Consider the following 57,003-nt stretch of genomic DNA (forward strand, 5'->3'; position numbering starts at 1 on the left):
ACCGAACACGACCGTTAAGCCCTCCAGCGCCGATGGTACTTGGACCGCAGGGTCCTGGGAGAGTAGGACGTCGCCAAGCAATGAAGAACCTGCCGCATTTCGCGGCAGGTTTTTTTGTGTTTATTGCTTTCTAACATTGCCCTGTCTCCTCTCGCTATGCCATAATGTGAATGTTTACAGGCCAATTTGAGAGGAGTCTGGTTATGGTTATGACCAAGGAAACAAGATTGCTTACGATGGATCAATTCGACGATATGATTGAGTTAAGTCAGTTCGCATTTCAATATGAAATTCCAGCTGTTAAGCTGGCAGAATCACGGGAACGCTTTGAACGGGAGGAAACGGATCGCTGGGGAATCTACATAGATGGCAAGCTTGCAGCTCAACTGGCCATCCTTGACTTATATACCTATATTGGAGATAAGCGATTTGCCATGGGCGGCATTGCTGGGGTATCTACTTGGCCTGAGTTCAGACGCCAGGGGTTAGTTGCCGAGCTGCTGCATCACTCACTTGAGAAGATGAAAGAGAAGGGGCAAACTTTATCTTTTCTACATCCGTTCTCGATTGGCTTTTACCGCAAGTTTGGCTGGGAGGTATATACGGATCTTAAAACCTATCGGATCGATGTAAGCCAGCTGCCCGCTAGAGCGCCATACAACGGAACGATCAAACGAGTGGAGCAGAGCTATGAGCTGTTGAATCCGATCTATAACGCCTATGCCAAGCAAGTGAATGGAGCATTGGACCGATCGGTAGCATGGTGGAACTACAGAATTTCGTCGCGCAAGAAGGGACAGACCTGCGTCTTTTTTGACAGCGCCGGGGAAGCGCAAGGTTATGTCATCTACGAGGTGAAGAACAGAGAGCTTTTCGTTCATGAGTTGATTGACCTGACGGAAGAGGCCCGCCGTGCTCTATGGTCGTTCCTCGGCCAACATGACTCTATGATTGACCGGCTGGAAATAAAAGTAGCGACAGACGACGTTCTTGCTTATCTGCTTAATAATCCTCGGATCAAGCAGGAGATTGAGCCGTATTTTATGGCTAGGATTGTAGATGCGGAAGCATTCCTTAAAGAATATCCATTTGAGGCTGGCAATGAAGAAACCATTCTGCTCGATATTGAGGATGAGCATGCGGCTTGGAACAATGGGCGGTATGAGGTTCGTATTGTCGCCGATGGTACTGCGAATGTACAGCGTATATCGGGAGAAACTAACAAGGAGTCCATTCGGACAGGAATCGGATCGTTGGCAGCGGTACTGACCGGCTATAAACGTCCGACTGAGCTGCTTCGTTACGGTCTTATTCAAGGAGACAGCCGGCAGGTGGAGCAGCTGGAGAGAAGAATTCCGGTACGCACAACGTTCCTGCCCGACTTTTTCTAAAGCGCTAACAACGAGATTGCCTATAACTGGGTGTAAAAAGGCTTACTTTCCTGCATAAGGGAACCGTTCCACTCATAAACCTAACATCCTTGACAGCCCCTGACCCCTCTGATAATATTGCAATAATATGCGTGAGAGGTATCAAAATTAAGGGAGGAACTTACTCGTGTGGGAAACGAAATTCGCCAAAGAAGGCCTGACATTCGATGATGTACTGCTCGTACCGCGGAAATCTGTTGTGTTGCCTCGTGAATCGGACGTATCTACAAAACTTAGCGAAGGCATCAAGCTGAACATTCCGTTGATCAGCGCAGGGATGGACACTGTTACGGAGTCGGCTTTGGCGATTGCTATAGCTCGTGAGGGTGGAGTCGGCATCATTCATAAAAATATGTCGGTTGCTCAGCAGGCAGAAGAAGTTGATCGCGTTAAACGTTCGGAGAGCGGCGTTATTACAAATCCATTCTCGTTGACACCCGATCATCATGTTTACGACGCTGAAGAACTGATGGGCAAATACCGTATTTCCGGTGTGCCGATCGTAGACAACGAACAGAAGCTGGTTGGTATTTTGACAAACCGCGACTTGCGTTTCGTTCATGATTATTCGATTAAAATCAACGAAGTGATGACTCGTACGGATCTTGTAACGGCACCTGTCGGAACGACTTTGCAAGAGGCGGAAGGTCTTCTTCAAAAGCATAAGATCGAGAAGCTTCCTCTCGTGGATGAGAACAATATCCTTAAAGGGCTCATTACCATTAAAGATATTGAAAAAGCGATTCAATTCCCTAATGCGGCGAAAGACAAGCATGGTCGTCTGCTTTGCGGCGCTGCAGTTGGTATCGGTAAAGACACGGCGGACCGCGCGGATGCACTGGTACAAGCAGGTATCGACGTACTGGTCGTTGACTCGGCGCATGGTCATCATATTAATATTATTGAAGCGGTTCGCAAGCTGCGTGCTAAGTATCCGGATCTTACGATCATCGCGGGTAACGTAGCAACGGGTGATGCCACTCGTGATCTGATTGAAGCAGGCGCATCGGTCGTTAAGGTCGGTATCGGTCCTGGTTCGATCTGTACAACGCGCGTTATCGCGGGTATCGGCGTACCTCAAATTACCGCTATCTACGATTGCGCAACCGTAGCTCGCGAATACAATGTGCCAGTCATTGCAGACGGCGGCATCAAGTACTCCGGCGACATTACAAAAGCAATCGCTGCAGGCGCAAGCGCGATTATGATCGGCAGCTTGTTCGCAGGTACAGCCGAAAGCCCTGGCGAAACGGAAATTTTCCAAGGCCGCAGCTTTAAAGTATACCGCGGCATGGGCTCGCTTGGCGCTATGAAAGAAGGCAGTAAAGACCGTTACTTCCAAGAGAACGAGAGCAAACTTGTTCCGGAAGGTATTGAAGGACGCGTTCCATTCAAAGGTCCTCTTGCCGATACCGTTCATCAGCTGCTTGGCGGACTTCGTTCCGGTATGGGCTATTGCGGTACTAAAAACCTTGATGAACTGCGTAACGATACGCAATTCATCCGGATTACAGGCTCCGGTCTTCGCGAGAGCCATCCGCATGACGTTCAAATTACAAAAGAAGCTCCAAACTACTCGCTGTAATAACCCGACCACGGGAAAAAGCAGACAAGGACTTAGCGACTATACGTCTAGGTCTCTTGTCTGCTTTTTTGATATGGCGGCTTACGCTTAATAGATAAGATTTTTTTAATCTGCCTCCTGAAATATACATAACTGCCATCCGGAAATACGGTTCAACCGCTAGCAGACTGAGAAAACGACTCTATTAATGCCAGAAAGTAGAATCACCCCACATCGGTTTAACTCTACCTATCCCATGTGTTACAATGAAATTCAAACGACTTAGGGATGAAAAGGGGAGAAAACGTTGAAAGTATTGCCGGTAAGATTACGGTCACTAGTAGTAGCATTCGTTGCAGGTATAGTAGCATTATCATTAGGAACGTCCTCGGTGAGTGCAGCAGGTACGAAGGGCGGCGAATGGGTGGAAAACTCCCTTGGCCTTGAGTTAAGTTCAGCCATCTTGATCGACGCCGACACGGGCCAGGTTGTATATGAAGTAAATGCGGACGAGCCTCGTCCTCCTGCAAGTATGACTAAGATGATGACCGAATACATCGTTCTTGAGCAAATCAAGAGCAAAGCGCTTAATTGGGATGAAATGATTACGGTTAGCGAAGAAGCAGCAAATACGCCAAAAGACGGCTCACAGGTTTATTTGGCTCAAGGCGAGCAATATAAAGTGAAGGATCTTTATATGGCTATGGCCGTAGGCTCGGCGAATGATGCGACGATCGCTTTGGCTTCCGCTATCGGCGGCAGCGAGCAAGGTTTTGTGGAAAAAATGAATGAAACGGCTCAAAAACTCGGACTTACTTCCGCTCATTATACAAGCGCAACCGGTTTGGCTGATACAACAGTGATTTCGGCAAGAGACCAGGCAAAGCTGGCTCAAGTCATTATTAAGAATGATCCGGAGTTTCTGGAGTATGCTTCGACGACGGAATACAAGTTCCGGCCTCGCGATGACAAACCAATCGTAAATATTAACTGGATGCTTGCATCCAATAAGAGCAACACTTATCTGAAGGCTTTTGCTTATGACGGTGTTGACGGTATGAAAACAGGCTATATTTCCGCTGCAGGTTATACGTTTACGGGTACAGTAAAACGCGGCGACCAGCGTTATATCAGCGTTGTTATGAACACGAAGTCGAAGGAAGCTCGTTTTAACGAAACAGCGAAGCTGTACAACTACGCTTTTAACTCCCTCGAGAAGAAAACGGTTATTCCGGCAAAATCCGTGGTAGAAAAAGCAGAATCGGTTAAAATTAAAAAAGGTGTGAAAAAATCGGTTCCGATCATTACAGAATCCGATATTTCGCTTATTGTGAAAAAAGGTACGGAGCCGAAGGTCGAGCTTACCGGCTATGAGCTTAAGAAACCGGAGGAGCTTGTTGCTCCGATTAAAGCCGGTCAAGTCGTAGGTACGGCAACGTACAAATATACCGATGAGCAAGGCAAAGCACTTGAGAAAACGGTCAACTTAATTGCCAGCAAAGACGTGAAGAAGGCAAGCTGGTTCGCCTTGATGTTCCGCGGAATCGGAGGCTTCTTCTCCGGTCTGTTCAACGGTATCGTCGATTTGTTCTAAGCTAGCGCCGAATATGCTCTAAAGCGTGGCAGGTAAGGCAAATCAAGGGTTGTCGATTAATGGCCCTTCCTGTAAAATAAATGGTTAGAGTAAGCGGCGAGCTTCAACCTAAATAAGCGATTAAGCGCTTAGCCCCCTTAGCGGGGGCTGCGCTCCATTTTAAGGAGGATTTCTAAGCATGGAAACAGGTACTTCGCGCGTAAAACGCGGTATGGCAGAAATGCAAAAAGGCGGCGTCATCATGGACGTTATGAACGCCGAGCAAGCGAAAATTGCGGAAGCAGCAGGTGCAACTGCCGTTATGGCACTGGAACGCGTACCTTCTGATATTCGTGCAGCAGGCGGCGTAGCCCGTATGGCTGACCCAACAATCGTAGAAGAAGTTATGAAAGTGGTATCCATTCCGGTTATGGCGAAAGCCCGTATCGGTCATATCGTAGAAGCACGCGTTCTCGAATCGATGGGCGTTGACTACATCGACGAATCCGAAGTACTGACTCCTGCGGACGAAGTATTCCATATCAGCAAGAACGAATTCACTGTACCTTTCGTATGCGGCGCGAAAGATCTGGGTGAGGCTCTTCGCCGTATCCAAGAAGGCGCAGCTATGCTTCGTACAAAAGGCGAGCCGGGAACAGGCAACATCGTTGAGGCTGTTCGTCACCTTCGCTTGATCAACGGTCAGATCCGCAAAGTACAAAACCTGTCCAAGGACGAGCTGTACAACGAAGCAAAAGTTCTGGGCGTTCCTTACGATCTGCTTCTGCAAGTTCATGAGAGCGGCAAACTGCCGGTCGTTAACTTTGCGGCAGGCGGCGTTGCAACTCCATCCGACGCAGCACTCATGATGGAACTGGGCGCTGACGGCGTATTCGTAGGCTCCGGTATCTTCAAATCGGACAGCCCTGAGAAATTTGCGCGCGCAATCGTTGAGGCTACAACGCATTACAAAGACTACAAATTGATCGCGGAAGTATCCAAAAACTTGGGTACTCCAATGAAAGGCATTGAAATTTCGAAGCTGCAAGCAGCTGAGCGTATGCAAGACCGCGGTCTGTAAGAAGCGGTATCTATAGAAAGGCGTGTAGGCTTATGAAAATTGGTGTACTGGCGCTTCAAGGCGCAGTAGCAGAGCATATACGCAGTTTGGAGGCGGCGGGCGCGGAAGCGGTCGCCGTTAAACGAATTGAAGAGCTTGCTGAGCTCGACGGTATCGTCATTCCAGGCGGCGAAAGCACAACAATCGGCAAGCTGATCCGCAAGTACGACTTCCTCGAGGCTCTTAAGGAGTTCTCGAAGCAAGGCAAGCCGTTATTCGGAACCTGTGCCGGTCTTATTATTTTGGCAAGCGAAATCGAAGGTCAAGAGGATGCTCATCTGCAGCTGATGGATATGGTTGTAGCGCGTAACGCCTTTGGCCGCCAGCGTGAAAGCTTCGAGACGGATCTTCCGATCCAAGGAATCGATGAACCGATCCGTGCGGTGTTCATCCGTGCTCCTCTCATTAAAGAAGTTGGCAGCAACGTTGAAGTATTGTCCGTATACAACGATGAGATTGTAGCCGCAAGACAAGGGCATCTGCTCGCTTGCTCCTTCCATCCGGAGCTCACGGACGATTACCGTCTGCATGCTTATTTTGTCGACATGGTGAAAGAAGCGGCTAAAACAACGACGAAGTAAAATACTTCGTATAGCATTAGGGAGGGGTCAACTGTCGTGTTGGACGTGAAATGGCTACGTAACGAATATGAGCAGGTGGAGAAGGCGCTGAAAAATCGTAGTGCTTCGCTCGACCTTATTTCCGGTTTTCCGGAGCTGGACGTTAAGCGCCGCGCTCTGCTCGTTGAAACAGATAATTTGAAAACTCGCCGCAATACAGTATCGCAGGAAGTGGCGAAGCTGAAGAAATCCGGTGGCGACGCTGAAGCGCTGATTATCGAAATGCGCGAAGTGGGTGACCGGATTAAAGAACTGGACGAGGAGATTCGCACGGTTGAGGCCCAAGTGGAAGAGCTGATGCTGGCTATCCCGAACCTGCCTCATGAGAGCGTACCCGTTGGCTCTTCCGAAGAAGATAATGTCGAGATTCGTCGTATCGGCGAGCAAACGACGTTTGACTTCGAGCCGAAGGCTCACTGGGACCTTGCGCAGGATCTGGGTATCCTCGACTTCGAGCGCGCAGGCAAAGTAACAGGCTCGCGCTTTACCTTCTACCGCGGCCATGGTGCTCGTCTGGAGCGTGCACTGATCAGCTTCATGATGGACCTGCACAGCGATCAGCATGGCTACGAAGAAGTATTGCCACCTTACCTTGTTAATCGCGACAGCTTGATCGGTACAGGCCAGCTGCCGAAGTTCGAAGAAGATTTGTTCAAGATCAGCGATTCGGATTACTTCCTTATTCCAACGGCTGAAGTTCCTGTGACGAACCTTCACCGGGAAGAAATTCTGTCGATCGAAGAGCTGCCGAAGCATTTTGTTGCTTACAGCTCGTGTTTCCGTTCGGAGGCAGGTGCGGCTGGCCGCGATACGCGTGGTCTGATCCGCCAGCATCAGTTCAACAAAGTCGAGCTGATCAAGCTGGCGAAGCCGGAAGAATCTTATGATGAGCTAGAGAAAATGACGGCTGATGCAGAGAAAGTTCTGCAGCTGCTTGGTCTGCCATACCGTGTTCTGGCGCTCTGCACAGGCGATATGGGCTTTACGGCAGCGAAGACTTACGATCTTGAAGTATGGCTGCCTAGTGCAGGCACCTACCGTGAGATTTCGTCGTGCTCCAATGTAGAGGACTTCCAAGCACGCCGCGCAGGCATTCGCTTCCGCCGCGATGCGAAGAGCAAGCCGGAGTTCGTGCATACGCTGAACGGCTCGGGTCTGGCTGTAGGCCGTACGTTTGCCGCTATTCTGGAGAACTACCAGCAAGCAGACGGAACGATTGTAGTACCGGAAGTACTGCGCCCGTATATGGGTGGTCTGGAAAAAATCAGCCCGCGTGCTTAAATATTTTGCCATGGGCCAAAAATGCAGTTGATTCTGGTTTTTGGCCTGTGGTACAATAACTTTTGTCAGTTCTTTATATGGAGAGGTACCGAAGCGGTCATAACGGGGCGGTCTTGAAAACCGTTAGGGTGCAAGCCCACGTGGGTTCGAGTCCCACCCTCTCCGCCAGTTTTTATCAACCGTATACATAAAGCACGTCCGAGACGATTGTCTTGGGCGTTTTTTGTTTTTTTTGATTAAGCGAATTGGGGATAACATGTTGTGCTCCAATTGTATGCCTGTGAATAAACCCTTGCTGGACCTTATACACAGCGTTGTGAATATAGGGGAGAATATGTGGATAAGTCTGTGGATAAGGTGTATAGCCGCTGCCGAATAATTCGAATCGCATTGCCGCATCTTATAGGTTGTGGAGGTGCTTTTACAAATGGCTAATGATAAGCTTCAAATTGATCAGAATCAGCTTGTAGCCGCATGGCAGCGTACCTTGCCGGAATGGATCAAGGATGCGGACAATTGCGAGGTTTTCGCCGATGAGTCGGATCCTAACGCACTCCGTGTCACCATTAGCACGGCAGGACACCAAGCGTACTCCTTTGACTTCAAGGTATGTTATGTGGATAGCCGCGAAGTGAAGGTCGAAGTGATTGATGTGGATAAAAATAAAGTCTCCATTGATGAACGTACCGATCCGATGCAGCAATTAATTCAGGACTACACCCGTCACCTGCATGAATGCGCGCAAGCCCTTCATCAGCTGACACACGCGTAGGAGGGACCGTCCATGACAAAGGCAAAAGGCTCGCTCGACAAAAACCTGTCGAACGTAATTGACGATCTGGCTCAAACGCCGGTGAACAGCCATCAGGCTCAGCAGCTCAATCAGGATGTGAATGACCGGCGCCATCAAGACGCGCTTAATCATGATCAGCCGACAGATTTGCATCATCAGCGCAGTTAACCTTCTATAGGAGGCGTTAAACCATGAGCAAACCCGATTCTTATCCCGTCCCCGAAGCACAAGAAAACGGCGGCAGACAGCGTCAAAGCCAAAGCCGTCAGCAGGAGCCTCTGTCCGGCTCCAAAAAAGTAAAGCAAAAAAACCATGTTCGGCATAATAACCCCGAGGGTTCATGAACTTTATAAATCCGATTAGACAAAATCCCGTTCCAGTCAGCTGGAACGGGATTTTGCTGCATTTATCTTCTAAATGGCCCGGTGTTGTTATAGAATGAAGGTATTGTTTAAAAAGGGGGACGAACGGATTTGAAAACGGTACAGCGGTTGGCTTATGTTGCACTTATTGCTGTTCTATTCGTAATTGCAGGCTGCAGCTCCGGCGATGCACCGCCAAAGCAGGCTCTCCAGGATGCCATGAAAAATATGGAAAAACTCGACGGTTACTCCGCTAAAATGTCTCTTGGTATAGATAATATCGAATTACCCGCTAGCGAGGCACAAAACGGAATCGATATGACTACGGTTATTACCGGTATGATGAAGGGCGCTAAGCTGGATATTAAGATGGTCTATGCGAAGGAACCGAAGCGTACGGATATGGAGCTTAATCTTCTGTTATCGGGAACAACGATTACCATCCCGATGATTATGACGGATGACAAGCTGTATATGAAGCTGCCGGCTTTGCCGATGCTTCAGCTTCCGGAATCGGCAGCGGGTAAATTCGTTGAGCTGGATTTGAAGGCGCTGGCGGAGCAGCAAGGTGCAGCGGCAACAACGTTGGATGCCGCAGCCCAGCAGCAATTGGTGCAAGAGCTTGGCGCGGTTGTACTTAAGCATTTTGACGAGAAAACCTACTTCAAAAGCGTGAAGGCCAAGGATGCCGGCATACCGGACGAGGTAAAGGCCGATCAAGTGATCCAGTTCAAGATGGATGAGAGCAATTACAAGCAATCTGTTGAGGCCATTGTTAATGAGATGGTTCCGGAACTGCTGACGGTCATCGCTTCGAACGACTCTTATTTGCAGGCGATCCAGAAGTCCAAGGGCGATGTAGAGAAAATGAAAACGGACTGGGAGACAGACAAAGCGGCCAAGATCGATTATCTGAACCAGAATGTAAAGGTCAATGAGCTGTCTGTTACTGGAGCCATCAATAAGGATAAGATGCTGGCGTATCAGGCCGGGAAGGTTAACGTTGAACTGACGGATAAGGATACCGGCGGCACAACCAAAGTAAATGTTCATTATGACATGACATACGGCGACTTGAACGGCAATCCGAAGTTCCTTTACGAGGTGCCGACAGACGCCGTGAAATTCGAGGATTTGATGAAGCAAATGCAGCTCCCGCTGGGACTGTAATTAAACAAAGGAAGGTGTTCGTTATGAAAATAGAAGTATGGTCCGATTTTGCTTGCCCGTTTTGTTATATCGGCAAACGCCGCTTGGAGCAGGCTCTTGGCGAATTCGAGCATGGTGATCAAGTTGAGGTGGAGTTCAGAAGCTTTGAGCTTGATCCAAACGCACCTATCGAGATCGGTCATGATGTATACGATTATTTGTCGAACAAATACGGCATGTCCCGCCAGCAGGCGATTTCCAATAACGTTCAATTGACGCAGCAGGCAAAAGCGCTTGGCCTGGATTATCGTTTCGATACGATGATTCTGACCAATACGTTTGACGCGCATCAGCTGACTCATTTTGCAGCCAAATACGGCAAGCGTGAAGAGATGGCTGAGCGTCTGTTCAAAGCTTATTTCACCGATTCCAAGCATCTTGGACGCAAAGAAATATTGGCTGATCTAGCTGCGGAAATCGGGCTTGACCGTGAGGAAGCGCTAAAGGCTCTGGAGGAGGGAACTTACAAGCAGGAGGTTCGCGCGAACGAGCAGGAGGCGGGACAGCTTGGCGTACGCGGTGTACCGTTCTTCGTCATTGACCGCAAATACGCGGTTTCCGGCGCTCAGCCGAGCGAGGTATTCCTGCAGGCGGTATCGAAGGCCTGGGAGGAAAACAAGCCACTTACCGTTATTGGCGGAGACAGTGGAGCAAACGGAGCAGATGACGCCTGCGTTGACGGGGTTTGCGCACCTAAATCCGATAAGTAACGGAATCAGACTTGTCTAATTGCAGCAGGAGGTCACTTCGCTTTGAAGAAACTACTCGCCATTTTATTCGTGGCTATTATGATCTATATCGTACCTCATCTAGACGATTGGCAGGGGCAGCCAGGAGCGGAGCCTGCTTCATCAAGCAACTATACCTTGGAGTTCCCGGCCGACCGATATCCGGAGACGGCAAAGCATATCCGCGAAGCGATGGCTTCAGGAGAGTCCAAGATCTGTACGATTGACCGGGAGAATGCCGAGGAGAACCGCAAGGAATCGCTGAAGGATATCCCGACGAAAAAGGGCTATGACCGCGATGAATGGCCGATGGCCATGTGCAAGGAAGGCGGAGACGGAGCCGATATCGCGTATATCGCTCCATCCGACAATCGCGGAGCGGGTGCCTGGGTAAGCAACCAGCTCGATACGTTTCCGGACGGAACCCGGGTGGAATTTATAGTGAAGTAAAGAATAGGCCTTTGCAAGCGCGTCTGACCGCGTCTGCAAAGGCCTATTTTATCTGAATGATAATCAGGCTGTTGTCCGACGATAATGGGATGGGTACGCATATAATAACGGTATCGGCGCAATACCGCGATCCTATTTCACTTCATATTGAAAAGCTGTTAGAGATGGCGACGACATGAGTCCGAATGTCATGTCATGACCATTTTCACAACATTATATAGGAGGTTGCGAAAGCAATGAGCGCTGCAGACGCAAGAGGCGTCACGATCATTACATCTACCATGCGCCCCCAGCTTATCAATCAATTATTCCAGAACTATGCCCGGCAGGATTGGGCGAACAAAGAGCTTATCATTATTGTGAATAAAGATAGGGCTGGGCTTCAGCAATATCAGAATAAGGCTAAATCTTTCCCGAATGTGCGGGTCTACCGGATGCCGGAGAGTTCAAATCTTGGTGCGTGTCTCAATTACGCGGCTTCGCTGGCTAAGTACGACTATATCGCCAAATTCGACGACGATGATTATTATGGGACCAATTATATCTCTGAGGCCATGTCGATGTTCCAGACCAGTAAAGCGGATATTGTCGGGAAGCTGGAAATCTATTATTTTTTCCCGCATCGTTCAACCTTAATGCTGCGAAGAAGGAGGACATCCTGGTACTCACCGGTGAGCAAGGTTGCCGGGGCGACCATTATGTTCCATAAGCGGGTGCTTGAGAAGGTGTCCTTTAACACCAAGGTCCGCCAAGGCTCGGACGTGCGGTTTATTAAGGGAGCGTTGAACAATAAGTTCCGCGTTTACACGACATCGCCTTATAACTTTGCGGCCATGCGAAGAGCGGACCGCAGCTCTCATACGTGGAAAATTATGGATAAAAATCTGCTTGGCTCTAAGGGAGCGGTCATAATCAGAACCGATAGCTACCGAAAGCGCGTAAACCGCAGCCTGCAGCAGCTGCATGGAATGGGGCTCCGCCGGCCGAATTCCAACGCTTAATAAGGGCGATAGACAGCTAAGCTTCTCGGGTGAGAGGCTTAGCTTGCCCTTGTCTATGGATGTTTGCTACCATAAGGGCAAGTTCACGAGATAAGTAGGAGAAACGATGATCACGTTTAGAGAAGTCAGCAAACGATATAAAACCGGCAGGCAGTGGGTGGAAGCGGTCAAGCCTACCTCTCTGCATATAGAGAAAGGGCAGATTCAAGGGATAATCGGGTTCAGCGGAGCGGGCAAATCGACCTTGCTTCGTATGGCCAATCTGCTCGAGACGCCAACTACCGGAGAGGTTTATATAGATGGACAAGAGCTTACGGGGCTGAGCGCAGGAGAATTGCGGGAAGCGAGACGATCGATCGGAATGATTTTTCAGCATTATAACTTGCTGAGCAACGAGACATGCGCGGCCAATGTGGAATTTGTACTGAAAGCGGCAAAGCTGCCTTCCAGAGAGCGGAAGAGAAGAGTGGAAGAGTGCCTTGAAATCGTTGGGCTAGCGGATAAAGCGAAGCAGTATCCGGCTCAGCTGAGCGGCGGACAGAAGCAACGGGTGGCAATCGCCAGGGCTCTTGCGAACGATCCAAAGGTTCTGCTGTGCGATGAGCCGACTTCGGCGCTTGATCCGGTTACGACCTTGTCGATTCTGGAATTTCTGGAGAAGATCAACCGTGAATTCCAGGTAACGATCATGCTGGTGACTCATGAGATTCAGGTGGCTAAGCGGTTATGCAACAAGATCGCGGTCATGGAGAACGGGCAGATCACCGAGCAGCTGGATAGGAATCTTCCCGGTGTTAAGCCGGTAACGCCGCTAGGGCAGTTTTTGTTCGATACCACCGATGGTTCTTCCTCTTCTTCCGTGTGGCACAGAGGGGAGGGTTAACGTGGATAGCGTTCAGGCATTAAAATCAGAGATAATAAGAGCGATCGAGCAGACCCTTACGATGGTCTCCATCTCGGTCTCCGCAGCGGTCATTATCGGCTTGCCGATCGGCATACTTCTGTTCCTCACGGCACCTGGCCATCTACGGGCTAACCGCCCGTTATATGGCATCGTTAGTTACGCGGTGAATCTGGTCCGTTCTTTTCCGTTCCTTATTCTGCTCGTAGCCTTAATTCCATTCTCCCGGATGATTGTAGGAACCGCGATTGGCCCCCTTGCAGCTTCCGTATCGTTGTCAGTGGCGGCTATTCCGTTCTATGCGCGGCTGGTGGAGCAAAGCCTGCGGGAAGTGCCCAATGGGGTTATTGAGGCTGCTGTGGCCTCGGGAGCGCCGATGAAGCATATCATATGGGGGGTTCTGTTGTCCGAAGCCCGCCCGGGACTGGTATCCGGCCTTACGGTAACGATCATTAGCTTTATCTCGTATTCCGCAGCGGCAGGTACCGTCGGGGGCGGAGGTATCGGCGATTTAGCCATCCGTTACGGCTACCAGCGGTTTGATACCGAAGTGATGGCGGCGTGTATCGTTATTCTGGTTGTTCTCGTTCAGCTTGTCCAATGGACAGGCAGCTTCGCTGCCTCCCGGCTGGATAAACGCAAATAATTTAATTGTCCAAATAGCGCTCCTGAACGATCGACAGATGATTCCGTTCATGGCCATACAGAATATAAGCTATTGCGCGTGCGGTTAATGGCGATTGATTTGCGAAGCCGGAGCGGGTAAAGGCTTCCGCCGAAAGCTGTTTAAGCAGAACAATCGTCGCTTGGCGCACGGCATTATAATTCTCGAGAAGCTCTGCAACGGTGAGCCCGCTGAAGGGGTTGCCTTCCATGTAAGCGTCCTGGTCAAAGCCCGGAAGCGGGGTTTGATCGCCTCTTGCAATGCGAAGCAGACGATAGCTCATAATACGCTCCGTGTCCGTCACATGACCCAGTACTTCTTTTAGTGACCATTTGCCTTCGCCATAGCGGTAATCCGCTTGTTCTGCGGATAAGGCGGAGTAGATGCGGTTTGTTTCCGCTTGCTGTTCTTCTAATAAAGCAATTAGATTTCCTTCAGGTACAAGGCCGATGTAACGAGTAAAAAACTCGTTGTATTCACTTGCTTGCGGACGTTCGAGCATGAATGGCACCTCCTTAGAATTAATTGGAGTATACAGCCTGCGCTGGCTGTTTTCAATAGAAAAGAGGAGCCCTTTTACAGGCCCCTCTTCCGACGGTGTGTTGTTTGAATGAGACTTTACATATCACACTTCACGTATTGATCACTCGGGCACGGCTTACTCACGAACCGTTAGGGCGGAACGTGTTAAGCACGCGGTTGGATGTACTCTGCGGCACAACCCCTCGCTTCCATCGTTATAAGTGGCTAGTTAAGATCCCTCAGCAGTTCTTGCACTATAAAGTCCAATGGAACCACACCTCACTTACACCGTCACAAGTATTATGGACCGGCTTCGCCTTTGTTATGCACGCCTGGTAAAGAAATTGTAAATCCGCTAATCCGAATCCCTTAATGCCAATCCGCAAATGGCGCATACCGTATCTGATTTATGAACGAGGTGTCCGCAGCCCGGGCAGTTCTCATGGTCCTCATCGCCTGCCACCTGCGGCTGTTCGACAGTTTTACCGACTAGATGATCCCGGATTTCCTGAATATTCTTTGCCATTGCCGAATTGTCGATGGCGCTTTGGATAACTTCATGCAGAATCCAGTAGGCGATAAGTCCGGCTAGAAATATACCGAGAATGACGATTACAATCATGTTGAACCTCCATGACAGAATAAATTTGGATGAAATTTACAATGAGTATACCATGGAGAAGATGAAGAGGTTAATCCGGAACTTCGATATAATCCGATACCATGCTTTTCAGCAGCTCAATAAGCTCCTCGTCCATAAAGCCGTATTCATCGGGAATGCCAAGACAAATAACCTGCTTGCCAATTAATTCGGAGGAGAATCTGGCCTGCAGTCTTCTCAGATGCTTTTTCTCCATCACAAAAATAAGATCAGCCCAGCCGACATGCCCTGCGGTGACTTTAATCCGAGCGTTCTCTTCCGTGCCAGCGGATCTTACTTCGTACATGCTGTACGATTCAAATACTTTCTCGGCCGTAAGGCTTCGCCATTTATTCCTGCTGCAGACAAACAACAGCTTGATAAAATCACTTCCTTTTATACATATTTTACTGCGAAATCCAGCTTTGACAACGGAGAATACGGACGATTTGACGAGCGGCTATGGACAGATCTATACTCTACTCGTATGTTACAGGTTCATTTGAAACGGAGGCAGCGCTATGCGGATTGCAGATGGTATTGAGATGTTGGAGCTTGATTTGGGGCCGATGACAGTCTGTCCGACGATTTTGTTCGACAAGGATGAATGGGTGCTGGTCGACACGGGCATGCCGGGTTCGGCCCCAACAATTATAGAGCTTGCCAAGCAGGCTGGCATTGGAGAACAGAAATTAAACAACATCCTTCTGACTCATCAGGATATCGACCATATTGGAGGGCTTCCGGGCTTCAAAGCGGACAATCCTGAGCTTGTCGTCTACGCGCATGAGGACGACCGGGCGGTTATCGATGGCAAGAAGCCGATGCTCAAGGCATCGCCGGAAAGGCTGGCTGCTTTGCTTGGAGCGCTGCCTGTGGTTGCCCGCAGTCAGTTCGAAGCGACTTTCATTTATCCTACGGGCGCAAACGTAGATCGGACCATGGCAGATGGAGAGAACCTGCCGTTTGGCGGCGGAATTACGGTTATTCATACGCCAGGCCATACGCCGGGTCATGTGAGCCTCTATCATCAGCCAAGCAAGACACTGATTGCGGGCGACGCGATGGTTGTGGCGAACGGGGAATTGAATGGCCCAAGAGAAGCGGTAACGCCTGATATGGCATCAGCGCTGCAGTCGTTGAAGAAGCTTAAGGACTTCGATATTGAAACCGTAATCTGCTATCATGGCGGGGTGTTTAAAGGCGATGTACAGGGCCGTATTGCCGCGTTGACGGCAGGCATTTAACAAAGGTAGTTCTATATCAGCGCGCAAATGCCTCAGGGCAATTTGCGCGCTGTTTTATTGTGAGATTAATATAATGCAATAGCCCCTTGTACCCGCCCACTCCCGTACTTAGGCATTTGAATATGATGGGTTCGAACCTATAATTTAAGGAGTGAACAATTTGTACCAACCAAATTATATGCAACCAGGCAAGGTCAGCCCAGCGCAAATAAATCCTAGTCAAATACAAATGGTATCTTCCGTTGATCCTTACGTAGTGGAAGCGCTCAGCCGATTAATCGGCCGCTGCGTATTATTTGAGACAACGCGAGGCGCGCTTGAAGGAACCATCATTGACGTAAAACCTGATCATGTACTCTTGCAATTGCACACTCGGCAAGCATGTGTGCGAATCGCTGAGATTGTATGGACGATGCCGTTATAAATATTAGAGGGGACTGCTGCAAGCAGTCCCCTCTTTAACGCAATAACCTTATTCCTCATCAACAGGATTATGAACCCGGTCTTCATAGGAATCGAAGTATAAATGTCCGTTCGAGCTTTTTACGGCATAATTGACCGATTGAAGTGACAATCCTTTTGTTTTCGCCTGCGATACAAGCCATTCTTTTGTAATACCGTTCTGCCGCAAGTTGTTGTCGATAATCTTACCGTCCATGATAAGCTCGATCGGGAACGACGGTTTCGGGCCGGCCGGCACGTTCATGTCCTTGCGCGTCACAGGCAGATACTCGGGTTTTCGCAGCACAGAAACTTTCCCGTTCAGTTCGAGTACCGCATAGTGGACTTCTTCGATATTAAATATATTTTTTTCCCTTAGTTCCTGATTTAAAGTATCTAAAGTAATTTTCAATTTCCGCATATTGTTTTCCAATATTTTACCGTCTTGGATCAGAATCGTCGGCTGGCCGGAAATCCATTTGCGAAGCGGTCGGCTTCGCAGGGCAATAACCATAAGCAAATAAGCGATTCCGCCAAATGTAACAAGCGCAGTAAGCATTTCCCAAAAGTTTACTTTCATATTAAAAGCGAGATTTGCCGTAAAAGCACCCAGTGTAATCGCTGCTACAAAATCATGATAGGTCATTTGGGAGATTGTTGATTTTCCGAGTATGCGGGCAATAAGCATCATGATGAAAAAAGCCAAGACTGTTCTTAAAACGGCATAAAAAATATGATCCATATCATGGATTTCTCCTCTTCAATGCGGTCATTTGCTGCTTGTTATGCCAACTCTAATGAGTATTGACAAATTTTACCGCGTATAATCGGGAATGATACGGTTTTATATATTCCGCCCGGAATGAAAGGCTGCATCCTTTAAAAAAAAGAACCGCACAAAAGTACGGTTCTTCAATCTTTTAAATATGGCGCGCCACGGCGGGATTCGAACCCGCGACGCACAGTTTAGGAAACTGTCGCTCTATCCTGCTGAGCTACGGGCGCGCAGTATGGTTTATTTTAGCACGGGTGGCTTGGAACTTGCAACGCCCCTGTTTTATCTCTAATATGTAAGTTTTCTTATCAACAAATATATGAACGAGTATGAAACATCTAGACGACTCCCACAAAAGATGGTAATTTAGTACTGTTGGTTCAATTCGTGTCGAATCGTGCCTGAAAATTGTGTTTTCTTGTCGACAGGTTTTTACAAACAGTAAAAAGAAGAAAGCGTATAATAATTTTATACCTACATCAATGAATATAAGGAGCGTGCCCCAAAGCGATTATGGACAAAACAGATCTGCTTATACAATTGCAATCGCTGCGGCTGAAGCTTCATGAAGTAGCGGAGGCACGCGGTAGCCTTACCGACCCCGATGTCCTTGCGATCAGCGAAGAAGCTGATCAATTGATTGTTGCCCTGCAATATATCCAGCGTAACGAAGTTGCTTGTTCTTCCGCGCGCAGAAGCGAGTAGTTACTTCCGCTTGTTTCTCAGGTTTCTGAAGAAATTCGTCAACAGCTCGGCGCATTCCGGCTGAAGAATGCCGCTTGTTAATTCTGTTTCATGATTGAAACGGGGTTCCTGGAGCAAGTTCATTAACGTGCCCGCACAGCCTGCTTTAGGATCACCCGTTCCGTATACAACCCGTTTCACCCTGGACTGGACTATGGCGCCTGCGCACATCGGACAAGGCTCAAGTGTGACGTACAGCGTACAGTCCAAGAGCCGCCAAGCACCAAGCCGCTCACAAGCTTCTCGAATAGCGACCATTTCGGCATGCGCAGTCGGATCATGGTTAGTCTCCCGCAAGTTATAACCCCTTCCGACAACTTCCCCATTTTTCACAAGGATGGCACCGATCGGTACTTCGCCTATTTGTTCGGCTTTTTTGGCTTCCTCTATGGCGAGCTGCATCCAGGCCTGATCTTCTTGTTCTCGAATCATATTACCCTCCAACTTACGATAAAATCGAACAAATTCGCATTTATTCATCGAACAGATATTCTGTTGTTAACATGTAGTGGATAAAATTGTGGATAACTATCTTAATGTCCACAAAACTACACACAAACTATTCTATGGGCATGTGGATTAGTTGTTGATAATGTCAATAACTTGTGGATAACTAATGCCCAATTTAAAGGATGTGCATAGCCAGTGTCTTTTAAAGCCAAGTTCTCCATCTACATATTTATGATTGTTCTGGCGATGTTTATCCTTATCGTTATTTTGGACCAATATGCCGCGCTTCGCAATATGAATCAGGATATGGAGGAAGTGATGGAGCAGGCTTCGGCCAAGCTTTCGGAGTCATTCGACCAGCATCCGGGCTGGGCCTCTGACGTAGCCGCTTTAAGAGATGACCCGGAGTTTGAACCCAATGAAATGCAGGCCTTATTAAAAAAGCTTTACCCCGATCTGGAGGAAGTAACCGTGTTCCGTCCGGATTCTACCGGAATTATGTCTGAGGATAAGGTATTGTTAGGCACTTATACCTTCAGGGACGGGGCCAAAGATATGGTTTACGCCGCACAGGCTGCCGAGAAGGGCTTCCAGGTCCGCGAGGTGAATTGGAACGGCAAGGAGTATATCAAGAGTTATTACAGCGACGCCAGCCTTGCGCCTTACGTGATTGGCATGGTGTACGACTGCGAGGAATATAACCAGATTATGAGCATGAAGCGGATGGATGCGATTACCTATGCCGGCATTATCCTGCTGTTCGTGCTTATTAGCAGTTATTTGCTTGCCGGATTTATGCTGAGGCCGCTTAACGCGATTTTGTGGAAGGTAAACGAGGTATCGCTTGGGCGCTTCCAGACGGCTATTAAAGTCAGAGGCAAGGATGAGTTCGGCCTGCTTGCGCTGAAAATTAACGCGATGTCCCAGAACCTTAGCATTTATATGGAGAAGCTCCGCCAGGCGTTTGAGGATAACCGGCAGATGAAGGAATATTTGCAGTCCTTTATCGATCATACAAGCGATGCGATCCATGTCGTGGATTTACAGGGGAAATTCATTCAAGTGAACACAGCCTTCGAGCAGTTGTTTGGCTATACCTCGGAAGAAGTGTTTGGCGCGGAGATTGAGTTGGTACCGGACACGCATAGGGGAGAAATGCGCCTGATTATCAATTCTCTGCAAGAGGGCAAGGTGCTGCCCGCTCAAGAGACGATTCGGATGACCAAAAGCGGCGAGATCATTCCCGTCAGCGTCACTATATCGCCTATAAGGGACACGGAGGGCGTTATTCAGGCTTTCGCAAGCATTACCCGCGATATGAGAAGCCGTAACCGAATGGAAGAGCTGCTGCGCCGATCTGAGAAGCTTACGACGGTTGGACAGCTGGCAGCCGGAGTGGCGCATGAGATCCGCAATCCGTTAACTACCCTGCGCGGCTTCCTGCAGCTTCAGCAGCATACGGGCAAGATGAACCTGGAGCATACCGGACTAATGCTGTCGGAGCTTGACCGGATCAACTTAATTGTCGGAGAATTTCTGATTCTGGCCAAGCCGCAGGCAACCAGATTCGCGACAAGAGACGTCAGGGACGTCTTCCGCAGCGTTTTGTCGCTGATCGACAGCGAAGGGCATTTGCATAACGTGACCTTTACGACTTCTTTTACCGAAGCGCCATGCCTTGTATCCTGTGAAGAGAATCAGCTGAAGCAGGTTTTCATTAATCTGCTGAAGAACGGTATCGAGGCCATGCCGTCCGGAGGAAGAATACATACCCATATCGCTTCAAAAAACGACCAGATTACGATTTCCATTACGGATGAAGGAATCGGAATACCGGATGATATGATCCCGAAGATCGGCAACCCGTTCTTCACCGGCAAGGAAAGCGGCACGGGGCTTGGCATGATGATCAGCCAGCGGATTATCCACAGTCATCAGGGGCTGATGGAGATCAAGAGCCAGGTGAACGTCGGTACAACGATTATCATTACGCTCCCTGTTTTGAAAGAAGGGAACGCGAACGGTATACTAGGTGAAGGATTGGATAAACAAAGCGCAAATGTCGGCTGAGGAGGAGTAATCCGTCAATGGACAACATTGCAGGTATCAGTACTTACAGCTGCTTGATTGCGGGAGCTACGGGACTTGTCGGATCGGCGCTGCTGGAGCAGCTTCTGAACGATCCGGCCTGTCATTCCATTACGGTATTAGCCAGGCGGCCGATCGGCCGAATGGAGATGGAGCAGGAAGCGAGGTCCAAGCTGCACGTCATTATCGCGGATTTCGACCGGATGTGGGAAGCGCTGGATGATGTGGCGGTTGATCTCGTGTACTGTACGCTGGGGACTACGATAAAGACGGCGGGATCCCAGGAAGAGTTCCGCAAGGTGGATTATGACTATCCGCTTGCCTTGGCAGAGTGGGGACAGCATACGGGAGCGCGTCATTTTCTGGTCATAACGGCAATGGGAGCGTCGTCTTCCTCTGCTTTTTTCTATAATCGGGTAAAAGGCGAGCTTGAGGAGCAACTGGCCTTGATTCCGTTGGAATCGGTCCGGATCTTCAGGCCGTCACTGCTGCTTGGCTCGCGACAGTCGTTCCGTCTTGGAGAAACGATTGGCGCGGCCGTGTCGAAGGCAGTACAATGGGGTATGGTAGGCTCGCTTCGGCCATACCGTCCGATCGCGGGCGAAGCTGTCGCCAAAGCGATGAGGATAGCAGCGAAGCAAGCCATGACGGAGCAAGCATTGGATAAGCAGGCGGTAGGACAGCCATCTATTCATACGTATTCCTCCGATCGCATAGCGGAAATGGCAGCACAGACTACGGGGTGAACTTTTGTGCGGATTAATAAGTTTATAAGCGAGACAGGATATTGTTCGAGGCGTGAGGCGGATAAGCTGGTCGATAGCGGACGCGTCACGATTAACGGAGCGAAGGCTGAACTCGGCAGCCAAGCGGAGCTTGGCGATGATGTACGAATAGACGGAAAACGGATTGGCGAGCAGAAGCATCATGTGTATATTGCTTTGAACAAGCCTGTCGGCATTACGAGCACAACCGAGCTGCATATCCGCGGCAATATTGTCGATTTTGTCGGCCATAAAGAGCGGATTTTTCCAATCGGCCGGTTGGACAAGGATTCCGAAGGGCTGATTCTGCTCACAAATGACGGTGATGTGGTTAATCCGATCCTCCGCTCGGAAGGCAAGCACGAGAAGGAGTATATCGTGACGGTTGATCGTCCGGTTACGGCGGAGTTCGTCAAAGGAATGTCGAGCGGGGTTCGTATCCTGGGCAGCATGACGCTGCCATGCCAGGTGACCAGAGTAGGGGATCGTGTCTTCCGGATTGTTCTGACCGAAGGGAAGAACCGGCAGATTCGTCGGATGTGCGAGGCATTTGGTTATCATGTGCGGAAGCTGCAGCGCATCCGCATAATGAATATTCATCTCGGACAATTGCCAACGGGCAAATGGCGGGACTTGACGGAAGCGGAGAAAGCGGAGCTGTTTGATTCCTTGAATTACAGCCCGTCGTAAGGCAGGCCAAAACAGAAACTCCCCTGATTCTAGGAATCAGGGGAGTTTTCTATAAAGAAGTTGTTCACTGCTTAGGCGTTGCAGGAATTTGCTGCACCTTGCTCGAATCGACATATTTACGAATGATCGATACTTCAACCCGGCGGTTCTTCGCCCGACCGGCTGTTGTATCATTGGAAGCTACCGGACGGTACTCACCGTAACCGATGGCGCTGAACCGTTCCGGTTTGAGCTTGTTATTCTGCAAAAGCACGTCCATAAACCGGATCGCCCTTGAGGAGCTTAGATCCCAGTTGGATTTGAAGTTCTGCGTCCGGATCGGCTGATCGTCGGTATGGCCGGATACGACAATCTCATAGCCGGTATAAGGCTCCAGCATCTTGGAGATATTGGCTGCCAGCTCCTTCGATTCGGTCTTGAGAGCATCGCTGCCGGAAGCAAATAACGCATTGTCGCTGATCGTAATCATCAGCTGGGACTGATTAAGCTTCGTTTCCAGCTCGGAGGACAGACCGTTCTTCTTAATATATTGGTCAAGTTGCTTCTTCAGCTTCTCCAAGTCTTCCTGTTCTTTTTTGATCAGCTCTTGAAGATTGGACTCCGTATCCTCATGCTGGTCCTTGCTGGTCTTCTTCCCGTCATCGATTTGCTGCTGGGGCTGCTCGCCTGACTTGATAACCGACGGATTGTCCATGATACCGGCCCCGGAATTGAATGCGGCGCTGAACGCCTCGCTCATCCGTTCGAACTTTCTGGCATCCGTGGAGCTTGCCGCATACAATACGATAAAGAGCGCGAGAAGCAGCGTTAGCAGATCGGCATAAGGGATAAGCCATGATTCGTCGATATGTTCATCGTGATCGTCGTGCTTACGCTTTTTCACCGGCGCTAGCCTCCTTCTCCCTCATAGCCGCCCGTTCCGTTGGGGTGAGGAATACAGACAGCTTCTGGTTAATCGCGATCGTGGATACGCCGGATTGAATCGATAGCAGGCCTTCTACCATCATCAGGCGAAGCTGTACTTCTTTCTTGGACAAACGCTTCAATTTATTCGCGAGCGGATGCCACAGCACGTAACCGGTAAAGATACCGAGCAGCGTTGCGATAAAGGCGCCGGCAATGGAGTGGGCAAGGGTCTCCATATCGTCCATGTGGCCAAGCGCGCCGATCAGACCAACTACGGCACCAAGTACACCAAGCGTTGGAGCATAGGTACCGGCTTGCGTGAAGATCAAGGCGCCAGCTTTATGGCGGTCTTCCGTTGCGGAAATATCCTCGAGCAGGACGTCACGGACGAAATCCTGGTCATTCCCGTCAATAATCATGCGCATGCCGTTGCGGAGGAAAGTATCTTCAATATCCTCGACCTTGGCTTCCAGGGCAAGAAGACCTTCGCGGCGGGTAATCGAAGCCCATTCCATAAAGCTCTCGATCAGCTGCTCGCGGGGCATCAGAGGTTGTTCCTTGAAGGCGATCTTGAACAGCTTGCCGACCTTGGAAAGCTCCGACATCGGGAAGGCGATCATAACCGAAGCGATGGTCCCGAGGACGATAATCATATAAGCGGCGGGATTTAACAGATTGCTAAGAGCGGCACCCTTCAGCGTCATACCGACCAGTACCGCTACGAGTCCTAATATAATACCGATAATTGTAGAATTTTTCATCATGCACCCCGTCCAGTACGTTTTCGACAAATCTCTAGTACTTATATCGACAAGTTATCGTACGGAAATTAGACTTTCAGAAATGATTTAAGAGAGAGAGCGTTAATTTTCGTAAAAATGCGGTAAAATGAGTATAGAAGATAATTATGGTAAAGGTGGTTGACCTATAGTGGGAGTCAGACATGCAAGAGAGTATGCAGATATATTGAAAGAACTGACGGAAGCGGTAAGCGAGGTAGAAGGCAGCTACACGTTTTTCGAGATGGAAGAGGAAGAGTGGGCCGCGCTTGGGGCGGACGACCGGCATGAAGTCATGGAGGCGCTTGCCGACGATGTGTTCTTCGGACTTGGCGAGCAGCCGTTTATCGAGGTTGGCAAAGGTGCGATTACGTATCATCCGAAGCATCATGTCATTGAAGTGTCGCATGGAGATAACGTGACCCGTATGATTCGGTTGACATAAGGCAACAAAGGGAGAGCGTGAGCGTGACGAACGATTGCTTATCAAATACGACGTTACCGCAGACGCTGCAGCTGGATGGCGAGCAGCTGTCTGCTTTCTATCAGCCGATCATTGCGCTTGATACGAGAAAAGTGGTTGGCTATGAGGTGCTGGGGAGAGCCTGCAAGGACGATGCCGTCCGCAGTCTGGGGCCGTTTTTCTGCGACGCCGCCGTACCGGTCGAGGATCATATCGCGGTTGACCGGATTTTGCGTGAACAGGCTTTTCGGAAAATAAGCGAAACCCCGCAGCCTCCGATGCTGTTTATTAATTTGAAGCCGAACTGGATGCACCGGGGCGTGCAGTCTGGGGAGATGTATACCTTATCTCTGCTGGATAAATATCGGATTGATCCCCGCAGAGTCGTGATAGAGATTACGGAAGAAAGCTTTAACGGCGAGATTGAGGAGCTGCGCGAAATCATCGATTTGTACCGCTCCAAGGGCTGTCTGATTGCGATTGACGATGTTGGCAGCGGCTTTAGCGGCATGGACCGGATTGCTTTGATTCAGCCGAACATTCTGAAAATCGACATTCATTTGCTGAAACGGAGCGCGAGTCATGACGGCTATCTGGGTACGCTCCGTTCCCTCTCCGCGCTGGCTGACCAACTTGGGGCTTCGCTGCTTGCCGAAGGGGTGGAGACCAAGCAGGATTTGGCGAGAGCGATCCAGGCGGGAGTTCGGTACGTACAGGGCTTTCTGTTTGCGAAGGCCGAGCCGGAGTTCGACGAGCCGTCCCGTTTCTCTGTCCTATTGGAAGAGGAACTGGAAGCGCACCGGCAGCTGCAGCTCTATTCGGAAAACTACTGGAGCTATTTGTCGGACAGGCTGTCCGGCAAGATCGACCGGATTGGTCATCTGGAGGAGCTGGAGGACGAGGATAATGAATGGATCGTCCGGCTGCTGCAGGAATTGGAGAACAACAGCATTCGCGTCTACCTTTGCAGTGAAGACGGCATTCAGATCTCCTCCAATTATTCGAGAAGAGAAGACGGAAGCTGGCGGCGGGAGGATGAATACTGCGGGGCCAACTGGAGCTGGCGGCCGTATTTTGTTCCGAATGTCGTTCAATTAAATGAGAACCGCCGCTCCATGGTATCCCGCGCCTATACCGACCTGGATTCCAGGGCTTGGATCCGGACGGTATCGGTACTGGTGAAGCCCGGCATTATTTTGTTCGTTGATATGAAGGATCCCGAGCCTGATTATTACCGGTTATAGGGATATTAAAGAGTAGACTGGTACACCATACAATGGAACTCGGCGGGCCCTTGCGGCGTTGGCCTTACATACGTATCCTCAATGGCAAAGCCGGCCCGTTCGTAAGCGCGAATGGCCCGCGTGTTCCAGGTCAGCACCTCCAGATCGATGCTGTTCCGAGGGGCCCGGCGCAGAGCTTCATGGACCAGCAGCCGCAGAAAACCGGGGCCGATGCCTCTGCCGCATAATGCGGGATGAAGGCCGAGACCGAGGCGGGTAACGCCAACAATGGGGAAGAATTGGGCAAAACCGATCAGTTCCTTGTTGCGATTCACGACAGCCGCATATTGCATGCGTCGCAGGACGGGGTCGCCGAATTCGATCTCGTCCTTTTGCATCGTATCCCAAGCCGGCCAATGATAAAGATCGTAGGGCGGTTCGTATTGCCACCCGCAGATTTGCCGGGCATGATCGATTTCCAGCGGCTGGATAGTCATATCCTCCAGAGATGGTTTATAATGTACCTCATCAGTAAAATTAGTCATGGATCTTCCCTCATTAATAAGAATCTATATAAGTTTCTTTCCATTATAACATTTCGGTAATCGACTTCATGAGGATTTGGCGAAGGACAACGAAGGAGAACTTTTACGATGCGGAAATTAATAGCGCTTGGCTGTTTGTCTTATCTCGTAATTGGATTAGCTCATGTTGTGGGCGGGTCGGTAATGGAGCAGATGCTCGATAAATACGGTTTGTCTTATGACGACGGCGGGCAATGGATGATGAATCAGTTCTTTGGTTTTTTGGTGGGCGTATTGCTGTCCCCGTTTATTACGTCCAAGCTGGGCAAAAGAGGGGGAGTGCTTCTCTCGCTTGGTCTCCTGACGCTTGGCGAAGCGGCTTACAGCCTTACTCCCGACTCCTGGGGGCTGATGCTGTTTATCGCCTTGTTTGCCGGGTTTGGATTTGGTATGACGGAATCCGTCATTGGAGCCATGGTCATTGATCTGGCGGAAGAGAACGGCAAGGCTAATGCGATGACCAAGCTGGAGACGTTCTTTGGAATCGGGGCCTTCCTGATGCCAACGATGGCCAGCATATTGATCCGATACGATGTATGGCAATTATCATTCCCGATCCTATCGGCACTTGCTGGCATTACCTTTATCTTATGGATGACGATATCGTTTGGGCCAATCGATGACAAGATCGGTTTTCATGCCAGAGGGAAGAAGGCTGCGGCGGAGCGGGAAGCTGGCGAACCGCGTCCAAAAGGATGGTTCGGGTATAAGAGAGCCTCGATTCCGTTCCTGCTGCTGTCGGCGTTATTTTTCGTCATTTATGTTGGCGTGGAAATGAGCTTCTCCAATTATCTGCCTTCCATTATGATCGAACGCTCCGGCATGTCCGAAGCGAATGCCCCTTCCTCGCTTAGTCTGTTCTGGGGCACGATGATCCTTGGGCGTCTGTTCGCCGGACGGCTGGCGGATCGTGTCGGATACATCCGCTATCTGTTTGTTGCGATTGCCGGGGCCTGCGTCGTTATTCTTGCGATGGGAGCCGTTGGGCAGTTAAGCGGCATGATGGTTCTTGTCGGACTAAGCGGATTGTTCTTCTCCGGCGTGTTCGGGATTGCTCTCGTATTCGCGAACGGACTAATTCCGGGGATGACGGAGCGGACAACCAGTCTGCTTGTCGCTTGCGGAGGCGTAGGCGGGGCGATCTTCCCGAAATTAACGGGATGGATGATGGACAACTATGGTGCGGACCGTACAGTCTGGATTCTAGGAGCTTTTCTTATTGCGATGTTTGTCGTATTGCTTGCGATGCTGGCGCTCGGCCGGAAGCAGCAGACGGCAGTTGCCTAAACAGAATAGCGGGAAACAATAAAGCCGCATGCGGTTTGTCCGGTGGGACAAGCTGCATGCGGCTTTATTGCAGGAATCCTGCCAATCCGTCCCGATGGAAACGGCTGCTGGATTCTATTGTTCGTCGGCATATTTATCAAAAGTGCTAGGGTCCATGACACGTCGAGCAGTCACATACCGGTTGACATAATAAGAGTCACTAAGGCTGCTAATCGTAACGCCCTTGCTGGACGATGCATGAGCAAACTTGCCATCCCCTACATAAATGCCGACATGAGATACACCACGACCGTTCGTGTTGAAGAACACGAGATCTCCGGCCACTAGATCGCTTTTTGCGATCTTCTTACCTGTTTCAGATTGCGAAGTGGAAGTACGAGGAAGATCGATGCCCATTTTGTCGAAAACATAAGAAGTAAATCCGGAGCAGTCGAATCCTTTCGTGGATGTTCCACCTGCAACGTACGGCGTGCCAATCAAGTTGCTGACAATGCCGTCCATTTTGGAGTCTGCGAAAACGCTTCCAGCCTGAAAAGCTAGCATTAGCGCAAGTCCAAGGAGTAGTGCTGTAACCTTTTTCAAAGCGGTAAAGCTCCTTCCAATGCCGACGAGGTTAGCTGTGGGGTTCGGTTGAAGGATCCCTATGACTTCTCGGGCGCCGATAGAATCATTCGGACGTCGAAGTCAATTCACCCAGGGGTGGTTCCCCCGTTTCCAGTACAAGGAATTAGGCAGTTTGTTTTATGTACTTGGTAACTATTCGGTAATTTTCGTTTATCTCCTCCTCTATGCGGCAATTTCTAATAATTCTCATGCAACCTTTTGACTAATGAAAGCGGAAAAGCTTGTATCCTGCGGTTAGTAGTCTTCATGTAGGGCGCGCAGACTAGCAGAGAAGCACTATAAAGATTTACTAACTCTTTACTATGTGGTTTTGCTAGCCGATATGTTGGTTTATTTGGAGAATGGCGGACGAGCGATCCCGAAAAAACGCGAAAAACCCGCGCTGTGACTAGGTCGCAGGGCGGGCTGCTTCTATAATTATGAGAAAATTTTAAACTTCCTTTGATCTTAAAATGTCGTATTGGGAGGCTAGAGTCCATACTTTCATTAGGGTACGGACAAGATGATAGCCTTGGTGGACAAGAAGGGCGATAAAGCCGGCCCATACGAGGGAGAAGCCGCTGACAAACAATCCGATTCCCGAGCCGATCGCCCACATGAGAAGCGATAATCCGGCAAAAGGCAGAAGATGCTTAACGGCTGTGCCAAGGGATTGGAAAATACCGCCGGTTTTGCCGCTTGTCGCCCCAAGCTGCATGGCTAGGAACAGTAGATGGAGCAGGATGCCCCATAACAGCCAGCCTCCAGCAGCGGGAAGAGTCTGCTGCAGCAAGGCTCCAATCGAGCGGCTGTGAAGGAGGGCTTCAAGTCCCTTGGGCAGCAGCCACCATGCAGGAGCGAGAGCAAGAATCGTTTCGATCCAGTAGAGCAGGGTAACCGGCTTCCATGCCCGGCGGATACCTTGCAGGAACTGCGTTCCTCCTGCATCGGTCGCATGCTGCAGGGAGTAGAGCAGTCCCGCGTTAAATAACGGAGAGAGCAGCATTCTTGCGGCGAATAAGCCGCCAAGCAGCCACAGGTATGGAGTGAGCAAATCCGTCTTCATAATCTGGAACTGCGCTTCGCTCAAAAATAGCTGGACGGCTGCTTTGGACGGGGAATGATCCGGGAACCGGCGCAGCAGAGGAGCTACGACTGAATCGATAAACCGGTAAAGGAAGAACCCCCATAGCAGCTGGTACAGGAATAGCAGGATAACGATATAAAAGTGCTTGATCGTGAGCCCCCAGCCTTGCCTCATATGATTTTTCATGGCTTATCCTCCTAAAATTGCGAAGCAATTCTTAGCTACCACATAAGAATTTATAAGTTTCGAGCAAGCCGGAATAACAAATTCTTATTGGCGATAAAACCTACCTCTAGACGCGGACGCTCTTCTTCGAAATTCTTCGATAGAGGTTTTCTCACCAGCCCAATAATCCGAGCAGACCTTGAATGACGTTAGAAGTACCAAGACTCCAACGGGTACGTGTGACCTCAGATAAGTCGGCCTTCATATAGTCGTTGATATGCTTATTGTCGAGTACGTTTGTATGCTGCGGATCGACAGCAACCCATTCGAGCGGAGAGCTATGGACAACTTTGTACTGAACTTGAGCCTCTGTCGGATCCCAGGACTTCGGAACAATGGTGCCGTCCTTGAACTTCAGGACAACCGGAACCGGACCGTAATAACCGCCGTTGCGCTGAAGAGAGACAACCGATTCATACATCCGCGTTCCATCTTGCTCTACCGGATGGACATTAATGGACTCTACGGATACGTCCGCCATCTGATTGCCGTAGACATATTGGTCGAAGTAATTGTTCCACTTCTGCTTGGTCACCTGCTCTACAACGCGCTGGAAGTCGGTGGTGGTTGGATGCTTGAACTTATATTTCTGGAAGTAGGTTCGCATAATCTTCTGCATCATTTTCTCGCCGACTTGCTTCTCGATGCCAATCAGTACGAGCTTTGCCCGCATGTACACATTCTCGGCATAGACGTTATTGCTCGGATAAGCCCAGGATGGCTGCTTCAGCGGAGCGGGATCCGTCATATAGCTCGCTTCCAGCGGCAGGTTGGCTTCGATGCCGTATTCGCTGGCCATAACCTTGTCTTCCGCATAGGAGGTAAAACCTTCGTCGAGCCAGGCTTCTTCGAATTCATTCGAGGCTACCATGCCGTACCAGTATTGATGCCCGACCTCATGCACGACGGTCCTCTCTAGACTGTAGCCCGGATTGTCCGTCTCGGCGGCGAAAGCCGTGACGAGTGTCGGATATTCCATTCCTCCGGAGCCGTTAGCTCCCTTAGGAGGGACTACAACCGATAAGGTCGAGTACGGGTACTCGCCATACCATTGCCCGTATTTGGAGAGCGCAGATTTGGCGGCATGCATATACCTGTCCTTCAAATCCTTATGCGCAGGATCCAGATAAAGCTTGATACGTACACCCGGAATGCCCGGGCCGGATAAGGTGTCTTCATAATAGATAAAGTCCGGGGAGGCGGCCCAGGCGAAGTCATGCACGTCATCGGCGTAGAACTGATAGAACGCCCGGTTGTCCTTTTTCTCTACAGCCTTCGTCTGAAATCCCGTTGCTGCAACGGTATAGGATTCTGGCACCTGGATGCGGACGGAATATATGCCGAAGTCGCTGTAAAACTCGGAGTTGCCGTGGTACTGATGCGTGTTCCAGCCCTCTGTGGTGCGGCCTCTTGTCCCCGCTGTCTCGTACACGGCCAGCTTAGGGAACCATTGGCCCGCCATCACGTAATTGCCGGAGTAGCCCATGCGAGCGAATACTTCGGGCAGCTTCACCTCAAAGCCCATCTCTAGGGTAACCGACTTGCCGGGGGCAACCGGTTCGGGCAGCTTAAGCTTGGCCAGCGTAAAGTCATTCGGATTGTTGTCATCGGGCTGAACATAATGCAGCCGCGGAAGCAGGCTTTCCCCTTCCGTCGTCTCCAGCGTAAGCAGCTTCATGTAGCCCTGGCTTGCTTCGGTTGCTTTATCCGAGCGCAGCTTTCCGCCGGATTCCTTCATAAACGTAGTTTTGTCCGACATGAAGGCGTTCGGATAGAGGTGGAAATACAGCTCGGACACCGTCTTTTTGCCCGGGTTCGTCCAGGTGACGGTCTGCTGGCCGTCGAGATACCGGATATCGTCGCGAAGCGATACGTTGATATGGTACTCGGTGATCCGCTTGCTAAGCGCCTGCGGTTTCGGAGCCACGTTGTCGGGTTGGGACGAGGCTGGCGGCTTGGCCGATTTTGGCGCAGAATCGGTCGCTGCATTGGCGGCAGGGGCGAGTGCATAAGTATATTGGGATTGCCAAGCGCGGCCGAAGCCCTGCTGGATGGAGAGGCCGAGCAGGACGGCGGTAAGCGTAAACAGCAACAATCGTTTGACGTAGCGTGGAGACATGATACAATTCCCTCCCGTGACAAGCATCTATAGCATGTATATGTTTGCTTTTCGCGGATTATTAGCTAAAATGGAATTATTGTACGGGGAAGGTGGAAGAGCTATGACGGAACAGCAAGGACAGCCGGCAGAGCCGGAAAAAAAAGAGAAGAAGTCCCTCTCTCTTAACGTAGTGAGCAACAAACAACATAAAGGCTTTGGAGCCGGAACGATAGATTTAAGCGCAGTATCCTGCGTCATTATTGATAATGGCGTGGCCTATATCGATGACGGGGCGATGCATGCGAAGAGCAAGGTGGAGCGGGGCATCAAGTTCAGTCCGAATAAAGAAGACTGCCCGAACGGCCGCAAATGCTGGATCGTATGGACTGCCGTTGAACGAGGCGAGACAGGTTCGTATTATGCGGGGGCTACGGCCTGCGAGATGTGGATCGATACCGAAGCGCGCCGCGGCTGGAAAATTCTTGCTGATCACGTGAACAAGCTGGATGCCGCGATTAAACGCAAGTACAAGCTTGAAGAGCTGGATGCGGAAGAGAAGGCGGCTTACCGCAAGCTTCTGGCCGAACATAATGAAGAATGGTGGAATAATTCGCCTGAAGAGCTTAAGGAAGCTTTGGCGTAAGCAGTGAATTCAATAACCGGGGATCGTAAGGCGGATGGCCGCGCGATCCCCGGTTTTTTTCTTGAAAACTTTTTTTTGAAGATGCGCAGGGGTTGAGAGCGAAGCTGTCGTCTATTGTAGCGGGAAGGGAGGAGAGCGAGATACAAGACGAACAATGGATCACGGCCATCAAGAACGGCGGTCCTGCGGCGTTTCAGACTTTTGTAGACGAATATGGGCCCTATCTCTATCGAACCGTGTTTGCTGTCATCCGTTCGCCGCATGATGCGGAGGACGTGACGCAGGAAGCGCTGCTGCAAATCTATCGCTCCCTCCCGGAGTTCCGAATGGACGGCTTCAAGACGTGGATTACCCGCATAGCCGTCAATAAGGCGATTGATTGGAAGAGAAGCCGGATGCGCAAGCCCGAGGAGCTGGTGGACAGCTTGACGGGGCTTGAGGCGGAAGGGATGATGGCAGACCGCGGGCTGGCCGTGGAGACAGCGGTTATAGACCGCGAAGAGCAGCGGCAGGTGCGCGAGCAGGTGGAACAGCTGCCGGACAATTATCGGGAAGTCGTGACCGCTTATTATATGGAGAACAAATCGTACGAGGAGATCGCGGTTCAGACCGGACTTGAGAAAAAAAGCGTAGAGTCGAGGCTCTACCGGGCACGTAACTGGATCAAGCGGCATTGGCGGAAGGAGGACTTCGAATGAATGAGCAGGAGTGGAAGGAACATGTAACGGCAGCAGATCTGACCGCTTATATCCATGATGAACAGGCTGAACATAAACGGGTGAAGATCGAGCTGCATATCGCGGCATGCGAGCCGTGTATGGTGCTTTTTATGAATGCGATAGAGGCATCGGAGGCTGGGGAATCGAATCCGGCATCCGATGGACCGGCAGAGGCAAGGGCTGTCATTCCGGATATGAAAAAGCTGGGGAAGCGGGTTATCGATATTTTGCTCGCCGAGTCGGCAAGAAAGAACCCGATTATGCGGGCGGAGCCTGCCCGCCGCCAGTCTTTCCTGCAGCGTCCCATAGTTCACTTTACTGCCGCGGCGGCCATTACGCTGCTGCTGCTCGGCACGGGAACCTTTAGCGGACTGTCCGCCAAGCTGGGGGAGATGGATTCCCATTCCGCCACTACGGAGCAAACGATCGAGAAGGACGCGAAGCAGCCTCAAGGGCCAACATGGTCCGACCGGATGGTCACGCGTACTTCTTCCTGGTTCGATAAGCTGGAGAAAGACCGTTTCAAATAAGTAAGAATGATTGATGGAGGAGAGGAAAGACGAAATGTCAAAAAATCCGGTAGTCGCTTTATTGCTGTCCTTTATTCCGGGCGTCGGGCATGCCTACTTGGGGCGTCCGTTTCGCTGCCTGCTGTATGGAGGAGGGTTCTTTGGCTCCTTATTGCTTTTGTTTATCGCTATACAATCCGGGGACGGAGGGGATATCGGCCTCTTCTTCCTCTTCACGGCCGCTCTCAGCTGGCTAATTAATATGATCGATATGGTCGTGACGCTGCTGTCTCCAAAGCCGCCTGTGGCGCCTTACAGCGAGCGGGGAGATATCCCGTTTGATCCGGGCTACATGGCGTACGAGCAGCAAAGGGAGAAGACAAGCACCGTGATGCTGTCCCTTATTCCGGGTCTCGGTCATATGTCGCTTGGTCTTATGCAGCGCGGCATCACGTTCCTGGTTGCTTTCCTTGGACTGTTCGCGGTTGTGGTTTTTATCGGAGTCGTGACGAATACTGCCGCTTTTTTGGTATTTCTGCTAGGGCTTCCGGTGATCTGGATCTACAGCATTTTTGATGCGATTCAGCAGCTTCACAAGAAGCAGCGCGGAGAAGAGCTTAGCGACCGTCCGCTGTTCGAGGAGATTGAGAACCATATGGGAACCGGCCGAAAAAATAAAGTGCTGGCCGCGATCCTGTCGCTCTTCCCGGGAGCGGGACATCTGTATCTGGGCCTGCAGAAGCGGGGCCTCCAGCTGATGGGCGGGTTCCTTATCGCCATCTATTTGATGGATTCGCTGCGGCTGTCGATCTTCTTGTTCCTCATGCCGCTGCTCTGGTTCTATGCCTTCTTCGATTCCATGCAGCAGATGTCGCGTTATGAACGCGGCGAGCTCCACGACGAAGCGGTAGTCGCTCAGCTTGCCCCATATCAGAAGTGGATCGGAATTGGCCTTTTGCTGCTAGGCATTTATTATTTGGGTGACCGGGTAATGGGCGGTTATATCTCGCAGACATGGCCAGGAATCTATGCCGAGTATGTAAAACTGAAATATAATCTGCCAACAGCCATCGTCGCTTTCCTGATGATTGCACTCGGCTTCCGGCTAGTGTTTGGCAGCGGCAGCAGAAAATCTTATTCGGCGCCAGCTCCTCTTCCGCCTCATCCCGCGGAGATGATGAGAGAAGAGGAGGGAGACCGATGAGAGAATGGCGGGTAGGCTCGCTGTCTATGGGCATTACGCTGCTCCTGATCGGCGTTTCCATTGCCATATCGATTTGGAGCGGTACAGATGCGCTGAATACGCTGCTGTGGGTAGCGCCCGTCGTTTTTATCCTGCTTGGAGCGGAGCTTCTTATTCATCTCAAGCTGTCGGGGAAAGAACGGCCGGTTATGCGTTACGACTGGATGAGTATGTTCTATGTGGCGGTTATCGGGGCAGGCAGCCTGCTTATGGCCTCTTTTACTTCGACGGGACTGCTTGGGGAAGTGCGTGACCAGCTGCAAATGACGGAACGTACGGCTATCGTGCAATCGGATCCGGTAAAGGTACCGGACGGTATCAAGAAGATCGTCGTACAGTCGCTTCGTCCGATTCAGCTCGACCAAGGAGAGGTTCGCGCCGTACAGCTTCTCGGGCAAGTGCAGTACTGGGCGCCCAAGCCGCTTAAGCAGCCGGAAAAGATGGTAGCAACAAGCACGGTAGGCAGCACCATGTACGTTCTTATTAATAGCTTCGAGCATAAGGATGGCTCCATTGGTTCGGAGAACATCAATCAGGAGCTGACGCTTGTTCTGCCGCAAGAGATAGAGGTAGAAAAGCGAGGCTTTTAATCCCATTGAAAAAGGGAGTTCCTCACATGTTGCGAGGAATTCCCTTTTCTCATTTATTTACCTTTTCAGGCTCGGCAAAAGTCATGCCTTTTGTATCGACCGTCGCCTTTTTAATCGCCATCGGTTTAACCGGACGGGAGCCTTCACCCGTCTTCTCGGTTTCCTGATTGACAATCTCATCCACCGTGTCCATACCTTCGGTTACTTTGCCGAATGCCGCGTAATCGCCGTCGAGCGATGGGGCATCGGCAACCATGACGAAGAACTGGGAGCCTGCGGAATCGGGATCTCCGGAGCGTGCCATGGAGATTACGCCGCGCGTATGTAACAGATCGTTCTGGAAGCCGTTGCTCATGAACTCGCCCTTAATGCCGTAGCCAGGGCCTCCCATGCCCGTGCCTTCGGGATCGCCGCCCTGAATCATAAAGCCGGGGATCACGCGATGGAAGATCGTGCCGTCATAGAAGCCTTTTTTCACAAGCGAAACGAAGTTGTTGACGGTATTTGGAGCAATCTCCGGGTACAGCTCAACCTTGAAGGTCTTTCCGTTATCCATCTCGACCGTTACGACAGGATGCTTGTCGGAGCCAAGCAGCTTGTCCGGCTGAGGCGGCTCTGTTGCTTCCGGCGTTGCCGTTGCGTTAGCGGCCCCGGAGCCGCTTGTGCCGTTATTATTGGAGCTGGTCTTGCTGCCGCCGCCGCAGCCGGCAAGGACGAGCAGTAAAGCCGCCGTAAGCAATACAAGCAACGGCAACCTTTTATTGCGTTTAAACATCGTTAAAAAGCCTCCTCTGAGGATGTTTGTCCTATCGTTCTACACGTAATCATACCATAGCGTTCGGAACGAAAAAAAGCCCGGGTGCTTCTCTAGGAGAAGACCCGGGCTTCTTGCTTATTAACCTACGGTATTGTAAGCCATAATCCAGATCGATCCAGCGATGATCGTGACCAGGATGACAAGACCGAAGATAAGCGCCATAACGTTGTAGCGCGGCTTCTTCTCTTCGCGAAGATGCATGAAGAAGAAGAGCTGAACGACGAACTGCAGGACCGCCATGATCAGAATAAAGATCAATGTTGGCGTTTTGTCCATCATATCGTTCAATACAACAACTAGCGGCAGAATCGTAAGCACAATGGAGATAACAAAACCGATGACATAGGATTTCATCGAGCCATGGGATTCATGCTCGTCATGCCCGTGTCCATGCGTGTTAGGGTTGGCCATCCTACATCACCCCCATCAAGTAAACGACCGTGAGGACGAAGATCCACACAACGTCAAGAAAGTGCCAATACAAGCTGACAATGGTAACTTTGCGTTTGGTAACCGAATTGATACCGCGTTTGCCGATCTGAATCATCAGGCCAACCATCCAGCAAAGACCAACCGAAACGTGAAGTCCGTGAGTGCCTACCAGGGTGAAGAATGCGGACCAGTAACCGCTTGTACCGATCGTAACGCCTTCGTCGACCATTTTGAGAAACTCGGATACTTCAAGGAAAATAAACGATGCGCCAAGCAAAGCCGTAACGATCAGCCAGCCGATCAGGCCTTTTTTGTTGCCCTTGTGCATTTGAAGAACAGCGATACCGCTCGTGAAGCTTGATGTTAACAAGATAAACGTTTCGGCGATTACGCCAGGCATTTCGAACATCTCATGCGGCGTAGGACCGCCGTTTGTGCTGTTGTGCAGGACGGAGAACGTCGCGAACAGCGTACCGAACAAGATAACGTCGGTTATAAGAAACATCCAGAAGCCAAGAACCTTAATCGATTCATGATCGTGATGATCATCATGGTGGCCGTGATCGTTATGACCATGGCCGCCATGAGGCGTCACTGTGTGTGCCATTTACCGTACCCCCTTTAAAGCTGCTTCCGTACGTTCAATCTCGTCAACCGGAATGTAATAATCCGGGTCATAATCGAAGGAACGGGCGAACATGCAGCAAGCAACGCCGATCAGGCCAGGAACAATCATCCAAGTCCAGTGCCATACAAAGCCAAAGCCGGCGATGAAGAAGAACACAGACATAATGAACGGAATACCCGAGTTTTTCGGCATATGAATCGGTTCCAGCGGACCAGGCTGTTTAGGTTGAATACCTTTCGCACGGCGCTGTTTCTCTTCCCACCATTCATCCGAGCTTGTAACCTCAGGAAGATGCGCGAAGTTGTACATCGGAGCCGGCGATGGAATCGACCATTCGAGCGTACGGCCTTCGCCCCATGCGTCTCCGGATTTTTCTTTCTTCAGGAACTTGATGCTGTGCGCGATCTGCCACACTTGGAAAATAAAGCCCAGACCCATGATGAAGGCGCCCACCGTCGAAACGATGTTAAGCGGCTGCCAGCCAAGGTCGAAGTTGTATTCGTTGAAACGACGCGTCATACCCATCAGACCAAGCGCGTACTGCGGCATGAAGCAGACATAGAAGCCGATATTCCACAGCCAGAACGCCCATTTGCCAAGGCCGTCATGCAGCTTGAAGCCGAACATTTTTGGCCACCAGTAGTACAGGCCTGCGAAGTAACCAAATACAACGCCGCCGATGAGCACTTGGTGGAAGTGCGCAATCAGGAAGTAACTGTTATGGAACTGGAAGTCAGCAGGCGCAACCGAGAGCATAACCCCCGTCATACCGCCGACGACGAAACACGGTATAAAGGCAATGGTCCAGAGCATTGGCTGACTGAAGGTAATCCTTCCTCGGAACATCGTAAACAGCCAGTTGAACACTTTTACACCGGTCGGTATGGCAATCAGCATCGTCGTAACCGCGAAGAACGCGTTGACGTCGGCGCCGGAGCCCATGGTGAAGAAGTGGTGAAGCCAAGTAAAGAACGAGAAGAAGCTGATCGACATAAGAGCGAATACCATGGACTTGTAGCCGAACAGTTTTTTCTTCGAGAAGGTGGATACGACATCCGAGAATACCCCGAAGGCCGGCAAAATAACGATATATACTTCCGGGTGACCCCACATCCATATCAAGTTGACGTACATCATCGGGTTGCCCCCGCCGTCAAGCGTGAAGAAGTGAGCGCCCAAGTAACGGTCGATGAACAGAAGGAACAGCGTAACCGTCAGAATCGGGAATGCGAACATGATCGTAATGGAAGACGACAATACGGACCAGGTGAACATCGGCATTTGCATCAGCTTCATACCCGGCGCACGCATCTTCAGGATTGTGACAACGAAGTTGATACCGGACGCGAGGGAACCGATACCGGAAATCTGAATACCCCAAATATAGAAGTCTTGGCCGAGACCAGGACTGCCGGAAAGCTCGGACAGCGGCGGATAAGCCAGCCAGCCCGCATCAGGCGAACCCCCGATAACGAACGATACGTTAAACAGCATGGCGCCGAAGAAGAAGAGCCAGAAGCTGAGGGAGTTCAGGTAAGGGAACGCTACGTCGCGCGCGCCTATCTGGAGCGGCACAACGATATTGAACAAACCGAACATGAGAGGCATCGCCATGAACAAGATCATGATAACGCCGTGGGTTGTAAAGATCGCATTATAGTGACCTGCATGCAGGAACTCTAATTGCGGTACGGCAAGCTGAGTACGGATCAGAAGGGCGTCGACGCCCCCGCGGAATAGCATGAGAAGCGCTGCGATAACGTACATAATACCGATTTTTTTATGATCGACGGTTGTCAGCCATTCGGTCCACAACCAGCGCCATTTTTTAAAGTAAGTCAGAGCAATGACGATCGCTACCATGGAAAGACCAATGGAAACCTGGGCACCCAGGATGAGCGGATCGCCCGTGATGAAAAAGTCATTCATCAGGAAATCCCAAAATTCTTTAAACATAGTGCATCTCCTTTCCTTACATTATGATTTAGCTTCATCAGTAGTGGTAGGCGACTGCGTGTCATGCCCGCCCTCTGCATCATGAACAGGTCCCGATTTCTTGCCGGAATTAGGAGCGGGAACTCCGTTTGGTCCAACGTATTGCATAACGACTTGATCGAACAAGCCTTTCGGGAATGCCGAGAAGGATTGCTGTTCGGACGAACCTGGCAGTTTCAATTCTTTAAAGCCTTCCTCCGTAAGAGCAGGCGCCGTTTGCTTCACGCTGTCTACCCAAGCGCGGTAATCCGCATCGGAAGTCGATTTAACGTTAAACGTCATTTTCGCGAATTGCTCGCCCGTGAAGTTTGCGCCCATGCCAAGGAAGTCGCCAACCTCGTCAGCCTGCAGGTACAAGGTCATAGCCATGCCGCTCATCGCGTAGATTTGACCGCCAAGCTGCGGAATCCAGAAGGAGTTCATCGCTTGGTCCGCCGTTACGCGGAAGCGAATTGGCGTATCCTCCGGAATTTGAAGATAGTTAACAGTGGAAATGCCTTCATCCGGATAAGTGAAAAGCCATTTCCAGTCGAGAGATGTTGCTTCGATTGTAACCGGCTGTTTAGCCGACTCAAGCGGTTTGCTTGGTTCGAGATCATACGTGTATTTGATCGTCACCGTCGCTAGAATAGCGATAATGATGATTGGGATCGCCCACCAAATCGTCTCCAGCTTTGTGCTGTGCTCCCAGTTAGGCTGGTAGCCGGCTTTGTTGTCTTTCTTATCGCGATAACGCCACACGATAATCGCAGTCAGGATCAGGACCGGAACGAGAATGATCGCACACAGCCAGATAGTGATCCAGATGAGATCTTTTTGCGATTCGCCGATTGGCCCCTTAGGATCGAGGACAACGTATTGGTCGCTGCAGCCGGACAGCATAACGGCTATCATCATAATCATCAACGGAACCAGAAAGCGAATGTACTTTCTCATGATTTGTTTCAACTCCTCAATATTGCTTCATTGCTTCTTGTCATTAAGATTAGCAGAAGTCGCTCAAAATAACTGCCGGCTTAACAATTACGACAACAATTCGTCTTTTTTCTGTAAAAGAAAGTTCACTATATTGACAACTGTACCTTTTTTCCTTGGAAATAAAACACAAAAAAGCCGCCTCCCGTCAATATTGACGAAAAGGCGGCTCTTTAAAAGCGGATTTGACTTCACAAAATAGGATTGGATGGGTCGTCGTTTTGCTCGTCTTCTTTTGCTTGTTGGATTCTAGCATGGACCAAACCGATAGCTGTGCCGATCGTATAAATAAATACGCTGCCGACAAGGCACCCGACACCAACCATCAGAGTTGTATTCTTATCACTAAAGTGGCTGATTTTGATTAGGCATAACAACACACCTACTGTCAAACATGTCCATGCAAATATAGTCATTAGAGTAACGAGACGTTTCACGCTTGCAGCTGTTACTTCCGAATCCGACTTTACATTGCTTACCGTTGCAGTTTTCGTAGCCATCTGAAACACTCCCATAAAGTTTGTAAGTGCTTACTTCTTGGTTCTACTATACCACAGTATATGACGTTTGTTCAAAGAAATTTCACTTTTTGATCATATTTCGGACAAATTTTGATTCCAGGACATGCTAATTCTTCCACCAGCGCTTCAGATCATTCCACCAGGTTCGGCTGTTATCCTTGGTCGCCTTGTCCGCAGGGGCATCTTTCGCCGCAGGTCCGCCGCAAACCTCGGTAGGTTCCGTGCCCGCCACAAAGGATTCAAGCCGTTTGTTCGCGCAGGTGGCTGCTGCTAGCTTGCCGCTCGTCGGATCGACATATACGTTAACGACGCCGTCCGGAATCGGAAAGATCTTAGGCGGAATGGCAGATAGCGCCTGCTCGGTGAACTGGGCAAAGATTGGAGCCGCGCGGTGCGCTTCGGTTACGGTAAGCTTGCGGTTCTTGTCATACCCTACCCAGACGGCGGTCGCCAGCTCCGGCGTATAGCCGACCAGCCAGGCATCCGTTGAGGTGGTCCCCGTCTTGCCGGCTACCGGTCTCTTAATAATGGAAGAAACCCGGTTAGCCGTACCGCCTCCCTCGAACACGCTCTCCATTAGACTGGTCATCACGTAAGCTTCCGCCGGATTAATTACCTGCTCTTCGTGATGCTCCGCTTCATATATAATATGTCCGCTCTTATCGGTGATGCGCAAGATCGCAACAGGCTCTACCTTTACGCCGCCGTTTGCAATAACGGAAAATGCGGAAGCCATCTCAAGCGGACTAACCGGGAAGGTGCCAAGCGCCAGGGAAGGAACCGGATTCATCGGGCTTGTAATGCCCAGCTTGCGGGCCGTCTCGATAACGCGGTCGGCGCCCACCGTCATAATGGTGTTCACGGCGTATATGTTATCCGAGCTCGCAACCGCTGTGCGCATATCAATGAAGTCGTTAAAGTATTTGTCGTTATAGTTATGCGGCTCATACTTTTTTCGTCCTTCATCGTAGGTAAAAGCCGTTGGCTCGCTCTTGAACCGGGTGACCGGCGTCATAAAGCCGCTGTGCAGCGCCGTCAGATACAGCACCGGCTTGAACGAGGATCCGGGCTGGCGGGTTTCGGCAAGCGCCCGGTTGAACTGATTCGCCCTGTAGTCGCGTCCGCCGACCATTGCTTTTATATACCCGTTGCGCGGGTCAATAGAAACAAGCGCCGCTTGCTGCTCTTCGCTGCCGGCAAGGCCATTCTTGACGGCATCCTCCGCGGCACGTTGCGCGGAAGAGTCCAGCGTTGTATAAATCGTAACGCCGCCTTCATTAAATAGCTGTTCATTGATGCCCAGCTTATCGACGGCTATGTAACGGATATAGTCGCGGAAATAGGGAGCAAAACCTGCCTGCTCGCCGGAACCTAGCGGCTGGAAGCTTAAGACTTCCTTATAAGCCGCATCCGCTTGCTCCTGCGTAATGTCGCCGGATTCGGTCATGGCATGCAGAATGGTCAGCTGGCGGTCTTTCGCGTTTTTCATATCCATAAACGGCGAATAGTATTTGGGCCCTTTCGGAATGCCGGCCAGCATCGCGCTTTCCGCAAGCGTTAACTGCGAGGCATGCTTTTTGAAATACAGCTGGGAAGCCGCTTCAATTCCGTAGGCGCCATGACCGTAATAGATCTGATTCAGGTAAAGGCTCAGAATCTCATCTTTGGAGTAATTCATCTCCAGCTGGACCGTATACATGGCTTCCTTCAGCTTGCGCTGCCATGTCTTCTCATGAGTGAGATACAGGTTGCGGGCGAGCTGCTGCGTCAGCGTGCTGGCTCCTTGCTTGGCCGACATCGTCTCCACGTTGACCAGAACGGCACGGGCCATTCCTTTCATATCAAACCCTTTGTGCTCGTAGAAGCGGTGGTCTTCGATCGCCAGCGTCGCCTCCACCAGGTAAGGGGAAATTTCTTTGAGCGGTACGGAGCTGCGATTCTCTCCGGTATGGAACGTATCAATCACCTGCCCCTGCAGATCAAGCATGCGGGAGGATTGGCTAATCGAAGTAACCGGAAGAGATTGAAACTTTAAATAGAGGAGCATGGACACGATGCCTAGCACGACGACAGCGGAAATGGCTGCGGTTAGGCGCAGGCTTTTTTTGAACCTCATAACATGAGGAAGAAAACGTTCGGTTATAATAGGAAAAGCATATTTGCGGCGCGGCTTGCCCGGCCTGATCTGCTGCTTCTTCATGATGGTGCTCCCTTCGCAAGAACGACCTTTTCCTTAGTATGGAAAAACGTGGGTGGCGATATTCATGGAAGCGAGCAGAAAAGGTTGATTTTTCGCCCCGAACTACTATAATACATGGTGAACCATTGACGGAAAGAAGGGATTTATCGAAATGGAATTGTGGTATACAGAAAAACAAACCGAGAACTTCGGCATTACGGCGAAGATTACAAAGACGTATGTAAATGAACAAACTGAGTTTCAACAGCTCGATATGATCGAAACGGAAGAATTCGGCACCATGCTGGTTCTTGACGGTATGGTCATGACTACGGTTAAAGATGAGTTCGTGTATCACGAAATGGTTGCCCATCCGGTACTCTTCACGCATCCGAATCCGGAGCATGTGCTTGTAGTAGGCGGCGGCGACGGCGGCGTTATCCGTGAAATTATGAAGCATCCTAAAGTGAAGAAAGCCGTTCTCGTTGATATCGACGGCAAGGTTATCGAGTATTCGAAGAAATACCTGCCGACCATCGCAGGCGAGCTGGACAACCCTCGCGTTGAAGTGCTCGTAAACGACGGCTTCATGCATATTCATGATCATAAAAATACTTACGATGTCATCATGGTTGACTCCACGGAGCCGGTTGGCCCAGCGGCTAACCTGTTCACGCGCGGCTTCTACCAAGGCATCTACGAAGCGTTGAAGGAAGACGGCATCTTCGTGGCTCAAACTGACAACCCTTGGTTCAAGGCCGACCTGATTCAAAGCGTAAACAAAGACGTGAAGGAAGTATTCCCGATCGTTCGCGTATACGGCGCTAACATCCCGACTTACCCAAGCGGTCTGTGGACCTTTACAATGGGCAGCAAGAAGTATGATCCGCTTGAAGTGGACGAGGCTTCCATCGCTGATATCCCAACGAAGTACTATACTCCGCGCCTTCACAAAGCGGCATTCGTTCTGCCTAAATTTGTTGAAGACCTTGTGAAGTAATATTAATAGTAACGTTTCGTGCAAAGAGACGACCTTCTCCCGCGGCTTTCAATAAGCTGCTCGAATTAGGCGTCTCTTTTTTATTATTAAGGGGCTGCTGGTGTAGAATACATAATGAAGATTTTTGATGCAGGAGTTAAGAAGGAGTGGACGGTATATGGAGCAAGAGCAAACGGAGCGCATCTATTCTTTCCCGCCGGTCATTGACGAGCGGGCCCGAGTATTGGTGCTGGGTACGGCGCCAAGCGTAAAGTCGCTGGAGCACCGGCAGTTCTACGGTCATCCCCGCAATTATTTTTGGGGAATGGTATATGGCTTGTTTGGCGCTGGAGCACCGGATGAGGATTACGGGAAGCGTCTTGCTTTTTTGCAGGATCATCATATGGCCGTGTTTGACGTGATTAAGTCCTGCGAACGGCCCGGCAGTCTCGACGTAAACATCAAAAACGAGGAGCCCAATGATCTGCCTGCTTTGGTGGGCAAGTATCCCGGGCTGAAATGCTTTGCTTTTAATGGAGGCAAGGCTTACGATACGTTCCGCAAATATTACCGCGATCATCCGGCGCTGCAGCATCTTACCCTTTTGAAATTGCCTTCGACAAGTCCCATTCCCACGCAGAAGATGCGCAATTTGGAGGACCGGATCGGGGCTTGGAAAGCAATTGTTCCGTACCTGGAGTTACCGGAATAGCGTCAATCGTTGAAATTACGGGGCTTCCTGTATATAGTAGTAACATACGAGAAGACTGGAGATATAGGAGCTTTTGCGATGCAAGACAGAATGGCGGTTAAAATTACGCTGACAAGCACCCAGGATGGGGAGTCCGTCGTACATACGTATACAGGGGAATGGTTCCGGAAGGAACGGACGGTTTATATCCGGTACGAAGAGCCGGTGGAGGGAAGTGCTTCTCCCATCCGGACCCTTGTGCGTTACCGGGAGGACGAGCTGTCGATCACGCGCCGGGGCGTCGTTGAATCGGAGCAGCTTTTTGTGCCCGGAGAAATGCGAAGAAACGGCTACTACCGCTCTCCCTATACATCGTTTCAGATGGAGACAGCAACAGCATTTATTGAACTCAAGGGAGAGGGCGGCGGGAAGCAGTCTTCCGCAGTACCTCCATTCGTGATTGAGTGGCAGTATGAACTATGGATGAATGAACATTTGTCGGGCCGGTTCCTTAACCGGCTCCATATTCAGGAGGAGAAACAATGAGTACGAACGTGTTGGAGCAAATGTACGAGAAGGTGAAGGAGGCGATTGCGGACGCGGCGGTAGCTGGCGGTCTTGCGGCTCGCGAGGAGCTTCCTGCCTTTGTGCTGGAGGTGCCGAAGGATAAGGCGCACGGCGACCTGGCGACAAACGCGGCTATGCAGCTTACCAAGCTGGCGAAGAAAAACCCGCGTCAAATCGCCGAGACGATTATCGCCAACCTGAACGGCGAGAAGTTCGGCATTCAATCGGCCGAGATTGCCGGCCCGGGCTTTATTAACTTCCGCATGGACAAAAGCTACTTATATTCCGTTATTGGCGAGATTACAGCTTCTGGAGACAACTACGGACGTACAAAAGAAGGATCCGGCCAACGCGTGGAAGTCGAATTCGTCAGCGCGAATCCGACAGGCAACCTTCACCTTGGCCATGCGCGCGGCGCGGCCGTGGGCGATGCGCTTTGCAACGTGCTGGACTTCGCAGGTTATGAAGTAACCCGCGAGTACTATATTAATGACGCGGGCAACCAGGTCAACAACCTGGCGCGTTCGATTGAAGCGCGCTATCGCCAAGCGCTTGGACAAGACGCCGATATGCCGGAAGACGGCTACCATGGCGAAGACATCGTTGGTTTTGGCAAGCTGCTTGCAGAAGAGAAAGGCGACAACCTTCTATCGTTGTCCAATGAAGAGCGCTTCGCATTCTTCCGTCAATATGGACTGGAAAAAGAACTGGACAAAATCAAACGCGACCTTGGACGCTTCCGCGTCAACTTCGATATCTGGTACAGCGAAACTTCGCTGTATGAGAGCGGTCGAGTGGAAAAGGCGCTCGAGGCACTCAAGGCCAAAGGCCAAGTGTACGAGGAAGAAGGCGCTACGTGGCTGTCGACGATGCCTTACGGCGACGACAAGAACCGCGTTCTTGTGAAAAATGACGGCTCCTACACGTATTTGACGCCGGACATCGCTTACCATCAAGACAAATTCAGCCGCGGCTACGACAAAATGATCAACATCTGGGGGGCCGACCACCATGGGTATATTCCTCGCGTGAAGGCTGCGATGGCTGCGCTTGGCAATGATCCTGACAAGCTGGTCGTATTGATCGCTCAGATGGTAAGCCTGTTCCAGGACGGCGAAAAAGTGAAAATGTCCAAGCGTACCGGCAAAGCCGTTACGATGCAGGATCTAATGGACGAGGTTGGCGTAGACGCCATTCGTTATTTCTTCACGATGCGCAGCATGGATTCGCATCTGGATTTCGATATGGACCTGGCAATCTCGACTTCGAACGAGAACCCGGTCTTCTATGTGCAATATGCGCATGCCCGCATTTGCAGCATCTTCCGCCAGGCGGAGGAGCAAAGCGTTGCTCTCCTGCCGATCAGCGACATCGACTTCGGCAAGCTTTCGTCCGAAGCCGAATTCGACCTGCTTCGCAAGCTCGGCGAGCTGCCGCAGGAAGTGTCGGAAGCTGCGGCTCAATACGCGCCGCATCGCCTGATCCGCTATGTGTATGAACTAGCTTCGCAGTTCCACAGCTATTACAAAGCCGAGCGCGTCATTACCGAAGACGTGGCTCAGACCCAGGCGCGCATCGCGTTGCTTGGCGCTGTCCGCATCGTTATCGCCAACACGCTCCGCCTCGTTGGCGTATCGGCACCGGAGCGGATGTAATCCGCTCGGTCTTTACACAAGCAAAGCCGCCATTCGCTGGCGGCTTTGCTGCGTTTGGCGGCAACTTATCGGCTATTGTTACAGAGGCTGATTTTCAGGTGCGTTGTATTGAATACACTATATTAAGCTCTATGTATGCCCAGTACCTTATATATTGCATCTAATGCAGTATATTCGATCATAAGAGGCACTAATCAGCCGGTTCAGCCCGATTATAATGTACTCGATCCAACGTAGCTCCCAACATTGGCATTGGCTGAAACAGGGCCAACATCCTGCATTGAATACAGCGTAGCAAATCGCTGTATCCCTAAACCAAAGAAACCGTTCCGGGAAATCCCAGGAACGGTTTCTTTTCGCCCTTAAAACAGGACCGATGAGTGCGGGCAAGGACCATGTATCTCCCGGAGGAGCGCAGCGCTTGCCTTTGTGTACACTTTGCATCCTGTGAACATTGTTCTGGCAAAGTGAACACAATAGCAACCGGAGGGAGATGCATTGTTCGCCGCCGGTATCCTCACGGCAAACAAAGTCCTTCACTCATCTCATCGGTCCGCCGCCCCCAACATCTTCATTACGTCAATCTCCCCGGTATACCGGGGAGCCTTTGTGCTTCGGAGCGGCAGGTACGATTTTTTCATAATCGCTTTAATCTCCGCGGGAGACAATCCCGGCTTATGAGCAAGCAGCAAAGCGATGGCCCCGCTTACATGGGAGGTAGCCATCGAAGTTCCGCTCATCTCGTGATATTTGCCGCGGAGCCAAGCGGAAAAGATTTTGTCGCCGGGCGCGTAAATGTCAATAAACGTACCCCGGTTGCTGAACGGCGCGATGCGCCGCAGCTTGTTTGTTGCCCCGACCGAGATCGTCTGCGGATATCTGGCCGGGTAATCGACAGTCCGGCGTTTCCCGTCGTTGCCCGAAGACGCAACAACGATAACACCGGCATTATAAGCGTTGTTTATCGCATTGAGGAGAGCTTTGCTGCGTGTCTTCATGCCAAAGCTCATGTTAATAATGTTGACCCGGTTGCGGACGCACCAATCGATGCCGAGAATAATGTCGGATACAAAGGCGCTTCCGTTATGGTCAAATGCTTTTACCGGGAGAATTTGTGCCCGCGGCGCGATGCCGATCATCCCTTGCACCTGGTTGGCAGCTGCGATTGTACCCGCGATGTGCGTGCCGTGACCGTTGTCATCATGGGGCAGCATGCTGCGGTTGAGCAGGTTAATGCCGCGCGACAGCGATTGGCGGAGATCGGGATGACTAAAGTCTACGCCGGTATCGATGACGCCGATTTTGATGCGGTGTCCGGTCGTCGTGCTCCAGGCAAGTGGTGCCTTGATTTGCTGTACGCCCCAGGGGATGCCCTTTTCCAGTGGCATGGTTTTTGCTGCGGTGTGAACGGTAATACGGCGGTCGTCCTCAATCCATACGCCGCCGGAAAAGCCTGATAGAGTTGCTTCGACAGGGAGCTGACAAGATATTGCACGAATGATGCGCATTTGCTTAACCGGCTTCAGTTCCGGGGATGCTGTCGAAGCTTCTGACCATTCCTGCAGAAACCGTCGATAGTCACCTTGCTGCTGAAATCGGATAATCCGATTTTTTGTCGTTTGGCCCGTGCAAGCCATCGTGTCCTTCAACCAATGGAGAAAAGCGGTGATGTCCAATTACGCGTCCCCTCCCGACGGACGATGCTGAACTATTGTATGAAACGGGGAGTTCGGCCGCATGAGCAACTTGCCTTTTTTCAGATAATTAGGCGTGGAGCCGTGTCAAAACGCCGTGAAGGACATAGGATGATGTAAGAGTTCTAACGACTCTTACGCTCCGGTCTCGCATTAAGCAATGCGCGCTCCGGATGGATACAGTCAAAGCGAAGGGACAGCCCTTCGCTTTTTTCTTTTTGCAGGGAACATTTGCATAGGCGGGAAGCAGCCCGGGGACTGCTTGCTTTTTTGAATAAAATAGGTTTTACTATACTTTGATAATGGTTATGATGACGAAAGTATGAAGATAGCAAGAAGGGATGTGTCCATATGAGCAGCGGCAATATTACATTGAAGCTCGATCCTGAGCGGATAAAAGAAATGCCTATGGTCGACTTGGCGTTTGAATTGTTGAAATCGGCCAATACGCCTTATTACTACCGTGACCTGATGATGGAAATCGCGAAGGTTCGCGGACTGTCTGCGGACGGAGTTAACCAAGTAATTGCTCAAGTATACACGGAGATTAATATTGACGGCAGGTTCGCTTGCGTTGGAAGCAATATGTGGGGATTGAAACGCTGGTATCCGGTTGAAAAGAACGAAGATCCGATCACGAACGCGAAGCGTCCTCGTATCATTAATGACGAAGATGATGATGAAGATCTGTTCGCGGATGAAGAAGATGAGTCGTACACAGCGGACGAGGAAGATTACGATTCTTACGATGAAGATAGTGAATTCGGCGAAGCAGAAGCGGAAGAAGAAGTTGATGAAGAAGTTGGTATCGAAGATGAAGAGCTCGAAGATGATGAATCTGACGAGGAAATCGACGCTGACGCTGAGCTTGACGATGAAGACTCCGAAGACGAAGATTTTGAAGACGATGAGGATGAAGAAGACGATAAATAATCGTCCTCGAGCTTGCCGTGTTTAAGCTTGACAGTCCGCATACGGGCAGAGTAAACTATTGCATGGGCTTTAAGATTCGGTTAACGTACCGCATAAGCAGCAATGGCTTACCTTCTCGTTTTTGAAGGATACAAGCCTCTGCGGATCTAGCATTTGCCGCGTTTTACCGGCAAGCTACACGTTATAATAATATGCCAAATGAAAAGTGCCCCGTGAAGACGGGTGTCACTTTTTTTGTTTGTAGAAGCAAGTTAGAAGCAAGTTCAGGAACCTGATTTGTTCATCCATAAACTGGACAGAGGAATAGAGAGTCTGCTAATCCATGTTTATTGTGCAAATGGGATAACCTAAACATAACCAGAGGAGCATGGAGGGTATTAGCAAAGTGACAAAATATATTTTTGTAACCGGGGGCGTCGTTTCATCGCTTGGCAAAGGAATTACCGCTGCATCACTCGGCCGTCTGCTTAAGAACAGAGGGTTGAAAGTAACGATTCAAAAGTTCGATCCTTATATCAACGTTGACCCGGGAACGATGAGCCCGTACCAGCATGGCGAAGTATTCGTAACAGACGACGGTGCGGAAACAGACCTTGACCTTGGGCATTATGAACGGTTTATTGATATTAACCTGACGAAGTACAGCAGCGTTACGACAGGCAAGATTTATTCGAACGTTATCTCCAAGGAACGCCGCGGCGAATATCTGGGCGGAACGGTTCAGGTTATCCCGCACATTACGAACGAAATCAAGGAGCGCGTATACCGCGCGGGCAAAGAGGCCGGCTCCGACGTTGTTATCACTGAAATCGGCGGTACCGTGGGCGATATCGAAAGCTTGCCTTTCCTTGAAGCGATCCGTCAAATCAAAAGCGACATCGGGCGCGACAACGTGATGTATATTCACGTAACGCTTATCCCATATATCAAAGCAGCGGGCGAAGTAAAGACCAAGCCAACGCAGCATAGCGTAAAAGAACTCCGCAGCATCGGCATTCAGCCTAACGTAATCGTATGCCGTACCGAGCATGCGCTGTCGGAAGACCTGAAACGCAAAATCGGCTTGTTCTGCGATATCGACGCTAACGCGGTTGTTGAATGTATCGACGCTTCGACCTTGTATGAAGTACCGCTGATGCTTCGCGAGCAAGGCCTCGACGATATCGTGGTGAACCATCTGAAGCTGACGACGAACCAACCCGACATGACGCAATGGGAAGATCTTGTGAACCGCGTGAAATCGCTGCATAAAACGACGGAAATCGCCATTGTCGGCAAATACGTCGCGCTGCATGACGCTTACCTTTCAATCGTAGAAGCGCTTGGCCATGCAGGTTTCGATGCCGATTCCGAAGTGAAGCTTCGTTGGGTGAATGCGGAAGAGATCGATGACGAGAACGTTGCGGAAGCGCTGAAAGGCGTTCACGGTATTCTCGTGCCTGGCGGCTTTGGCGATCGCGGTATCGAAGGAAAAGTTTCGGCTATCCGTTATGCCCGCGAGCAGCAAATTCCGTTCTTCGGCATTTGCCTTGGCATGCAGGTTGCCGTTATCGAATACGCGCGCAGCGTAGCCGGCCTATTCAACGCGAACAGCGCGGAGATTAATCCGTCGACGCCGTATCCGGTTATCGACCTTCTTCCGGATCAGAAGGACATCGAGGACATGGGCGGCACGATGCGTCTTGGCCTTTACCCTTGCAAATTGAAACCGGGATCGCTTGCGGCTACTGAATATAACGATGAGCTTGTTTATGAGCGTCACCGTCACCGGTATGAATTCAATAATGAGTACCGTGAACGCATTGAATCGGCAGGTCTTCGTATTTCCGGTACTTCGCCGGACGGCCGTTTGGTGGAAATGGTGGAGCTTCCTGAGCATCCATGGTTCCTCGCGGTTCAATTCCATCCGGAATTCACATCCCGTCCGAACCGTCCTCAACCGCTCTTCCGCGGCTTTGTGCGTGCGGCATTGAAATACTCCGGACAGTAAGAACAGCTGTTCTGACATCCGATGTCTCCAATTTTTTTAGTGGAAAAGCAGGATAATGTACCTCTCCGCGCGAATATATTAACGATTATGGAAGAGTTGACCAGTTGTGGGTCGAGTCGCGGGAGGTAAATATCTTGGAGAAGAAGAAGCTATTGATCGTTGATGATCAGAATGGCATCCGTGTGCTTCTGATGGAAGTGTTCAGCAGTGAAGGCTACAATACTTTCCAAGCTTCAAACGGTAGGTTGGCATTGGAAATCGTAAAAGCCGAGAATCCTGACCTCGTTCTGCTTGATATGAAGATTCCGGGGATGGATGGACTTGAAATTTTAAAGCATGTGAAGGCAATCAACCGTGATATCAAAGTCATTATGATGACGGCATACGGCGAGCTTGATATGATCAAGGAAGCGACTGATCTGGGGGCCGTTATGCATTTCACGAAGCCGTTTGATATTGATGAGATGCGAATTGCGGTTAATATGCAGCTTCACGGCGGCAACTCCAATAACCGCTTTGCGGTAGGGTCCTAAGGGACCCTTTTTTTTATGAGAATTCTCTTTTAAAAGGAATAATTGATATCTCCTAAATTAAAGGTTTCTAACCCGTTACCTACTTCTGTAAGAGAAATACCATTCCCTGTCCCGATATGGTATAATGGCTCAGAATCAACGGTCTAATAGACATGTTCATCTTTTATTAACGATAAAATTTCGTTTCGCATGGAAGCGAAAACAAGCAAAGTGTACTAAATAGGAATACGGGATAATGAGCCGCCCATCACGGCGAGCGTGTCAGTATGAGCTCGCGCCATAAGGCGGTTTTCCTATGTTTCTTCTTACATTTCGGGAGGACTATATTTGATGGAGAAATTGATGATACGCGGTGGACGTCCGCTGCGGGGCACCGTCCAAATAAGCGGAGCAAAGAACAGTGCCGTCGCTCTGGTTCCGGCTGCCATATTGGCAGAATCAGAAGTGGTATTGGACAATTTGCCCCATTTGAGCGATGTTGTCGTATACAGTGAGATTCTGCAGGACCTCGGTGCTGTCGTAAGCTGGCAGGGCGATGTCATGAAAATTGATCCTTCGCGGCTTGAATCTAAACCGATGCCTAATGGGAAAGTGAAGCTTCTGCGTGCTTCTTATTATTTGATGGGTGCTATGCTTGGACGCTTTGGGGAAGCGATTATCGGATTGCCGGGCGGATGTAATTTTGAGCCAAGACCAATCGATCAGCATATTAAAGGCTTTGAGGCACTAGGGGCTACCGTTACCAACGAACATGGCTCGATGCGGATTCATGCCAAAGAGCTGCGCGGAGCGAAAATTTATCTCGACGTTGTCAGCGTTGGCGCGACCATTAATATAATGCTTGCGGCCTCCCGGGCCAAAGGCTCTACGATTATCGAAAATGCGGCAAAAGAGCCTGAGATTATAGATGTAGCAACGCTTCTGAATGCGATGGGCGCGAGGATCAAGGGTGCGGGTACGGAGACAATCCGGATTGAAGGGGTAGACAGCATGCATGGCTGCCGCCATTCGATTATTCCGGACCGGATTCAAGCAGGCACTTATATGATTGCTGCCGCGGCAACACGCGGAGACGTTACCATCGACAACGTCATTCCGAAGCATATGGAAGCCATGACGGCGAAGCTTGAAGAAATGGGAGTAACCGTTCAGGAGATGGACGAGTCTATCCGTATTATCGGCGCGCCGGAGTATACGGCGGTTGACGTGAAAGCTTTGGTTTATCCGGGCTTTGCAACGGACCTTCAGTCTCCGATGACAACGCTGCTTGCCCAAGCCAAGGGTGTCAGCATCCTGAGCGACTATGTCTACAGCAACCGTTTCAAGCATGTACCGGAGTTGAATCGGATGGGCGCGAATATCCGCGTGGAAGGCCGTTCCGCGATTATTGAAGGCGGAGAGCTGTTTGCGGCGAAGGTTAAAGCTGCGGATCTGCGGGCAGGTGCTGCGCTTGTGATCGCTGGTCTTACCGTCAAAGAAGGAATTACGGAGATCACTGGCGTAGAATATATTGACCGCGGTTATGACAATCTTGTAGATAACCTGCGCAGACTTGGCGCGGATGTGTGGCGGGAAACGGAATAATTATTATTTTTAACGGAGTGAAACACCCGATTTGGCGTTTTTCTGGGAGTCTGGACGAATAGAATTCGTCAAATCGGGTATATAATGATAGCTAAAACTGAATACAAAGTGGTGAGAATATGACAGATCTTCAGATCTCCGATCTCGAAGAAATGAAGCTGACCGAATTGTACAAATTGGCGAAGCAATATCAAATACCGTACTACGGCCAGCTGAAGAAGAAGGAATTAATATTCGCAATATTACGGGCACAAGCAGAAAAAAGCGGCCTCATGTTTATGCAGGGTGTACTTGAAACATTGCCGGAAGGCTTTGGCTTCTTACGGCCAATCAACTATTTGCCTAGCAAAGAGGATATTTATATCTCTGCTTCCCAGATTCGAAAGTTCGACTTGCGTACCGGCGACCTTGTATCAGGCAAATGCCGGCTGCCGAAAGACTCTGAGAAATACTTTGGCCTCCTCCAGGTAAATGCCGTAAACGGCACCGACCCTGCGCAAGCGGCCGAAAGACTTCATTTTCCCGCTCTAACTCCTCTTTATCCACAGAAAAAGCTTGTGCTGGAGACGGCATCTTCCAAACTTTCTACGCGAATTATGGATTTACTTGCGCCTGTTGGCCTTGGTCAACGCGGACTGATTGTAGCGCCGCCAAAAGCGGGTAAAACCTTGCTGCTCAAAGAAATAGCGAACAGTATTTCGACGAATCATCCGGATATCGAGTTGTTTGTGCTGCTTATTGATGAACGCCCGGAGGAAGTAACGGATATGCAGCGTTCCGTGAAGGGCGAAGTGATTGCATCCACCTTTGATGAAGTGCCTGAGAACCATATAAAAGTAGCCGAGCTTGTGCTTGAGCGGGCATTGCGTCTGGTAGAACACAAGAAAGACGTTGTTATTTTGCTCGATAGCATTACCCGTCTTGCCCGTGCTTATAACTTGGTTGTTCCGCCATCCGGACGTACGCTTAGCGGCGGTATCGATCCGGCAGCTTTCCATCGCCCGAAGCGCTTCTTCGGCGCGGCCCGCAATGTGGAAGAAGGCGGCAGTCTGACTATCCTGGCGACGGCGCTTATCGAGACCGGCTCGCGTATGGATGATATCATTTATGAAGAATTTAAAGGTACGGGCAATATGGAGCTGCATCTTGACCGCAAGCTTGCAGAACGCCGTATTTTCCCGGCGCTCGATATCCGCAGATCGGGTACGCGCCGCGAAGAAATGCTTTTATCGAAAGAAGAATTGGATAAATTATGGGTTGTTCGCCGCAATATGACCGATACGCCTGACTTTGTCGACGGATTCCTGAAGAAGCTCGCCGATTCGAAGACGAATGAGGAATTCCTGATGTCGCTTGATACATCGGAAGACAAGCCTGCCCCGCAGCAGCGGACAAGCGCAGGAACGGGCACCACAGGTACGGGACTCAAAAGCAGCGCAGCAACCGGAAGGCGACCAGCGCCGCGCACGACGCACGGCTCCTAGTGCCGCCGGAAGGAGGACATCAAGATGAATCTCGTATACGCGGATGAGAAAGGCAATGTGTTTGATCATCCTGACTATATAGCGCTTGGGCGCAGCGGCGATATGATCGTCGAATTAATGGAGGACGAGTTGATTCCTCTGCCAAGGGGGGCTACTCTCGTAGGGCTGCCGCATACCCGTCCGGTCTTTATGGACCCGGATACCGGCGAAATGAAAATGCTCTCCGGCAATTACCAGGCCGTAGGCGCATTGCTGCCGCAGGGTTATACCCGACTGGCGCTGCCAAGCTATGTAAAGACGGATAAAAATGAGAAGTTTCCTCTCTTTGGCTACACCTCTGTCGTGTGGAAGGACGGCGGTTTTTATGTAGCGGCTGAGCAAAGCGATGATCCTTACAAATGGGATCCGCTTAACTGTGACCGGGGAGATGTCCGCAAAGGAGTAGAACTGCTGACTGCCAAATACCCGGAGAACAGACTGTACAAGCATTTATCGCATTGTGCGCTTGGCTACGAATGCTTAACTTCCTCCAATACGTTCCTGCAGCGCTGGGAGGGCGGCGTACCCGTCTCGTATTCCTGCAACGCGGGATGCTTCGGCTGTATTTCGGAGCAGCCGGATGACAGCGGGTTTGTTGCGCCTCAGACGCGGATGAACTTCAAGCCAACGGTGGATGAGATCGTGGAAGTGATGCTGGAGCATCTGAAAACGCCGGAATCGATCATCAGCTTTGGCCAAGGCTGCGAAGGCGAGCCTTCCACGCAGGCCAAAATTATCGTGGAAGCGATGAAGATCGTCAGAAGCCAGACAAACCAGGGCTATATTAATATCAATACGAATGCTGGACTTACGGACTTCATGCGCGCAATCGTCGACGCGGGTCTTGATCTGATGCGCGTCAGCACGATCAGCGCTATTGACGAGCATTACAATGCTTACTACAAGCCGCGTGCTTATACGCTTGCCAATGTAGAGAAATCCTTGAAGTATGCGACGGATAAAGGGGTATACACCTCCATCAACTACTTGATCTTCCCTGGGGTAACCGATCGTGAGGAAGAGATCGAAGCGATGATCGGATTTGCAAAGCGGACCGGTCTTAAGCTTATTCAAATGCGCAACCTGAATATTGATCCGGAGAGCTACCTGCAGCTGATTCCTCCTGCCAAAGGCGAGATTTACGGGATGAAGCAAATGCTTGAAATCTTCCGTGAAGAGCTGCCGGATGTCGTAATCGGCTCATATACGCATCTTCCGCCGGCAGCGGCGCGCAAGTAGCTGGCAAAACATCGGCATTGCATGCTTGTAATCGTCGTGCTATAATCCGTGTTGTGTGATTTATAACTCTGGACCCGCATGTGGTTCAGGGCAGAAAGAGGTGAACGAGATGAAACAAGGTATTCATCCGACATACCACGTATCCAACATCACTTGCGCTTGCGGTAACACGTTCGAGACTGGTTCGATTAAATCGAATCTTCGCGTAGAGGTTTGTTCCGTATGCCACCCGTTCTTCACGGGTAAGCAAAAGTTCTTGGATGCAGGCGGTCGCGTCGATCGTTTCAAAAAGAAATACGGCATTTAATCTCATCTGCCGCTTAATTTGGCAGAATAAGAAAACCTCCCTTAGCCATCCTATGGTTAAAGGGAGGTTTTTTGATTGCTTACCAAAAAGATGCTGCGCCGCAAGCTGCGCTTAATATTTATGGGATTTGCGATACCGGCTTTGGTCATCGCTAGTTTGACCGGCTGTGCTGCCGACGGCGTGAACAATGGCCACCGGACGAATGACGGCAAGGTAAAAACCTATGGCCATGACGGATACATGGGTTATTCCAACAGCAACCCTAACCTGCCTAATAACAAGACATTCCTTAATTACGAGACGGACAGGAAGCTTATTAATCAGGTGCTGCAACCGATCGACGGAATCAAAAGCAGCCGTGTTGCCTTTAACGGCGGGGATCTTACCGTTCACGTCAAGGCCGCTTCCAATCTGACGGACGCTCAGCTTGAGGCGCTGCGCGCAAAGACGGAGCAGGCTGTTCAGCTCAACATGCCGCGCTACCATGTCAAAGTGAAAGCATCCCGTTAATTCCGGCTGCCATTATCATACGGTTGCGCTTTGCGTTTGGATGGGCTATACTTAGTTTTGCCGTGCTAGATGGGGAGTTAGCGGTGCCCTGTAACTCGCAATCCGCTTTAGCGAGGTTGAATTCCTGCCTTAGGTTATGTGATGCAGGGTTTGGCGCTTGCAATCAGTGTTGACGGTTGGGTCCTCCGCAATGGACGCTTGTGAACCTGGTCAGGTCCGGAAGGAAGCAGCC

General features: G+C 50.5%; 60 protein-coding genes, 2 tRNA genes, 1 rRNA gene, 1 other RNA gene and 1 riboswitch (1 of these 65 only partly in view). Of the genes, 44 read left to right on the forward strand and 20 right to left on the reverse strand.

Annotation, left to right across the window (positions count from 1 at the left end):
- The 17 genes from rrf to WFJ73_RS31430 form a co-directional block, all read left to right on the forward strand.
- A 5S ribosomal RNA gene (gene rrf / locus WFJ73_RS33500) occupies positions 1–79 on the forward strand; the annotation flags it as partial.
- Between the two features lie 130 nt (positions 80–209).
- A complete protein-coding gene (locus WFJ73_RS31355) occupies positions 210–1,391 on the forward strand; it encodes a GNAT family N-acetyltransferase (protein WP_336776737.1) in 1,182 nt (393 codons plus the stop codon).
- A gap of 166 nt (positions 1,392–1,557) precedes the next feature.
- Positions 1,558–3,015: an IMP dehydrogenase gene (guaB, locus tag WFJ73_RS31360; protein WP_336776738.1), complete on the forward strand. Its 1,458-nt coding sequence runs from the start codon at positions 1,558–1,560 to the stop codon at positions 3,013–3,015.
- Positions 3,016–3,385: 370 nt separating this feature from the next.
- Positions 3,386–4,588, forward strand: a complete 1,203-nt coding sequence (locus WFJ73_RS31365) for a D-alanyl-D-alanine carboxypeptidase family protein (protein WP_336776739.1) — start codon at positions 3,386–3,388, stop codon at positions 4,586–4,588.
- A 178-nt stretch (positions 4,589–4,766) separates the two neighbouring features.
- Complete coding sequence (pdxS, locus tag WFJ73_RS31370) at positions 4,767–5,648, forward strand: pyridoxal 5'-phosphate synthase lyase subunit PdxS (protein ID WP_127497766.1); 882 nt, start codon at positions 4,767–4,769, stop codon at positions 5,646–5,648.
- 32 nt (positions 5,649–5,680) lie between these two features.
- Positions 5,681–6,268: a pyridoxal 5'-phosphate synthase glutaminase subunit PdxT gene (gene pdxT / locus WFJ73_RS31375; RefSeq protein ID WP_336776740.1), complete on the forward strand. Its 588-nt coding sequence runs from the start codon at positions 5,681–5,683 to the stop codon at positions 6,266–6,268.
- A 36-nt stretch (positions 6,269–6,304) separates the two neighbouring features.
- Positions 6,305–7,588: a serine--tRNA ligase gene (gene serS, locus WFJ73_RS31380; RefSeq protein ID WP_336776741.1), complete on the forward strand. Its 1,284-nt coding sequence runs from the start codon at positions 6,305–6,307 to the stop codon at positions 7,586–7,588.
- Between the two features lie 79 nt (positions 7,589–7,667).
- Positions 7,668–7,756, forward strand: a tRNA-Ser gene (locus WFJ73_RS31385).
- Positions 7,757–8,015: 259 nt separating this feature from the next.
- Positions 8,016–8,360, forward strand: coding sequence for a hypothetical protein (locus tag WFJ73_RS31390; protein WP_012772096.1), 345 nt, complete (start codon positions 8,016–8,018; stop codon positions 8,358–8,360).
- 12 nt (positions 8,361–8,372) lie between these two features.
- On the forward strand, positions 8,373–8,549 hold the full coding sequence (locus WFJ73_RS31395; RefSeq protein WP_336776742.1) for a hypothetical protein: 177 nt from the start codon (positions 8,373–8,375) through the stop codon (positions 8,547–8,549).
- 23 nt (positions 8,550–8,572) lie between these two features.
- On the forward strand, positions 8,573–8,725 hold the full coding sequence (locus tag WFJ73_RS31400) for a small acid-soluble spore protein P (RefSeq protein WP_336776743.1): 153 nt from the start codon (positions 8,573–8,575) through the stop codon (positions 8,723–8,725).
- Positions 8,726–8,854: 129 nt separating this feature from the next.
- Positions 8,855–9,913, forward strand: a complete 1,059-nt coding sequence (locus tag WFJ73_RS31405; RefSeq protein ID WP_336776744.1) for a hypothetical protein — start codon at positions 8,855–8,857, stop codon at positions 9,911–9,913.
- 23 nt (positions 9,914–9,936) lie between these two features.
- Complete coding sequence (locus tag WFJ73_RS31410) at positions 9,937–10,662, forward strand: DsbA family oxidoreductase (protein ID WP_336776745.1); 726 nt, start codon at positions 9,937–9,939, stop codon at positions 10,660–10,662.
- Between the two features lie 42 nt (positions 10,663–10,704).
- Positions 10,705–11,130: a NucA/NucB deoxyribonuclease domain-containing protein gene (locus WFJ73_RS31415; protein WP_442956009.1), complete on the forward strand. Its 426-nt coding sequence runs from the start codon at positions 10,705–10,707 to the stop codon at positions 11,128–11,130.
- Positions 11,131–11,366: 236 nt separating this feature from the next.
- Complete coding sequence (locus WFJ73_RS31420; RefSeq protein WP_336776746.1) at positions 11,367–12,131, forward strand: glycosyltransferase family 2 protein; 765 nt, start codon at positions 11,367–11,369, stop codon at positions 12,129–12,131.
- A 106-nt stretch (positions 12,132–12,237) separates the two neighbouring features.
- Complete coding sequence (locus WFJ73_RS31425; RefSeq protein ID WP_336776747.1) at positions 12,238–13,014, forward strand: methionine ABC transporter ATP-binding protein; 777 nt, start codon at positions 12,238–12,240, stop codon at positions 13,012–13,014.
- Positions 12,971–13,678 carry a methionine ABC transporter permease gene (locus WFJ73_RS31430; protein ID WP_336776748.1) on the forward strand — a complete coding sequence of 236 codons (708 nt, stop codon included), beginning with the start codon at positions 12,971–12,973 and terminating at the stop codon, positions 13,676–13,678. Before WFJ73_RS31425 ends, WFJ73_RS31430 begins: the two co-directional genes overlap by 44 nt.
- A 1-nt stretch (position 13,679) precedes the next feature.
- Here the strand turns inward: WFJ73_RS31430 and WFJ73_RS31435 are convergent, their stop codons facing one another.
- From WFJ73_RS31435 to WFJ73_RS31445, 3 genes are all read right to left on the reverse strand, one after another.
- Entirely contained in the window at positions 13,680–14,198 is a 519-nt protein-coding gene (locus WFJ73_RS31435) for a DinB family protein (protein ID WP_336776749.1), read from the reverse strand.
- A 375-nt stretch (positions 14,199–14,573) separates the two neighbouring features.
- Positions 14,574–14,840: a hypothetical protein gene (locus tag WFJ73_RS31440; RefSeq protein WP_336776750.1), complete on the reverse strand. Its 267-nt coding sequence runs from the start codon at positions 14,838–14,840 to the stop codon at positions 14,574–14,576.
- A gap of 70 nt (positions 14,841–14,910) precedes the next feature.
- On the reverse strand, positions 14,911–15,240 hold the full coding sequence (locus WFJ73_RS31445) for a low molecular weight protein tyrosine phosphatase family protein (RefSeq protein ID WP_336776784.1): 330 nt from the start codon (positions 15,238–15,240) through the stop codon (positions 14,911–14,913).
- 139 nt (positions 15,241–15,379) lie between these two features.
- Between WFJ73_RS31445 and WFJ73_RS31450 the strand changes: the two genes are divergently transcribed.
- Together WFJ73_RS31450 and WFJ73_RS31455 are read left to right on the forward strand one after the other, a co-directional pair.
- Complete coding sequence (locus WFJ73_RS31450) at positions 15,380–16,105, forward strand: MBL fold metallo-hydrolase (RefSeq protein WP_336776751.1); 726 nt, start codon at positions 15,380–15,382, stop codon at positions 16,103–16,105.
- 229 nt (positions 16,106–16,334) lie between these two features.
- Complete coding sequence (locus WFJ73_RS31455; protein ID WP_336776785.1) at positions 16,335–16,529, forward strand: DUF2642 domain-containing protein; 195 nt, start codon at positions 16,335–16,337, stop codon at positions 16,527–16,529.
- Positions 16,530–16,577: 48 nt separating this feature from the next.
- Here the strand turns inward: WFJ73_RS31455 and WFJ73_RS31460 are convergent, their stop codons facing one another.
- Positions 16,578–17,288: a DUF421 domain-containing protein gene (locus WFJ73_RS31460; RefSeq protein ID WP_336776752.1), complete on the reverse strand. Its 711-nt coding sequence runs from the start codon at positions 17,286–17,288 to the stop codon at positions 16,578–16,580.
- A 185-nt stretch (positions 17,289–17,473) separates the two neighbouring features.
- Positions 17,474–17,551: transfer RNA gene (locus tag WFJ73_RS31465), tRNA-Arg, on the reverse strand.
- A gap of 283 nt (positions 17,552–17,834) precedes the next feature.
- Here WFJ73_RS31465 and WFJ73_RS31470 point away from each other — a divergent pair.
- Positions 17,835–18,026: an aspartyl-phosphate phosphatase Spo0E family protein gene (locus WFJ73_RS31470; protein WP_091190862.1), complete on the forward strand. Its 192-nt coding sequence runs from the start codon at positions 17,835–17,837 to the stop codon at positions 18,024–18,026.
- Here the strand turns inward: WFJ73_RS31470 and tadA are convergent, their stop codons facing one another.
- Positions 18,027–18,497 (reverse strand): tRNA adenosine(34) deaminase TadA, encoded by a 471-nt coding sequence (gene tadA, locus WFJ73_RS31475; protein ID WP_336776753.1) that lies wholly within the window; start codon positions 18,495–18,497, stop codon positions 18,027–18,029.
- Positions 18,498–18,710: 213 nt separating this feature from the next.
- Between tadA and WFJ73_RS31480 the strand changes: the two genes are divergently transcribed.
- From WFJ73_RS31480 to rluF, 3 genes are read left to right on the forward strand one after another with little or no spacing between them, the layout of a single operon-like run.
- Entirely contained in the window at positions 18,711–20,585 is a 1,875-nt protein-coding gene (locus tag WFJ73_RS31480) for an ATP-binding protein (RefSeq protein WP_336776754.1), read from the forward strand.
- A gap of 17 nt (positions 20,586–20,602) precedes the next feature.
- The gene (locus WFJ73_RS31485; protein ID WP_336776755.1) at positions 20,603–21,349 is read left to right on the forward strand and encodes an NAD-dependent epimerase/dehydratase family protein; all 747 of its coding nucleotides are present in this window, start codon (positions 20,603–20,605) and stop codon (positions 21,347–21,349) included.
- A 6-nt stretch (positions 21,350–21,355) separates the two neighbouring features.
- Entirely contained in the window at positions 21,356–22,057 is a 702-nt protein-coding gene (rluF, locus tag WFJ73_RS31490; RefSeq protein WP_336776756.1) for a 23S rRNA pseudouridine(2604) synthase RluF, read from the forward strand.
- A gap of 64 nt (positions 22,058–22,121) precedes the next feature.
- Here rluF and motB read toward each other — a convergent pair whose 3' ends face one another.
- Both motB and motA read right to left on the reverse strand, forming a co-directional pair.
- Entirely contained in the window at positions 22,122–22,940 is an 819-nt protein-coding gene (gene motB / locus WFJ73_RS31495) for a flagellar motor protein MotB (protein ID WP_336776757.1), read from the reverse strand.
- On the reverse strand, positions 22,927–23,724 hold the full coding sequence (motA, locus tag WFJ73_RS31500) for a flagellar motor stator protein MotA (protein WP_336776786.1): 798 nt from the start codon (positions 23,722–23,724) through the stop codon (positions 22,927–22,929). Before motA ends, motB begins: the two co-directional genes overlap by 14 nt.
- A 169-nt stretch (positions 23,725–23,893) precedes the next feature.
- Between motA and WFJ73_RS31505 the strand changes: the two genes are divergently transcribed.
- Together WFJ73_RS31505 and WFJ73_RS31510 are read left to right on the forward strand one after the other, a co-directional pair.
- Positions 23,894–24,187, forward strand: a complete 294-nt coding sequence (locus tag WFJ73_RS31505; protein ID WP_336776758.1) for a hypothetical protein — start codon at positions 23,894–23,896, stop codon at positions 24,185–24,187.
- 23 nt (positions 24,188–24,210) lie between these two features.
- Positions 24,211–25,449, forward strand: coding sequence for an EAL domain-containing protein (locus WFJ73_RS31510; RefSeq protein ID WP_336776759.1), 1,239 nt, complete (start codon positions 24,211–24,213; stop codon positions 25,447–25,449).
- 5 nt (positions 25,450–25,454) lie between these two features.
- Here the strand turns inward: WFJ73_RS31510 and WFJ73_RS31515 are convergent, their stop codons facing one another.
- Positions 25,455–25,973 (reverse strand): GNAT family N-acetyltransferase, encoded by a 519-nt coding sequence (locus WFJ73_RS31515; RefSeq protein WP_336776760.1) that lies wholly within the window; start codon positions 25,971–25,973, stop codon positions 25,455–25,457.
- Between the two features lie 108 nt (positions 25,974–26,081).
- Here WFJ73_RS31515 and WFJ73_RS31520 point away from each other — a divergent pair, with 108 nt between their 5' ends.
- Positions 26,082–27,299 carry an MFS transporter gene (locus WFJ73_RS31520; RefSeq protein ID WP_336776761.1) on the forward strand — a complete coding sequence of 406 codons (1,218 nt, stop codon included), beginning with the start codon at positions 26,082–26,084 and terminating at the stop codon, positions 27,297–27,299.
- A 114-nt stretch (positions 27,300–27,413) separates the two neighbouring features.
- Here WFJ73_RS31520 and WFJ73_RS31525 read toward each other — a convergent pair whose 3' ends face one another.
- From WFJ73_RS31525 to WFJ73_RS31535, 3 genes are all read right to left on the reverse strand, one after another.
- Positions 27,414–27,881, reverse strand: coding sequence for a C40 family peptidase (locus WFJ73_RS31525; protein ID WP_336776762.1), 468 nt, complete (start codon positions 27,879–27,881; stop codon positions 27,414–27,416).
- 5 nt (positions 27,882–27,886) lie between these two features.
- Positions 27,887–28,043, reverse strand: a riboswitch (cyclic di-AMP (ydaO/yuaA leader).
- 310 nt (positions 28,044–28,353) lie between these two features.
- On the reverse strand, positions 28,354–29,175 hold the full coding sequence (locus WFJ73_RS31530; RefSeq protein WP_336776763.1) for a hypothetical protein: 822 nt from the start codon (positions 29,173–29,175) through the stop codon (positions 28,354–28,356).
- A 151-nt stretch (positions 29,176–29,326) separates the two neighbouring features.
- Positions 29,327–31,333 (reverse strand): M1 family metallopeptidase, encoded by a 2,007-nt coding sequence (locus WFJ73_RS31535; RefSeq protein ID WP_336776764.1) that lies wholly within the window; start codon positions 31,331–31,333, stop codon positions 29,327–29,329.
- 103 nt (positions 31,334–31,436) lie between these two features.
- Between WFJ73_RS31535 and WFJ73_RS31540 the strand changes: the two genes are divergently transcribed.
- The 5 genes from WFJ73_RS31540 (at position 31,437) to WFJ73_RS31560 (ending at position 35,019) form a co-directional block, all read left to right on the forward strand.
- Positions 31,437–31,958 carry a YwhD family protein gene (locus tag WFJ73_RS31540; RefSeq protein ID WP_127497819.1) on the forward strand — a complete coding sequence of 174 codons (522 nt, stop codon included), beginning with the start codon at positions 31,437–31,439 and terminating at the stop codon, positions 31,956–31,958.
- Between the two features lie 92 nt (positions 31,959–32,050).
- Positions 32,051–32,656 (forward strand): RNA polymerase sigma factor, encoded by a 606-nt coding sequence (locus tag WFJ73_RS31545; protein WP_336776765.1) that lies wholly within the window; start codon positions 32,051–32,053, stop codon positions 32,654–32,656.
- A complete protein-coding gene (locus WFJ73_RS31550) occupies positions 32,653–33,207 on the forward strand; it encodes a hypothetical protein (protein ID WP_336776766.1) in 555 nt (184 codons plus the stop codon). Before WFJ73_RS31545 ends, WFJ73_RS31550 begins: the two co-directional genes overlap by 4 nt.
- Positions 33,208–33,241: 34 nt before the next feature.
- Positions 33,242–34,390 carry a hypothetical protein gene (locus tag WFJ73_RS31555; protein ID WP_336776767.1) on the forward strand — a complete coding sequence of 383 codons (1,149 nt, stop codon included), beginning with the start codon at positions 33,242–33,244 and terminating at the stop codon, positions 34,388–34,390.
- Positions 34,387–35,019 carry a hypothetical protein gene (locus WFJ73_RS31560; RefSeq protein ID WP_336776768.1) on the forward strand — a complete coding sequence of 211 codons (633 nt, stop codon included), beginning with the start codon at positions 34,387–34,389 and terminating at the stop codon, positions 35,017–35,019. The genes WFJ73_RS31555 and WFJ73_RS31560 overlap by 4 nt, the downstream gene beginning before the upstream one ends.
- Before the next feature lie 49 nt (positions 35,020–35,068).
- On the opposite strand, the gene WFJ73_RS31565 is transcribed toward WFJ73_RS31560, so the two are convergent.
- The 7 genes from WFJ73_RS31565 to WFJ73_RS31595 form a co-directional block, all read right to left on the reverse strand.
- Positions 35,069–35,794, reverse strand: coding sequence for a peptidylprolyl isomerase (locus tag WFJ73_RS31565; protein ID WP_336776769.1), 726 nt, complete (start codon positions 35,792–35,794; stop codon positions 35,069–35,071).
- A 120-nt stretch (positions 35,795–35,914) separates the two neighbouring features.
- Positions 35,915–36,247, reverse strand: a complete 333-nt coding sequence (gene cyoD, locus WFJ73_RS31570; RefSeq protein ID WP_012772127.1) for a cytochrome o ubiquinol oxidase subunit IV — start codon at positions 36,245–36,247, stop codon at positions 35,915–35,917.
- 1 nt (position 36,248) lies between these two features.
- Positions 36,249–36,875: a cytochrome o ubiquinol oxidase subunit III gene (gene cyoC, locus WFJ73_RS31575; protein WP_336776770.1), complete on the reverse strand. Its 627-nt coding sequence runs from the start codon at positions 36,873–36,875 to the stop codon at positions 36,249–36,251.
- Positions 36,876–38,852 (reverse strand): cbb3-type cytochrome c oxidase subunit I, encoded by a 1,977-nt coding sequence (locus WFJ73_RS31580; protein WP_336776771.1) that lies wholly within the window; start codon positions 38,850–38,852, stop codon positions 36,876–36,878.
- Positions 38,853–38,873: 21 nt separating this feature from the next.
- The gene (gene cyoA / locus WFJ73_RS31585) at positions 38,874–39,827 is read right to left on the reverse strand and encodes a ubiquinol oxidase subunit II (RefSeq protein ID WP_336776772.1); all 954 of its coding nucleotides are present in this window, start codon (positions 39,825–39,827) and stop codon (positions 38,874–38,876) included.
- Between the two features lie 230 nt (positions 39,828–40,057).
- Entirely contained in the window at positions 40,058–40,366 is a 309-nt protein-coding gene (locus WFJ73_RS31590) for a hypothetical protein (protein ID WP_336776773.1), read from the reverse strand.
- A gap of 127 nt (positions 40,367–40,493) precedes the next feature.
- The gene (locus WFJ73_RS31595) at positions 40,494–42,587 is read right to left on the reverse strand and encodes a transglycosylase domain-containing protein (RefSeq protein ID WP_336776774.1); all 2,094 of its coding nucleotides are present in this window, start codon (positions 42,585–42,587) and stop codon (positions 40,494–40,496) included.
- Between the two features lie 151 nt (positions 42,588–42,738).
- On the opposite strand from WFJ73_RS31595, the gene speE reads away from it, so the two are divergent.
- From speE to argS, 4 genes are all read left to right on the forward strand, one after another.
- A complete protein-coding gene (speE, locus tag WFJ73_RS31600) occupies positions 42,739–43,566 on the forward strand; it encodes a polyamine aminopropyltransferase (RefSeq protein ID WP_127497841.1) in 828 nt (275 codons plus the stop codon).
- A 157-nt stretch (positions 43,567–43,723) separates the two neighbouring features.
- Positions 43,724–44,257 carry a DNA-deoxyinosine glycosylase gene (locus tag WFJ73_RS31605; protein WP_336776775.1) on the forward strand — a complete coding sequence of 178 codons (534 nt, stop codon included), beginning with the start codon at positions 43,724–43,726 and terminating at the stop codon, positions 44,255–44,257.
- A 78-nt stretch (positions 44,258–44,335) separates the two neighbouring features.
- On the forward strand, positions 44,336–44,782 hold the full coding sequence (locus WFJ73_RS31610) for a DUF1934 domain-containing protein (protein ID WP_336776776.1): 447 nt from the start codon (positions 44,336–44,338) through the stop codon (positions 44,780–44,782).
- Positions 44,779–46,458, forward strand: a complete 1,680-nt coding sequence (gene argS / locus WFJ73_RS31615) for an arginine--tRNA ligase (protein WP_336776777.1) — start codon at positions 44,779–44,781, stop codon at positions 46,456–46,458. Before WFJ73_RS31610 ends, argS begins: the two co-directional genes overlap by 4 nt.
- 545 nt (positions 46,459–47,003) lie before the next feature.
- On the opposite strand, the gene WFJ73_RS31620 is transcribed toward argS, so the two are convergent.
- Positions 47,004–48,134: a S8 family peptidase gene (locus WFJ73_RS31620; RefSeq protein WP_336776778.1), complete on the reverse strand. Its 1,131-nt coding sequence runs from the start codon at positions 48,132–48,134 to the stop codon at positions 47,004–47,006.
- A 369-nt stretch (positions 48,135–48,503) separates the two neighbouring features.
- Between WFJ73_RS31620 and rpoE the strand changes: the two genes are divergently transcribed.
- The 9 genes from rpoE to ffs form a co-directional block, all read left to right on the forward strand.
- Positions 48,504–49,085 carry a DNA-directed RNA polymerase subunit delta gene (rpoE, locus tag WFJ73_RS31625; protein WP_336776779.1) on the forward strand — a complete coding sequence of 194 codons (582 nt, stop codon included), beginning with the start codon at positions 48,504–48,506 and terminating at the stop codon, positions 49,083–49,085.
- A 385-nt stretch (positions 49,086–49,470) separates the two neighbouring features.
- On the forward strand, positions 49,471–51,075 hold the full coding sequence (locus tag WFJ73_RS31630; RefSeq protein ID WP_336776780.1) for a CTP synthase: 1,605 nt from the start codon (positions 49,471–49,473) through the stop codon (positions 51,073–51,075).
- A 134-nt stretch (positions 51,076–51,209) separates the two neighbouring features.
- The gene (locus tag WFJ73_RS31635) at positions 51,210–51,608 is read left to right on the forward strand and encodes a response regulator (RefSeq protein WP_012772140.1); all 399 of its coding nucleotides are present in this window, start codon (positions 51,210–51,212) and stop codon (positions 51,606–51,608) included.
- Positions 51,609–51,938: 330 nt separating this feature from the next.
- Positions 51,939–53,192 carry a UDP-N-acetylglucosamine 1-carboxyvinyltransferase gene (locus WFJ73_RS31640; protein WP_012772141.1) on the forward strand — a complete coding sequence of 418 codons (1,254 nt, stop codon included), beginning with the start codon at positions 51,939–51,941 and terminating at the stop codon, positions 53,190–53,192.
- A gap of 119 nt (positions 53,193–53,311) precedes the next feature.
- The gene (gene rho / locus WFJ73_RS31645; RefSeq protein ID WP_132312436.1) at positions 53,312–54,676 is read left to right on the forward strand and encodes a transcription termination factor Rho; all 1,365 of its coding nucleotides are present in this window, start codon (positions 53,312–53,314) and stop codon (positions 54,674–54,676) included.
- A gap of 24 nt (positions 54,677–54,700) precedes the next feature.
- Positions 54,701–55,954 (forward strand): radical SAM protein, encoded by a 1,254-nt coding sequence (locus tag WFJ73_RS31650; protein WP_127497859.1) that lies wholly within the window; start codon positions 54,701–54,703, stop codon positions 55,952–55,954.
- A gap of 109 nt (positions 55,955–56,063) precedes the next feature.
- On the forward strand, positions 56,064–56,261 hold the full coding sequence (gene rpmE, locus WFJ73_RS31655) for a 50S ribosomal protein L31 (protein ID WP_091190789.1): 198 nt from the start codon (positions 56,064–56,066) through the stop codon (positions 56,259–56,261).
- A gap of 75 nt (positions 56,262–56,336) precedes the next feature.
- Positions 56,337–56,771, forward strand: coding sequence for a hypothetical protein (locus tag WFJ73_RS31660; RefSeq protein WP_336776781.1), 435 nt, complete (start codon positions 56,337–56,339; stop codon positions 56,769–56,771).
- 60 nt (positions 56,772–56,831) lie between these two features.
- Positions 56,832–57,003: signal recognition particle sRNA large type (gene ffs, locus WFJ73_RS31665), an RNA gene on the forward strand; it runs 96 nt beyond the window's last position.

The organism is Paenibacillus sp. MMO-58 (assembly GCF_037146255.1).
GTDB lineage: Bacteria > Bacillota > Bacilli > Paenibacillales > Paenibacillaceae > Pristimantibacillus.

Excerpts from the sequence above, each read along its gene's own strand:
- WFJ73_RS31470 (WP_091190862.1), top strand. The coding sequence starts at position 17,835 with ATGGACAAAACAGATCTGCTTATACAATTGCAATCGCTGCGGCTGAAG.
- WFJ73_RS31580 (WP_336776771.1), bottom strand. The coding sequence starts at position 38,852 with ATGTTTAAAGAATTTTGGGATTTCCTGATGAATGACTTTTTCATCACG.
- WFJ73_RS31530 (WP_336776763.1), bottom strand. The coding sequence starts at position 29,175 with ATGAAAAATCATATGAGGCAAGGCTGGGGGCTCACGATCAAGCACTTT.
- WFJ73_RS31435 (WP_336776749.1), bottom strand. The coding sequence starts at position 14,198 with ATGCTCGAACGTCCGCAAGCAAGTGAATACAACGAGTTTTTTACTCGT.
- WFJ73_RS31515 (WP_336776760.1), bottom strand. The coding sequence starts at position 25,973 with ATGACTAATTTTACTGATGAGGTACATTATAAACCATCTCTGGAGGAT.
- WFJ73_RS31605 (WP_336776775.1), top strand. The coding sequence starts at position 43,724 with ATGGAGCAAGAGCAAACGGAGCGCATCTATTCTTTCCCGCCGGTCATT.
- WFJ73_RS31535 (WP_336776764.1), bottom strand. The coding sequence starts at position 31,333 with ATGTCTCCACGCTACGTCAAACGATTGTTGCTGTTTACGCTTACCGCC.
- speE (WP_127497841.1), top strand. The coding sequence starts at position 42,739 with ATGGAATTGTGGTATACAGAAAAACAAACCGAGAACTTCGGCATTACG.
- WFJ73_RS31395 (WP_336776742.1), top strand. The coding sequence starts at position 8,373 with ATGACAAAGGCAAAAGGCTCGCTCGACAAAAACCTGTCGAACGTAATT.
- cyoC (WP_336776770.1), bottom strand. The coding sequence starts at position 36,875 with ATGGCACACACAGTGACGCCTCATGGCGGCCATGGTCATAACGATCAC.
- WFJ73_RS31650 (WP_127497859.1), top strand. The coding sequence starts at position 54,701 with ATGAATCTCGTATACGCGGATGAGAAAGGCAATGTGTTTGATCATCCT.
- WFJ73_RS31460 (WP_336776752.1), bottom strand. The coding sequence starts at position 17,288 with ATGGATCATATTTTTTATGCCGTTTTAAGAACAGTCTTGGCTTTTTTC.
- WFJ73_RS31590 (WP_336776773.1), bottom strand. The coding sequence starts at position 40,366 with ATGGCTACGAAAACTGCAACGGTAAGCAATGTAAAGTCGGATTCGGAA.
- WFJ73_RS31390 (WP_012772096.1), top strand. The coding sequence starts at position 8,016 with ATGGCTAATGATAAGCTTCAAATTGATCAGAATCAGCTTGTAGCCGCA.
- WFJ73_RS31550 (WP_336776766.1), top strand. The coding sequence starts at position 32,653 with ATGAATGAGCAGGAGTGGAAGGAACATGTAACGGCAGCAGATCTGACC.
- WFJ73_RS31440 (WP_336776750.1), bottom strand. The coding sequence starts at position 14,840 with ATGATTGTAATCGTCATTCTCGGTATATTTCTAGCCGGACTTATCGCC.
- WFJ73_RS31410 (WP_336776745.1), top strand. The coding sequence starts at position 9,937 with ATGAAAATAGAAGTATGGTCCGATTTTGCTTGCCCGTTTTGTTATATC.
- rpoE (WP_336776779.1), top strand. The coding sequence starts at position 48,504 with ATGAGCAGCGGCAATATTACATTGAAGCTCGATCCTGAGCGGATAAAA.
- WFJ73_RS31420 (WP_336776746.1), top strand. The coding sequence starts at position 11,367 with ATGAGCGCTGCAGACGCAAGAGGCGTCACGATCATTACATCTACCATG.
- tadA (WP_336776753.1), bottom strand. The coding sequence starts at position 18,497 with ATGATTCGAGAACAAGAAGATCAGGCCTGGATGCAGCTCGCCATAGAG.
- WFJ73_RS31485 (WP_336776755.1), top strand. The coding sequence starts at position 20,603 with ATGGACAACATTGCAGGTATCAGTACTTACAGCTGCTTGATTGCGGGA.
- WFJ73_RS31430 (WP_336776748.1), top strand. The coding sequence starts at position 12,971 with ATGGTTCTTCCTCTTCTTCCGTGTGGCACAGAGGGGAGGGTTAACGTG.
- WFJ73_RS31355 (WP_336776737.1), top strand. The coding sequence starts at position 210 with ATGACCAAGGAAACAAGATTGCTTACGATGGATCAATTCGACGATATG.
- WFJ73_RS31520 (WP_336776761.1), top strand. The coding sequence starts at position 26,082 with ATGCGGAAATTAATAGCGCTTGGCTGTTTGTCTTATCTCGTAATTGGA.
- pdxS (WP_127497766.1), top strand. The coding sequence starts at position 4,767 with ATGGAAACAGGTACTTCGCGCGTAAAACGCGGTATGGCAGAAATGCAA.
- WFJ73_RS31610 (WP_336776776.1), top strand. The coding sequence starts at position 44,336 with ATGCAAGACAGAATGGCGGTTAAAATTACGCTGACAAGCACCCAGGAT.
- argS (WP_336776777.1), top strand. The coding sequence starts at position 44,779 with ATGAGTACGAACGTGTTGGAGCAAATGTACGAGAAGGTGAAGGAGGCG.
- WFJ73_RS31595 (WP_336776774.1), bottom strand. The coding sequence starts at position 42,587 with ATGAAGAAGCAGCAGATCAGGCCGGGCAAGCCGCGCCGCAAATATGCT.
- rpmE (WP_091190789.1), top strand. The coding sequence starts at position 56,064 with ATGAAACAAGGTATTCATCCGACATACCACGTATCCAACATCACTTGC.
- WFJ73_RS31555 (WP_336776767.1), top strand. The coding sequence starts at position 33,242 with ATGTCAAAAAATCCGGTAGTCGCTTTATTGCTGTCCTTTATTCCGGGC.
- WFJ73_RS31400 (WP_336776743.1), top strand. The coding sequence starts at position 8,573 with ATGAGCAAACCCGATTCTTATCCCGTCCCCGAAGCACAAGAAAACGGC.
- WFJ73_RS31560 (WP_336776768.1), top strand. The coding sequence starts at position 34,387 with ATGAGAGAATGGCGGGTAGGCTCGCTGTCTATGGGCATTACGCTGCTC.
- WFJ73_RS31450 (WP_336776751.1), top strand. The coding sequence starts at position 15,380 with ATGCGGATTGCAGATGGTATTGAGATGTTGGAGCTTGATTTGGGGCCG.
- WFJ73_RS31425 (WP_336776747.1), top strand. The coding sequence starts at position 12,238 with ATGATCACGTTTAGAGAAGTCAGCAAACGATATAAAACCGGCAGGCAG.
- rho (WP_132312436.1), top strand. The coding sequence starts at position 53,312 with ATGACAGATCTTCAGATCTCCGATCTCGAAGAAATGAAGCTGACCGAA.
- cyoA (WP_336776772.1), bottom strand. The coding sequence starts at position 39,827 with ATGAGAAAGTACATTCGCTTTCTGGTTCCGTTGATGATTATGATGATA.
- cyoD (WP_012772127.1), bottom strand. The coding sequence starts at position 36,247 with ATGGCCAACCCTAACACGCATGGACACGGGCATGACGAGCATGAATCC.
- WFJ73_RS31640 (WP_012772141.1), top strand. The coding sequence starts at position 51,939 with ATGGAGAAATTGATGATACGCGGTGGACGTCCGCTGCGGGGCACCGTC.
- motA (WP_336776786.1), bottom strand. The coding sequence starts at position 23,724 with ATGAAAAATTCTACAATTATCGGTATTATATTAGGACTCGTAGCGGTA.
- WFJ73_RS31540 (WP_127497819.1), top strand. The coding sequence starts at position 31,437 with ATGACGGAACAGCAAGGACAGCCGGCAGAGCCGGAAAAAAAAGAGAAG.
- WFJ73_RS31455 (WP_336776785.1), top strand. The coding sequence starts at position 16,335 with ATGGTATCTTCCGTTGATCCTTACGTAGTGGAAGCGCTCAGCCGATTA.
- pdxT (WP_336776740.1), top strand. The coding sequence starts at position 5,681 with ATGAAAATTGGTGTACTGGCGCTTCAAGGCGCAGTAGCAGAGCATATA.
- WFJ73_RS31565 (WP_336776769.1), bottom strand. The coding sequence starts at position 35,794 with ATGTTTAAACGCAATAAAAGGTTGCCGTTGCTTGTATTGCTTACGGCG.